54 protein-coding genes are annotated in these 55146 nt (G+C 66.1%); 12 read left to right on the forward strand and 42 right to left on the reverse strand.

Features of this window, described 5'->3' with window-relative positions; genetic code table 11:
- Window positions 1–240: 240 nt before the first annotated feature.
- The 25 genes from ACJ7C5_RS06020 to ACJ7C5_RS06140 all read right to left on the reverse strand — a co-directional run bounded on the left by ACJ7C5_RS06020 (window position 241) and on the right by ACJ7C5_RS06140 (window position 25058).
- Entirely contained in the window at window positions 241–657 is a 417-nt protein-coding gene (locus ACJ7C5_RS06020; RefSeq protein ID WP_412703321.1) for a hypothetical protein, read from the reverse strand.
- Between the two features lie 155 nt (window positions 658–812).
- Window positions 813–1469, reverse strand: a complete 657-nt coding sequence (locus ACJ7C5_RS06025) for an SUKH-4 family immunity protein (protein WP_094001359.1) — start codon at window positions 1467–1469, stop codon at window positions 813–815.
- 72 nt (window positions 1470–1541) lie between these two features.
- Window positions 1542–3047, reverse strand: coding sequence for a sigma-54 dependent transcriptional regulator (locus ACJ7C5_RS06030; protein WP_412703322.1), 1506 nt, complete (start codon window positions 3045–3047; stop codon window positions 1542–1544).
- Window positions 3044–3421, reverse strand: coding sequence for a response regulator (locus ACJ7C5_RS06035; RefSeq protein ID WP_010485922.1), 378 nt, complete (start codon window positions 3419–3421; stop codon window positions 3044–3046). Before ACJ7C5_RS06035 ends, ACJ7C5_RS06030 begins: the two co-directional genes overlap by 4 nt.
- A 14-nt stretch (window positions 3422–3435) precedes the next feature.
- Complete coding sequence (gene rpoN, locus ACJ7C5_RS06040) at window positions 3436–4845, reverse strand: RNA polymerase factor sigma-54 (RefSeq protein ID WP_412703323.1); 1410 nt, start codon at window positions 4843–4845, stop codon at window positions 3436–3438.
- A 285-nt stretch (window positions 4846–5130) separates the two neighbouring features.
- Complete coding sequence (locus ACJ7C5_RS06045; protein ID WP_006365891.1) at window positions 5131–5769, reverse strand: response regulator; 639 nt, start codon at window positions 5767–5769, stop codon at window positions 5131–5133.
- 85 nt (window positions 5770–5854) lie between these two features.
- Complete coding sequence (locus ACJ7C5_RS06050; RefSeq protein WP_094001362.1) at window positions 5855–6433, reverse strand: PilZ domain-containing protein; 579 nt, start codon at window positions 6431–6433, stop codon at window positions 5855–5857.
- The gene (locus ACJ7C5_RS06055; protein ID WP_010485909.1) at window positions 6430–6723 is read right to left on the reverse strand and encodes a hypothetical protein; all 294 of its coding nucleotides are present in this window, start codon (window positions 6721–6723) and stop codon (window positions 6430–6432) included. The genes ACJ7C5_RS06050 and ACJ7C5_RS06055 overlap by 4 nt, the downstream gene beginning before the upstream one ends.
- Window positions 6720–7136, reverse strand: coding sequence for a flagellar export chaperone FliS (fliS, locus tag ACJ7C5_RS06060; RefSeq protein WP_005409561.1), 417 nt, complete (start codon window positions 7134–7136; stop codon window positions 6720–6722). The genes ACJ7C5_RS06055 and fliS overlap by 4 nt, the downstream gene beginning before the upstream one ends.
- A gap of 128 nt (window positions 7137–7264) precedes the next feature.
- Window positions 7265–8683, reverse strand: coding sequence for a flagellar filament capping protein FliD (gene fliD / locus ACJ7C5_RS06065; RefSeq protein ID WP_180865971.1), 1419 nt, complete (start codon window positions 8681–8683; stop codon window positions 7265–7267).
- A 439-nt stretch (window positions 8684–9122) separates the two neighbouring features.
- On the reverse strand, window positions 9123–10352 hold the full coding sequence (locus ACJ7C5_RS06070) for a flagellin (RefSeq protein ID WP_412703324.1): 1230 nt from the start codon (window positions 10350–10352) through the stop codon (window positions 9123–9125).
- An 86-nt stretch (window positions 10353–10438) separates the two neighbouring features.
- Window positions 10439–11668: a flagellin gene (locus ACJ7C5_RS06075; RefSeq protein ID WP_412703325.1), complete on the reverse strand. Its 1230-nt coding sequence runs from the start codon at window positions 11666–11668 to the stop codon at window positions 10439–10441.
- 72 nt (window positions 11669–11740) lie between these two features.
- Window positions 11741–12946: a flagellin gene (locus ACJ7C5_RS06080; RefSeq protein ID WP_412703326.1), complete on the reverse strand. Its 1206-nt coding sequence runs from the start codon at window positions 12944–12946 to the stop codon at window positions 11741–11743.
- A 412-nt stretch (window positions 12947–13358) separates the two neighbouring features.
- On the reverse strand, window positions 13359–14561 hold the full coding sequence (gene flgL, locus ACJ7C5_RS06085; protein ID WP_412703327.1) for a flagellar hook-associated protein FlgL: 1203 nt from the start codon (window positions 14559–14561) through the stop codon (window positions 13359–13361).
- A complete protein-coding gene (gene flgK / locus ACJ7C5_RS06090) occupies window positions 14558–16438 on the reverse strand; it encodes a flagellar hook-associated protein FlgK (RefSeq protein WP_412703328.1) in 1881 nt (626 codons plus the stop codon). The genes flgL and flgK overlap by 4 nt, the downstream gene beginning before the upstream one ends.
- Before the next feature lie 8 nt (window positions 16439–16446).
- The gene (gene flgJ, locus ACJ7C5_RS06095) at window positions 16447–17646 is read right to left on the reverse strand and encodes a flagellar assembly peptidoglycan hydrolase FlgJ (protein ID WP_412703329.1); all 1200 of its coding nucleotides are present in this window, start codon (window positions 17644–17646) and stop codon (window positions 16447–16449) included.
- Between the two features lies 1 nt (window position 17647).
- Complete coding sequence (locus tag ACJ7C5_RS06100; RefSeq protein WP_180843352.1) at window positions 17648–18778, reverse strand: flagellar basal body P-ring protein FlgI; 1131 nt, start codon at window positions 18776–18778, stop codon at window positions 17648–17650.
- Window positions 18779–18786: 8 nt separating this feature from the next.
- Window positions 18787–19479, reverse strand: a complete 693-nt coding sequence (gene flgH, locus ACJ7C5_RS06105; protein ID WP_088025898.1) for a flagellar basal body L-ring protein FlgH — start codon at window positions 19477–19479, stop codon at window positions 18787–18789.
- Between the two features lie 22 nt (window positions 19480–19501).
- Entirely contained in the window at window positions 19502–20287 is a 786-nt protein-coding gene (flgG, locus tag ACJ7C5_RS06110) for a flagellar basal-body rod protein FlgG (protein WP_005409571.1), read from the reverse strand.
- Window positions 20288–20389: 102 nt separating this feature from the next.
- The gene (locus tag ACJ7C5_RS06115) at window positions 20390–21139 is read right to left on the reverse strand and encodes a flagellar basal body rod protein FlgF (RefSeq protein ID WP_094001371.1); all 750 of its coding nucleotides are present in this window, start codon (window positions 21137–21139) and stop codon (window positions 20390–20392) included.
- Window positions 21140–21171: 32 nt separating this feature from the next.
- On the reverse strand, window positions 21172–22395 hold the full coding sequence (gene flgE, locus ACJ7C5_RS06120) for a flagellar hook protein FlgE (RefSeq protein WP_094001372.1): 1224 nt from the start codon (window positions 22393–22395) through the stop codon (window positions 21172–21174).
- A gap of 32 nt (window positions 22396–22427) precedes the next feature.
- Entirely contained in the window at window positions 22428–23111 is a 684-nt protein-coding gene (locus tag ACJ7C5_RS06125; protein WP_412703330.1) for a flagellar hook assembly protein FlgD, read from the reverse strand.
- Window positions 23112–23134: 23 nt separating this feature from the next.
- Window positions 23135–23542, reverse strand: a complete 408-nt coding sequence (gene flgC / locus ACJ7C5_RS06130; protein WP_005416461.1) for a flagellar basal body rod protein FlgC — start codon at window positions 23540–23542, stop codon at window positions 23135–23137.
- A 3-nt stretch (window positions 23543–23545) separates the two neighbouring features.
- Entirely contained in the window at window positions 23546–23941 is a 396-nt protein-coding gene (gene flgB, locus ACJ7C5_RS06135; protein ID WP_010485889.1) for a flagellar basal body rod protein FlgB, read from the reverse strand.
- Between the two features lie 172 nt (window positions 23942–24113).
- Window positions 24114–25058, reverse strand: a complete 945-nt coding sequence (locus ACJ7C5_RS06140; protein ID WP_088025903.1) for a chemotaxis protein — start codon at window positions 25056–25058, stop codon at window positions 24114–24116.
- A 154-nt stretch (window positions 25059–25212) separates the two neighbouring features.
- On the opposite strand from ACJ7C5_RS06140, the gene flgA reads away from it, so the two are divergent.
- The 4 genes from flgA (at window position 25213) to ACJ7C5_RS06160 (ending at window position 27897) form a co-directional block, all read left to right on the forward strand.
- Window positions 25213–25869 (forward strand): flagellar basal body P-ring formation chaperone FlgA, encoded by a 657-nt coding sequence (flgA, locus tag ACJ7C5_RS06145; protein ID WP_094001374.1) that lies wholly within the window; start codon window positions 25213–25215, stop codon window positions 25867–25869.
- 75 nt (window positions 25870–25944) lie between these two features.
- A complete protein-coding gene (gene flgM / locus ACJ7C5_RS06150; protein ID WP_049446352.1) occupies window positions 25945–26250 on the forward strand; it encodes a flagellar biosynthesis anti-sigma factor FlgM in 306 nt (101 codons plus the stop codon).
- Between the two features lie 8 nt (window positions 26251–26258).
- On the forward strand, window positions 26259–26585 hold the full coding sequence (locus ACJ7C5_RS06155) for a hypothetical protein (protein WP_412703331.1): 327 nt from the start codon (window positions 26259–26261) through the stop codon (window positions 26583–26585).
- A gap of 91 nt (window positions 26586–26676) precedes the next feature.
- On the forward strand, window positions 26677–27897 hold the full coding sequence (locus tag ACJ7C5_RS06160) for an ATP-binding protein (protein WP_097049042.1): 1221 nt from the start codon (window positions 26677–26679) through the stop codon (window positions 27895–27897).
- An 87-nt stretch (window positions 27898–27984) separates the two neighbouring features.
- On the opposite strand, the gene ACJ7C5_RS06165 is transcribed toward ACJ7C5_RS06160, so the two are convergent.
- Both ACJ7C5_RS06165 and ACJ7C5_RS06170 read right to left on the reverse strand, forming a co-directional pair.
- A complete protein-coding gene (locus ACJ7C5_RS06165; protein WP_094001376.1) occupies window positions 27985–29757 on the reverse strand; it encodes an EAL domain-containing protein in 1773 nt (590 codons plus the stop codon).
- A 4-nt stretch (window positions 29758–29761) separates the two neighbouring features.
- Window positions 29762–31864, reverse strand: a complete 2103-nt coding sequence (locus ACJ7C5_RS06170; RefSeq protein WP_412703332.1) for a sensor histidine kinase — start codon at window positions 31862–31864, stop codon at window positions 29762–29764.
- A gap of 131 nt (window positions 31865–31995) precedes the next feature.
- Between ACJ7C5_RS06170 and ACJ7C5_RS06175 the strand changes: the two genes are divergently transcribed.
- On the forward strand, window positions 31996–34755 hold the full coding sequence (locus tag ACJ7C5_RS06175) for a bifunctional diguanylate cyclase/phosphodiesterase (RefSeq protein ID WP_412703333.1): 2760 nt from the start codon (window positions 31996–31998) through the stop codon (window positions 34753–34755).
- Between the two features lie 78 nt (window positions 34756–34833).
- Here ACJ7C5_RS06175 and ACJ7C5_RS06180 read toward each other — a convergent pair whose 3' ends face one another.
- The 8 genes from ACJ7C5_RS06180 to ACJ7C5_RS06215 form a co-directional block, all read right to left on the reverse strand.
- Window positions 34834–35340, reverse strand: a complete 507-nt coding sequence (locus tag ACJ7C5_RS06180; RefSeq protein ID WP_412703334.1) for a hypothetical protein — start codon at window positions 35338–35340, stop codon at window positions 34834–34836.
- Between the two features lie 99 nt (window positions 35341–35439).
- Complete coding sequence (locus ACJ7C5_RS06185) at window positions 35440–35733, reverse strand: MafI2 family immunity protein (RefSeq protein WP_412703335.1); 294 nt, start codon at window positions 35731–35733, stop codon at window positions 35440–35442.
- A 45-nt stretch (window positions 35734–35778) separates the two neighbouring features.
- Complete coding sequence (locus ACJ7C5_RS06190; RefSeq protein WP_412703336.1) at window positions 35779–35997, reverse strand: hypothetical protein; 219 nt, start codon at window positions 35995–35997, stop codon at window positions 35779–35781.
- Between the two features lie 98 nt (window positions 35998–36095).
- A complete protein-coding gene (locus ACJ7C5_RS06195; RefSeq protein ID WP_010485867.1) occupies window positions 36096–37286 on the reverse strand; it encodes a methyl-accepting chemotaxis protein in 1191 nt (396 codons plus the stop codon).
- Between the two features lie 220 nt (window positions 37287–37506).
- On the reverse strand, window positions 37507–38121 hold the full coding sequence (gene hflD / locus ACJ7C5_RS06200; RefSeq protein WP_412703337.1) for a high frequency lysogenization protein HflD: 615 nt from the start codon (window positions 38119–38121) through the stop codon (window positions 37507–37509).
- Window positions 38118–39260, reverse strand: a complete 1143-nt coding sequence (gene mnmA / locus ACJ7C5_RS06205; RefSeq protein ID WP_412703338.1) for a tRNA 2-thiouridine(34) synthase MnmA — start codon at window positions 39258–39260, stop codon at window positions 38118–38120. The genes hflD and mnmA overlap by 4 nt, the downstream gene beginning before the upstream one ends.
- Complete coding sequence (locus tag ACJ7C5_RS06210) at window positions 39257–39718, reverse strand: NUDIX hydrolase (protein WP_285316371.1); 462 nt, start codon at window positions 39716–39718, stop codon at window positions 39257–39259. The genes mnmA and ACJ7C5_RS06210 overlap by 4 nt, the downstream gene beginning before the upstream one ends.
- Before the next feature lies 1 nt (window position 39719).
- Window positions 39720–40193, reverse strand: coding sequence for a hypothetical protein (locus tag ACJ7C5_RS06215; protein ID WP_094001383.1), 474 nt, complete (start codon window positions 40191–40193; stop codon window positions 39720–39722).
- 112 nt (window positions 40194–40305) lie between these two features.
- Between ACJ7C5_RS06215 and clpS the strand changes: the two genes are divergently transcribed.
- The gene (clpS, locus tag ACJ7C5_RS06220; RefSeq protein WP_006366596.1) at window positions 40306–40632 is read left to right on the forward strand and encodes an ATP-dependent Clp protease adapter ClpS; all 327 of its coding nucleotides are present in this window, start codon (window positions 40306–40308) and stop codon (window positions 40630–40632) included.
- A 137-nt stretch (window positions 40633–40769) separates the two neighbouring features.
- Here the strand turns inward: clpS and ACJ7C5_RS06225 are convergent, their stop codons facing one another.
- Window positions 40770–41582, reverse strand: a complete 813-nt coding sequence (locus tag ACJ7C5_RS06225; RefSeq protein ID WP_412703339.1) for an APH(6) family putative aminoglycoside O-phosphotransferase — start codon at window positions 41580–41582, stop codon at window positions 40770–40772.
- Between the two features lie 138 nt (window positions 41583–41720).
- On the opposite strand from ACJ7C5_RS06225, the gene clpA reads away from it, so the two are divergent.
- The 3 genes from clpA (at window position 41721) to ACJ7C5_RS06240 (ending at window position 44758) form a co-directional block, all read left to right on the forward strand.
- Window positions 41721–44006 (forward strand): ATP-dependent Clp protease ATP-binding subunit ClpA, encoded by a 2286-nt coding sequence (gene clpA, locus ACJ7C5_RS06230; protein WP_010485852.1) that lies wholly within the window; start codon window positions 41721–41723, stop codon window positions 44004–44006.
- A gap of 177 nt (window positions 44007–44183) precedes the next feature.
- Window positions 44184–44462, forward strand: coding sequence for a type II toxin-antitoxin system RelE/ParE family toxin (locus ACJ7C5_RS06235; RefSeq protein ID WP_094001386.1), 279 nt, complete (start codon window positions 44184–44186; stop codon window positions 44460–44462).
- Window positions 44463–44470: 8 nt separating this feature from the next.
- Complete coding sequence (locus tag ACJ7C5_RS06240; RefSeq protein WP_088025918.1) at window positions 44471–44758, forward strand: HigA family addiction module antitoxin; 288 nt, start codon at window positions 44471–44473, stop codon at window positions 44756–44758.
- A 57-nt stretch (window positions 44759–44815) separates the two neighbouring features.
- Here the strand turns inward: ACJ7C5_RS06240 and ACJ7C5_RS06245 are convergent, their stop codons facing one another.
- The 4 genes from ACJ7C5_RS06245 to aat form a co-directional block, all read right to left on the reverse strand.
- Window positions 44816–45199, reverse strand: coding sequence for a hypothetical protein (locus tag ACJ7C5_RS06245; protein WP_094001387.1), 384 nt, complete (start codon window positions 45197–45199; stop codon window positions 44816–44818).
- Window positions 45200–45327: 128 nt separating this feature from the next.
- On the reverse strand, window positions 45328–45600 hold the full coding sequence (locus tag ACJ7C5_RS06250) for a hypothetical protein (protein WP_412703340.1): 273 nt from the start codon (window positions 45598–45600) through the stop codon (window positions 45328–45330).
- 171 nt (window positions 45601–45771) lie between these two features.
- Window positions 45772–45990, reverse strand: a complete 219-nt coding sequence (gene infA / locus ACJ7C5_RS06255) for a translation initiation factor IF-1 (RefSeq protein ID WP_005409596.1) — start codon at window positions 45988–45990, stop codon at window positions 45772–45774.
- 86 nt (window positions 45991–46076) lie between these two features.
- Complete coding sequence (gene aat, locus ACJ7C5_RS06260; protein WP_412703341.1) at window positions 46077–46817, reverse strand: leucyl/phenylalanyl-tRNA--protein transferase; 741 nt, start codon at window positions 46815–46817, stop codon at window positions 46077–46079.
- Between the two features lie 72 nt (window positions 46818–46889).
- On the opposite strand from aat, the gene ACJ7C5_RS06265 reads away from it, so the two are divergent.
- Window positions 46890–48158: an alginate O-acetyltransferase AlgX-related protein gene (locus tag ACJ7C5_RS06265; RefSeq protein ID WP_412703342.1), complete on the forward strand. Its 1269-nt coding sequence runs from the start codon at window positions 46890–46892 to the stop codon at window positions 48156–48158.
- A gap of 123 nt (window positions 48159–48281) precedes the next feature.
- Here ACJ7C5_RS06265 and ACJ7C5_RS06270 read toward each other — a convergent pair whose 3' ends face one another.
- On the reverse strand, window positions 48282–49406 hold the full coding sequence (locus tag ACJ7C5_RS06270) for a GNAT family N-acetyltransferase (RefSeq protein ID WP_412703343.1): 1125 nt from the start codon (window positions 49404–49406) through the stop codon (window positions 48282–48284).
- A 102-nt stretch (window positions 49407–49508) separates the two neighbouring features.
- Window positions 49509–50480, reverse strand: coding sequence for a thioredoxin-disulfide reductase (trxB, locus tag ACJ7C5_RS06275; protein WP_197581033.1), 972 nt, complete (start codon window positions 50478–50480; stop codon window positions 49509–49511).
- A 233-nt stretch (window positions 50481–50713) separates the two neighbouring features.
- Here trxB and ACJ7C5_RS06280 point away from each other — a divergent pair, with 233 nt between their 5' ends.
- Together ACJ7C5_RS06280 and ACJ7C5_RS06285 are read left to right on the forward strand one after the other, a co-directional pair.
- Complete coding sequence (locus tag ACJ7C5_RS06280; protein ID WP_049445356.1) at window positions 50714–53074, forward strand: DNA translocase FtsK; 2361 nt, start codon at window positions 50714–50716, stop codon at window positions 53072–53074.
- Between the two features lie 39 nt (window positions 53075–53113).
- On the forward strand, window positions 53114–55057 hold the full coding sequence (locus ACJ7C5_RS06285) for a DUF3857 domain-containing protein (protein WP_412703344.1): 1944 nt from the start codon (window positions 53114–53116) through the stop codon (window positions 55055–55057).
- The last annotated feature ends 89 nt before the right edge of the window (window positions 55058–55146 follow it).

Below are 55146 nucleotides of genomic sequence, written 5' to 3' on the forward strand. Positions count from 1 at the left end.
GGGGGGGGGGGGGGGGGGCGCCCCCCCCCCCGGCGGGGGGGGGCCGCCGCCCCCCCCCCCCCCCCCCCCCCCCCCCCCCCCCCCCCCCCCCCCCCGCCTTCGACAGTTGGCCGCGATCTGTTGGAACCTGCTGCTGATGGTGGGTGCCGACCGTTGGTCGGCACGGGGTCGGATCCCGTTGCGACGCAACGGGCTCCTACCCCATTGAAGGCGCCATTTAACCGGCGTCGGTTTTCTGGCCTACGGCTGCAGGGTCCAACGGCCGGAATTCTGGCGCTGGCGCGGTGCGATAGGGCCGTTGTGCTGGGTGTAGATGAAATGGCCCTGGTGGTCGGTCTGGCAGCTCAGCAGCAGCGTGTAGTGGGCGGGGCCGGCCGGGTGGGCTTCGGTCATCTGGATTTCCGCGATATGCGGGGCCAGGCGCTGATAGCGGTAGCTGCCACCGATGCGGAGGTCGGTGCCGAGGATGTCCAGCACGTACTGGCTGCCGGCGAAGCTGATCTGCACCATGCGTCCGGCGTTGGGGTTGTCCGGTGCGTACAGCGGGTCGCTGAGGTTGGTGAACTGGCGCTGGTCGAGCGTGGCGGGCAGGGTGCAGACGGCGGCGGTGGCCAGGCTGGGGCAGAGCAGGGTGGCGAGCAGGGTGAGGCGATGCATGGTGGGACCTCGCTGGGATGTCTCTGCAATGCACCGCAGCTGCGCACCGTTGTCTGTAGGAATCATTGCAAACGCAAAGGGGACGGATCCCTTTCCAGCGGAAAGGGCTCCGACCCCATTCGGTTTGGGACCGCTGAACGTGTTCGAGCCGATTTCTACCAAGGATAGTTAAGATCGATTCCGAGTGAACGGTGTAGTTGCACCTTCTCGGATGAGAGCGGAAAGAACCCCTCTGAGAGCTCATAAAGGCATGTGGGCCAGAAGTTCTTCTCGTCCGCCATGGATGTGGCATCGCAGTTGCGGAACGAGGCCTCAAGTTCCATGAGAGTGGACTCCGCTATGTCTTCGTTGGAGTTCAGCGCAGGTCGGATTGCCGCCATGAACGCGGTATGGATAGCTGCAAAGCTCCTCAGATCTGAATTGCAGTACTGGAGTGACACTTCACAGTCGATTGGGAGGAGCCCTACAGAGCGATCCTTGAGGTCCACGAAGAAGAGCCCGCCCAACACCTGTCCAAAGACTGCCAACATGCGATCGTCGGCCTCAAATCGCTGAAGGCGCGAATGGAACATCATGTTGTTGTTGGGATAAGGCTCAAGATGATCAGATACCCGCTGCGCTTCGAGCAGCAGAGCAGAGTGATCGATCTCTTCCTGGCTGATTGGCATGAGGTCAAGTGTTGGCGGACTGATTGAGTTCTCCACCCGGACAAGGCTACCGATATGTTTCGCAGATGCCTTTAGGAGAAGTTGCAAACTCAGTGCGGTGGTTGAATCTCTCATCCACGCATGGCGTGGATCTACTGGCGTCATACAGCGGTTCCACAAACACCAACGCCTGGGCTAGCCCAGGCGTTCGCGCCCCCTTCATGCTGGTGACGCGCGTCAGCTTGCCAGTTCGGCCTGCTCGCGTTCGATGCCGTACTTGCGCAGCTTTTCCACCAGGGTGGTGCGGCGCAGGCCGAGCAGCTGGGCGGCGTGGGCGACGACGCCCTGGGTGCGCTCCAGTGCTTCGTTGATCAGACCCAGTTCGATGTTGGCCATGTGGTTGCGCAGGTCCATGCCCTCGTCGGGCAGTGCGACCGGTGCTGCCGGGCGATTGACGGCGATGCCGTGCTCCAGTGCCGGTTGGCTGCCGCCGCCCGGGGTGTGGAACGAGAAGCTGCGCAGGTCGAGGCGTTCTTCGCTGGCGGCCGGCTGCGCCGGTGCCGGCGTGGCGACTGCGGTCAGTGCCGCATCGCCACGATAGCGGGCTGGCAGGTCCTGCACGCGCACCGATCCGCCCGGATGCAGCACCGCCAGGCGCTCGACCAAGTTGGTCAGTTCGCGCACGTTGCCCGGCCACTCGTAGCCGGCCAGTGCCTGCAGCGCTTCCGGGGTGAAGCGCACTTCGCCACGGCCGGTGCGCGCCAGCTGTGCAGCGATGGTTTCCACCAGCGCCGGCAGGTCTTCGCGACGCTCGCGCAGGGCGGGCACGTCGATCGGGAACACGTTGAGGCGATAGAACAGATCCTCGCGGAACTTGCCTTCGGCAATACGGGTTTCCAGGTCGCGGTGGGTCGCGGCCACGACGCGCACGTTGCAGCGGATGGTCTGGTTGCCACCGACACGCTCGAAGCTGCGTTCCTGCAGCACGCGCAGCAGCTTCACCTGCATCGGCAGGCTCATGTCGCCGATTTCGTCGAGCAGCAGGGTGCCGCCTTCGGCCATTTCGAAACGGCCCTTGCGCGCGGTCAGTGCACCAGTGAAGGCGCCCTTTTCGTGGCCGAACAGTTCGCTTTCCAGCAGGTCGGCCGGAATGGCGCCGCAGTTGATCGCCACGAACGGGCCATCACGGCGCGGCGAGCGCTGGTGGATTGCACGCGACACGACTTCCTTGCCGGTACCGGATTCGCCCAGCACCAGTACGGTGGTATCGAACGCGGCAACCTGCTCGATCATGGTGCGCAGTTCGGTCACCGCCGGGCCGTTGCCGGTCGGGCCCTGGTCCTGCGCGGCGCCGGCCTGGTGCTCGGCATCCAGGCGCTTGAGGCTGGCGCGGCGCAGCAGGGCTTCCATCTGCGCATGGCGCAGCGGCGTTTCCAGCGGCCAGATGTTGGCTTCGTGCAGGCCGTGCTGGTGCGCAAAGGCTGCGGCATCACCGTCGGCCAGCAGTACCGGCGGCGGCAGGCTGCTGCCGCCCAGCCAGTCGTACAGCGCGGTGCTGGCAGCGGTGTCGTCCAGGCTGCCGACGATCACGGCCATCCAGTCGTTCTGGCGCTGGCGGCCCAGGTCGAAGTCGGCCGCGTCGGAGACCCAGCGCGGGTTGAAGTCCATGAATTCCAGCAGGGCAACGGTGCGCTCGGCACGCACGGCGTCGTTGTCCAGCACCAGGATGCGCGATTCGCTCACGATCGATCCTCCCTGAGGCCTTCCAGGATCGGCATGACTTCCTGGATGTAGGACAGCTTGCTGACGAAATTGTCGGCGCCGGCGCGCAGCGCGTGTTCGCGGTGCTCGGCGTCGTCGAAGTGGCTGGCGATCACGATGTACGGTGCATCGTCCTGCGACTTGATCAGGCGGGTGGCCTGCAGGCCGCCCATTTCCGGCATCGCCAGGTCCATCAGCACCACCTGCGGGCGCAGCGTTTCCGAGCGCTCGATCGCTTCCAGGCCGTTGCCGGCGCTGCCGACGATCTGCAGCCAGTCGATCTTGCGGAAATGGCGCATCGCCGCGTTGATGAAGCCCTCGTGGTCATCGACCAGCAGGACCGTGAGCTTGTTCATGTCCAACATCCTTTTCAGCCCACCCGGGCCAGCTGGGGTTGCCTGGCGCTCAGCCGGCGCCGTTCGCGGGCCGGGGCGATATCCAGTTGTTCTCGGTATTTTGCGACGGTTCGGCGTGCAATGTTCACCCCCTGGCGTGACAGCAGGCCGGCAATGGCCTCGTCGGCCAGCGGGCGGCCGGCCGGTTCGGCGTCGATCAGGCGGCGGACCATGGCCTTGACGGCCTGGCCGGAGACGCTGGCGCCTTCCAGGCGCACGGCGAAGAAGTGCTTCAGTTCGAAGGTGCCGCGCGGGGTCTGCAGGAACTTGCCGGTGGTGATGCGCGAGACGGTGGACTCGTGCATGCCGATTTCCTCGGCCACTTCCTTCAGGGTCAGCGGCGCCATGGCCTCTTCGCCACGTACCAGGAACGCAGCCTGACGCTCGACGATCACCCGCGCGGTGCGCAGCAGGGTGTCATAGCGCATCGACAGGCCGCGGCTGAACCAGCGCGCTTCCTGCAGCATCTCGCGCAGTGCCGGTGCGGCCTCGCTGGTCTCGGCCAGCGCCTGTTCGTACTGGCTGTTGATCGAGACGCGGCGGCTGGTGGCCGGGTTCAGCGCTACCTTCCACTGGTCGTCGGCGTGCCAGGCAACCACATCCGGCACCACCACGGCATTGCGTTCGGGCAGCAGGCTGTCACCCGGGCGCGGCTGCAGCGAGAGGATCAGGCGCACGGCTTCGCGCACGTCGTCGATTTCGGCGTCGTGCAGGCGGGCGAGGGCGGGGTAGTCGTGTGCGGCCAGCGCTTCGAGTGCGCCATCGAGAATGCGGGTGGCCAGGTGGCGGGCGGGAACCGCGCCATGCAGGCTGCGCAGCTGCGCCTGCAGGCCTTCGCGCAGGTCCTGCGCGGCCATGCCGGCGGGCTCGCCGTGCAGCAGCTGCTGGCGGATGGCTTCGACGCCGTCGGCGGCGATGTCGAACTGGGCGCTGGCCAGCAGCTGCAGCTGGTCCAGCGGCGCCTGCAGGTAGCCGGCCTCGTCGCAGTGATCGAGCCAGAATGCTGCTACGGCCAGCTCGCGGTCGTCCATGTCCAGCGACAGGCGCTGCAGCACACGCAGCTGCGGGTCGGTCGATTCGCCGGCAGCGATACGCGCCATGCGGTCGTCGTCGCCGTCCTGCCAGCTGGCGCCGGCCACGTCCCACATCGACGACTCGGGCAGCTCGTCGAAGGCGGCGGTGTCCATCGTGGTGGCACTCGCTTCGGTGGCTTCGGCGGTGGGTGCTTCAGCCTCTTCGATCTCCAGCAGCGGGTTGGAGTCCAGCAGGCGCTGGATTTCCTGTTCCAGGTGCAGGCCATCGAGCTGCAGCAGCCGGATCGACTGCAGCAACTGCGGGGTGAGGTGAAGTTGTTGGCCCAGCTGGGCCGAGAGTGCAGCCTTCATCGTGGTTCCCCGGCACCGCTCCCCGGCGCCTTGTGGAACGCATCTTGCTTTTGATCCGGCGGGGGCGGAATCAGGGGGTTCCTGAGGGGCTTCGTGAATGTCCTGACAGGGTGTAGGGGTATTCCCTACATTGTCGCGGAATGTTGACGATGATCGCCGCTAAGTTGCTGATTTCCGGTGTGGGTCCCGGATTGATCGGGCTGCGCCGTGTACGGATTCCTGTCAGGGCGTGTCGGGGTGACGGGAATTCGTCGTCAGTGCGGATCTGGCCTCCTTCGCAGAGGATCACTCCAGCTCGTGCTGGTGGCGCGCGGCCAGCAGCAGCAGATCGTTGGCGCGGCGACAGCCCAGCGACTCCATCATGCGTGCGCGGTGGGTTTCCACCGTCTTGACGCTGATGCCGAGGTCGGCGGCGATTTCCTTGTTGCTCTCACCCTTGCCGATGCGGCGCAGAATCTCGCGCTGGCGCGGCGACAGTGCGGCGATGCCGGTGGGTTTTTCGCGGCCGAGCATCGGTGCCAGCATCTTGGCGGAGATCTGCGGGCTCAGGAACACCTGGCCGGCGTGCGCGGCACGCAGCGCCAGTTCAAGCTCCTGCGGTGCGGCATCCTTGACCAGGAACCCGACCGCCCCGCGATCGAGTGCATCGCGCACGTGTGCGGCGTCGTCGTGCATGGTCATCATCACCACCCGCGTGCCGGGGGCGCGCAGGCGGATGTCACTGAGGGCTTCCAGGCCGGTGCGGCCGGGCAGTGACAGGTCCATGAGGATCACGTCCGGGGCGTGCTGCAGGGCCAGCTGCAGTGCCTGCTCGGCATTGCTGGCCTCGGCGACGAGCTGCACGTCGGCAAACCCCTGCAGCAGCCGCGCCAGGCCGGCGCGGACCAGGGTGTGATCGTCGACGATGAGAACTCGCACAGGCACGTTGGAGGTCCGTGAGGGGAGTCCACCTTAACTTAGCTGAACGGGCGCGCCAAGGCTTGCCCATCCGCCGCCATGGTGGCAGGTTTCAGCGGGCGCGGCGTGCTTCGGCCACCTGGCGGCGATGCAGGCGGAACAGATGCCGCTCCATTGCCATTTCCAGGCCATCGCCAAGACGCTGGAAACGCAGCCACAGGTAGTGACCGCCGCCACCGTCCGCTGCTTCGGCGATCACTTCCACGGGCAGGTCGATATGGTCGGGCAGCCAGTCGCTGGGCTGCAGGCGCACCAGGCCGGCCTGACCGGCACTGGCGCCGCTGCGCGGACCCAGCTGCAGGCGGATGCCACGGCGCGACCAGCGCACCGGGCGCAGGGTCAGCTCCTGGCCCTGCTGGCGCACCAGTCGGCCGAGCAGCACCATCGCCAGATCCAGCTTGGCCTCCAGTCGCTGCAGTTGCAGGCTGGCTTCGTTGCGGTCGTCGTGCTCGTCAACGCGACTATCTTCAACCAGCGCCAGGCTGCGCAGCAGGCCTTCGGCACTGCTGGTACGACCGGCAGCGCTGCCTGCCTGGAACTCGGCCGGCAGGGCCAGCTCGCAGCTGAGCGTTTCGTCGAACAGCTCGCTTTCGGCCGGGTGATGCAGCGACGTGGTTGGCAATTGGGTCATGCGAGTGATTCTGCCTGCAGGTAGGCATGTGCCGCGCGAAGAGAGCGCTGGCCGTCGTTCATCAGTGCGGCGACGGCATCACGGCGCTGGCGCAGCAGGCCGAGCAGATTCTGCTGGCGTTCAAACAGCGCGGTCAGCGGTGCGTGGTCGGCGGCGGTCAGCGGCTGGCTGAGCAGTGCATGCAGCGTGCTGTCGTGGCCATCGAGCAGGCTGTCGGCCTGGTCGAGCGACTCTTCGCCCAAGGCCTTCTCGAAGGCGTCCAGCTGGGCGTGCAGTTCGTGCAGGCTCATGGCGCCACCGCGGCCGGGCGGCGCTGTTCCTGCGGGATCGCATTCCAGGCGCTGTCGATCTCGCCCAGCAGCTGCAGCGACTCATCCAGCGCGGCACGGTCGTTGTGCAGGTTGGCCTCGGTCAGGCGCTGCAGCACGTAGTCGTACAGCGCCGACAGATTTCCGGCGATCTCGCCGCCGGCCTCATGGTCCAGGGAGCCATTGAGGTGGCCGACGATCGCACAGACCTCGCCGATCGCCTTGCCCTTGCCGGCCTGGTCGCCACGCTCGAGGCTGGCCAGGGCACGCCGCACGCGCTCCAGCGCGCCGGCCAGCAGCATCGCCACCAGCTTGTGCGGATCGGCATCGGCGACCGCACTGGTCACTCCCACCTGGCGGTACTGCTCGGCATATTGACGGCTGGAACCGTACATTCGTGATTCTCCTTGCGCGGGGTGCCGCCGGGCGGTCGTGGGGACCGCTGCCGGCGGTGCGGCGTTGATTGCTGTTGCGTCCGTTATCGGTGCGTTACACGCCAAACTTGAGCGTTGCACGCAGTCCTTTAGCGGTTCAGCTGTGCCAGCTGCTGCTGCAATGCGGTGTTGCTCTGCTGCAGTTTGCCCATCAAGCTGTCCAGCGCCAGGAACTGCTTCTTGTAGCGTTCCTCGACGTTCTTCATGCGGACGTCAAGGTCCTTGCGTCGCTTGTCGATGTTGTCCAGCGTGGTGTTGAGGCCCTTGGTACGGGCGACGAAGGCGCCTTCCTTGCCCGTGGTCGTACTGACGTAACCGTCTACCATCGTGTAGAGCTTGCCGGCGCCGCCGGTATCACCGGTGATCGCCGAGCGGATCTTCTCCGGCTGGCTGGCAAGCGCCGCTGCGAATTTTGTCGCGTCCAGCACCAGGCTGCCGTCGGCATTGGGATAGCCACGGGTCTGCAGGCCGAGCTTCTTCGGATCCAATCCATCCGCGGACAGGTCCTTCAGTACAGCGCCCATCATCGAACGCAGCTGACTGGATGCGCCGCGCATCTGCGCATCGCCCGTCAGCGTCGCCGCTTCCTTGGTCTTGGCGTCGTACTTGGTCTCCGTATTGATGGCGGCGATCGCATCGTTGTACGCCTTGACGAAGTCCTGCATCACCTTGGTGGCCGCAGTGGTGTCGGTACTGATCACGACCGTGCTCTTGCCCCTGACCTTGAGGTTCAGAGTCAGGCCTGGTACGGCATCGGTCACGGTGTTGCTGTCGCTGATCACCGTGACGCCATCGATGGTCAGCTCGGCATCGGCTGCCGCGGTGTTCTCCTGAAGGCTGCCAACCAGTGCGCTCAACTTCGGGTCGCTGCCACCGTATTCGAGCTTGATCGCATTGGCGGCGCCGGTCTTCTCCTGGGCGATCGACAGGTACTGGTTGTCGCCCGAAGCGATCAGGGTCGCCTGCACGCCTTCTTTGCGGCCTGCCGCATCGATCTTGTTGCGCACGGTGGTCAGCGTATCGCCGGCCTCCACCTCGACCTTCATCGTCTTTGCCTTGTCGCCCACGCCAACGGTCAGCGTCAAGGTTCCGGCGCCGAAGGTGTCGGTCTTGGGCACCGAGGCGTTGGCAATCAGCTTGTGTGCCGTGGCGAGGGATTTCACCTCCACCTGGTGCGTGCCGTTGGCCGCTGCGGCCTTGGTCAAACCCTGGTCGTACAGTGCCACCGACGCCGACAGCACGTCGTCGGCATTGTTGGGGCCGGCCTTGCCGGTGGCGGTTACTGTGCGGGTGTCGAAGGCTGTCGTGGCCTTCAGCGCGGTCAGGGCGGTCTTCAGCTTGTCGAAGGCCGAGGTGACGGTGCCGATCGACGACAGCTGCATCTTGGCCTTGGACTGCTGCAGGTTCAGCGCGTTGTCGGCGGGCTTGCGGTCGGCCGCCACCAGCTGGCTGACGATGTCTGAAATGTTCAGGCCCGAGCCGATGCCACCGTATCCAAAGCTTGCCATGTGATTCTCCTGGTATCGGGCCTGGTCGCTAGGCGCTGGCCCGTCGTCAACGAAAATAGCGGCCTGCGCCGCTGGGTCTTGAGGACTTCGTTGATGCATGCACCGTGCCAATGCTCCGGCGCAGGTTCTGGCACGCAGGTTGCAGGAGGGTTGGGGCAGGGTGCGGGGAGATTCACCGCGGGCTGCCGGGAGTCTGCAAAAAACCCTCCCCCAATGCAGGGGAGGGCACAGGCTACTGACAATCGGGGGGAGACGAAGCCGCCCGGTACGTACAGTCAAAGGTACAGCGCTGAAAGAGAGGTCCGCAGGAGCGGGCGATGCCAAGCCGGTTCGGGAGTGATCCCGGGCCGGGCATGGCCCGCGCCTTCGTGCATCGTGGCTTCCCGGTTGCCGCTACCGTCGGGACTAACCGACGGTAGCGGCGCCTTCTTGCCGTGGATCAGCGCAGCAGGCTGAGCACGCCCTGCGGCACCTGGTTGGCCTGGGCCAGCATGGCCGTACCGGCCTGCTGCAGGATCTGGGTGCGGGTCAGTTCGGCGGTTTCCTTGGCGAAATCGGTATCCTTGATGCGGCTACGCGAGGCCGACAGGTTTTCCGTCGAGGTCTGCAGGTTGGCGACGACCGAGGTGAAGCGGTTCTGGATCGCACCTAGGTCAGCACGGGTGTTATTGATCGAACTCAAGGCCTTGTCGACGATTTCCAGTGCCTGCTGTGCGCCAGCGACGCTTTCGATGTTGACGTCCTGGAGCTTCTTGCCAGTCGCTGGGGCGGTGGCACTGCCGTCTACTTCTGCGGTGTCGTACCCCGTGACGCCGCTGCTCGTCCCGGCAGTGACTTTCATCGCGCTCCAGGCGCCATCCTTGTTGATGCTCTCCTTGACCGAGGTCAGTTCGATCTTGCCAGCATCCCCTGCCTTGGCGTAAACGCCAGTTTCGCCGATCTTCGCATTGATGGCTGTCGTGACAGCTGTGACCAGCGCCTTACGATCATCGGCGTCAACGCCCGTTGCAGTGATCTCCACGGGGTCGATCTTGACTGCCGCAGCAAGGCCGCCACCAGCTATCTCGAGGCCTGAGAACTTGATGGTCTTGCCGTTGTTTGCTGGGGCGTCGGTCCCGGCGGCGATAGTGATGGTCTGAGCATCGAACACTGCGTTGCCCAGCGCTTCTGACTTGGCATCCACCACCTTGTCGATAGCAATAGCCTGCCCAGCGTTAGCTCCGACTTGGAACAGCTGGCTGGAGAACGAACCATCCAACAGCTTGGTGCCATTAAACTCCGACTGCTTGGCGACGCGGTCGATTTCGCTGACCAGCTGGGTCACTTCGGCCTGCAGCGCCTTGCGGTCACTGGCTGAGTTGGTGGCATTCGACGACTGCACCGACAGCTCACGGATGCGCTGCAGATTGTTGCCGATTTCCGACAGCGAGCCCTCGGCGACCTGGGCCAGCGAAATGCCGTCGTTGGCGTTGCGGATGGCAACGTCGGTACCGCGGATCTGGGTGCCGAAGCGCTCGGAGATCGCCAGGCCAGCGGCGTCGTCCTTGGCGCTGTTGATGCGCGAACCGGAGGACAGGCGCTGGATGGTGGTGGCCAACGAGCTGCCGCTGGTGCTCAGGTTGCGCTGAGCGTTCAACGACATCGTGTTGGTGTTGATGACTTGTGCCATGGTGCTTTTCCTTTGGCGAAGGCGGTACGTATTTCAGGAACCGGGCGGAAGCTCAGCCGCCGCCCGGTGGTCGATCAAGGCGCAGATCAGCGCAGCAGGCTGAGCACGCCCTGCGGCACCTGGTTGGCCTGGGCCAGCATGGCCGTACCGGCCTGCTGCAGGATCTGGGTGCGGGTCAGCTCGGCGGTTTCCTTGGCGAAATCGGTATCCTTGATGCGGCTACGCGAGGCCGACAGGTTTTCCGTCGAGGTCTGCAGGTTGGCGACGACCGAAGTGAAGCGGTTCTGGATAGCGCCCAGATCGGCACGGGTGCTGTTGATCGAGCCCAGGGCTTCGTCAACCAGAGACAGCGCTTTCTGCGCACCGGTGGTGGTGCTGACGTCCAGATCGATGGCGTGCTCGCTGGCGGTGGTAACCGTACCGGTTGCCATGGCAGCGCCAGGGGTCGGCCAAGTACCATCGGCGGCCTTCACCGACGTGGTCAGTGCCACGGTGCCAGCGACGGTTGCGTCGACACCGGCGGTGAGATCGCCGCCATTCTTGACCTGGGTCAGCTTCACGGCGGAGCCATCATCACTGACTTCGGCCAGGATGCCGGTTTCGCCCAGCTTGGCGTTGATGGCCGTCGCGGCCGCCTTGTTCTGCTCTGCAACGCTGGCGCCCTTGGCGACTTCGATGCTATCCAGCTTGATGGCGCTGACGGTGCCATCGGCACCCTTCACGGAAATGGTGCCGCCAATGCGAGTGGCTTCAGCCGTGGCCGCGGTAGGTGCAGTGAGGCTGGCACTCTTGAAGCTCGAGCCGCCCAGCTTGGCAACGGTTGCGTCGACGGTCTTGTCGATGGCAATGGCCTGACCGGCATTGGCGCCAACCTGGAACAGCTGGCTGGAGAACGAGCCGTCCAGCAGCTTGGTGCCGTTGAACTCGGACTGCTTGGCGACGCGATCGATTTCCGACTTCAGCTGAGTCACTTCGGCCTGCAGGGCCTTGCGATCGCTGCTCGAGTTGGTGGCGTTGGAGGCCTGCACAGCCAGTTCACGGATACGCTGCAGGTTGTTACCGATCTCGGTCAGCGAACCTTCGGCGACCTGGGCGAGCGAAATACCGTCGTTGGCATTGCGGATGGCGACGTCGGTACCGCGGATCTGGGTGCCGAAGCGCTCGGAGATCGCCAGGCCAGCGGCGTCGTCCTTGGCGCTGTTGATGCGCGAACCGGAGGACAGGCGCTGGATGGTGGTGGCCAGCGAGCTGCCGCTGGTGCTCAGGTTACGCTGAGCATTCAACGACATCGTGTTGGTGTTGATGACTTGTGCCATGAGGAGAGGTCCTTGAGCGGTTGCACGTGAGTTGGGTTAGACGCCCCCGACGTGCCCCGGGGGCGGCTCATGTCAGCGCTGCAACAGGCTGAGCACGTTCTGTGGTACCTGGTTGGCCTGGGCCAGCATGGCCGTACCGGCCTGCTGCAGGATCTGGGTGCGGGTCAGTTCGGCGGTTTCCTTGGCGAAGTCGGTATCGCGGATGCGGCTGCGCGAGGCCGACAGGTTCTCCGAGGAGGTCTGCAGGTTGGCCACCACCGAGGTGAAGCGGTTCTGGATCGCGCCGAGGTCAGCGCGCACGCTGTTGACCGATTCCAGGGCCTTGTCGACGATGGATAGCGCCTGCTGAGCACCCGCAACGGTGTCGATCTTGATGTCGGCGACATGCGAGGCAGTGGTGCCGGCAGCCGGTGTGTTCAGGTTGGCTGGGGTGGCGCCTGCCTGGACGGTCACGCTGGCCAGCGTGTTTTCGTCCTTGACCGAGGTCAGGGTGATCTCACCGGCGGTCGCGGACACTGCGGCATGCAGGCCGGTCTCGCCGATCTTGCCGTTCAGGGCTGCAGCCAGTGCCTTGGTGGCGTTGTCCTGGTTGGACTTCTGGATCGCAGCCAGCTCCGGGCCGGTTGCGGCGCCCGGGGCGGTGTAGTCGAAGGAGACATCACCGACGTTGATCGCGCCGACCTTGACGCCGACGATCTTGCCGGCTGCGCCATCGACTGCTGCATTGTCCAGGGTGATCTTGCCGGCATCGACGAAGGTGGTGGCACCCAGCGATTCAGCCTTTGCATCCACCACGCTGTTGATCGCAATGGCCTGGCCCGCATTGGCGCCGACCTGGAACAGCTGGCTGGTGAAGGAGCCGTCCAACAGCTTGGTGCCGTTGAAGTCGCTCTGCTTGGCCACGCGGTCGATTTCGCTGACCAGCTGAGTCACTTCGGCCTGCAGGGCCTTGCGGTCGCTGCTGGAATTGGTGGCGTTGGAGGCCTGCACGGCCAGCTCGCGGATACGCTGCAGGTTGTTGCCGACTTCGCTCAGCGAGCCTTCGGCGACCTGGGCCAGCGAGATACCGTCGTTGGCATTGCGGATGGCCACGTCCAGGCCGCGGATCTGGGTGCTGAAGCGCTCCGAGATCGCCAGGCCGGCGGCGTCGTCCTTCGCGCTGTTGATGCGCAGACCGGACGAGAGGCGCTGGATGGTGGTGGCCAGCGAGTTGCCGCTGGTGCTCAGGTTGCGCTGAGCGTTGAGCGACATCGTATTGGTGTTGATTACCTGTGCCATGGGGTCGTCTCCTCTTATATGGAACCCGTTGGTGAATGAAACGAAGCGCCGCCTGTTTTTTTGTGTGGCTGTGTGCTTCGCTGTTGCCAAATGAATAACGGCGCTTTGTCAACAACCTTTAGCCGTGAATTCCGTTGAAGCTGCAATTCGTTGCCGGAAGCTGTTTTTCCGGGGTTTTCAGCCCGGGAAGGGCGTGAAGGCGACTCCGGAGGGGGGCGGTCGGGCATGCCCAACCAGCGCTGATGAAGGTATCGGCGGGGTCCGGTCGGGCTTGATGGGCAATCACGGAAAATCCGCAGAAGGCGGGCTGGCGAGCTATTGGCCTGGCGTGTTTCGCGCCAATGAACCGCAGAAACGAAAAAGGCCGCGATGCAGGGCATCGCGGCCTTTCAGGGCTGAGGTGGGAGAGCTGTCAGCCGATCTTGTTGAACAACGACATCGACTGCATCTGCGAGAAGATCGTCTGCGCCGCCTGCAGTGCGGTGCTCTGCAGTTGGTACTGGCTCAGCGCATCGGCGTAGTCCAGGTCGCGCATCTGCGACAGCGTGGTCTTCAGGGTCACGCTGTTGGCTTCACGCATGTCGGCGGCATTGTCCAGCGCCTTCAGCTGGGCGCCGCCGGCCGCACGCGAGTCGATCATCCGCTCCGACGCCCGCGCGACGTCGCGCAGCACGCTCTGCAGTTCGTTCTGCTGTGCGCTCATCTTCGCGGTGGTACCGGTGTCGGCATCCAGCGCGGTGATCAGCTTGTCCATGGTGTCGAAGATGTCGCGGCTGCTCGCCGGCTTCACGTTGAATGCGTCGCCTGCGGCAGGCGCACCGGTGATCTGCAGGCGTACGCCGTTCACTTCCAGATCGTCACCGGCCTTGTAGGTGCCGGTGCCGGTCACATTGCCCGCACCATCGAGCACTTCGTACTGGTTGGCGGCGGTGAAGCGGACGCTGAAGCTCTGGCCGGTCCAGCTGTCGCTGCCATCGCGGGTGATGTTGGTCAGCACGCCGTTGCCGGTATTGCCTGTTGCGGCACCACCATCGACGAAGCCATCGCCGGTGGGGATGCGCATGAAGATCTCGCTGCCGGGCAGGGCATCGCGGACGTAGGTATCGGGGCCGACCTCGATCTGGCGCTGGGTCTGGTCACCGCGGTAGACCACCTTGCCGTTGATCTTGGCGAACGGCGGGTCACCATCGTTGGTGCCGCCGAACACATAGCGACCGGTGCCGTCCTCGGCATTGGCCAGCGACAGCAGGCCGTCGCGGATCTGGTTCAGCTCGGTGATCAGCGTCTTCTTGTCGGCCGCGCTCAACGCGGGGTTGCTGGCCTGGATGGTCAGGTCGTTGACCCGACCCATCAGGTCGTTGACCTGGGCCAGGGTATTTTCCTGCACGCCCAGCCGGTTCTGTACGTTGCCGGCATTGAGCTTCATCCGGTCCAGTGCGGCCAGGCTGCGGTCCAGTCCGACCGCTGCGCCTGCGCCGACCGGATCGTCCTTGGCGGTGACGATCTTGCTGCCGGTGGCGATCTGCTGCTCCAGATGGCTGAGCTTGGCCTGCTTGGCCATCATCAGCGACACCGACTGGTTGTACATCATGCTGGTGGAGATGCGGCTGCTCATCGGCGGACGGCCCCCAGGATGGTCTGGAACATGCTGTCGGCGGTGGAGATCAGCTGCGAGGCCGCCTGGTAGGCCTGTTGCAGACGCAGCATGTCGGCGGCTTCCTCGTCCAGGTTGACGCCGGATACCTCGTCACGGGCTTCCTGCGCCTTGTCATTGATTACCAGCTGCGCCTCCAGCGAATACTCGGCCGAGCGCGCGGCGGCACCTACCTGGGTGGTCAGGCCACCCAGTGCGCCGTTCAGGGTCACGGTGCCGGCATTGAAAGCCTTCGCGCTTTCCACCTTGGCCAGCTTGGAGGCATTGCTGTTGTCCGAGGAGCCGGCCGGGGTCGGGGTGATGTTGAAGGTGTCGCCGACCTTCGGTGCGCCATCCAGCACGAAGCTCCACCCGTTGGCACTGATGGTCTGGCCGGGGGTGTAGGTCTGCGGCGGGCCGCCATCGATGGTGTAGGTGGTGGCCGAGGTGAACACGATCGCGGCCGGATTGCGCAGGTTGGCGTTGGTCGAATCGCTGACGGTGACCCCACTCAGCTTGCCGGTACCGGTGTTGGAGGTCGCGGCCGCGCCCTTCACCGCAGCGGCTGCGGCGATGCGCGAAGGATCGGTGATCGCCACTTCCATGCTGCCGGCCACGCCTGCGGTGGGCTGCAGCAGGAACCGATCATTGGCGGCCGGGGTGCCGCCGACCACCATTTTGACGCCGTTGATCACCAGGGGGTCGGCAGCGGTGCCGGTGCCGGTCAGCGGGACACTGGCGCCGGTGTCGGCACGGCTGGCCTTCCAGTTGGTGCCATCGAACTGCAGCACCACGTTCTGTGCTTCCAGCTTGCCGAGGTCCCCATAGGTGGCGCTCAGGGCGGCGCTGCCGGTATTGGCGTTGTTGGCGGTGACGCGCGGGTTGCCGATGTTGAAGAAGTCGCCACCCAGCTGGCCATACATGTCCACGCCCTGGTGATGGGCCTGGTTGAACGTTTCGGCCAGGCCCACTGCGAGCTTGCCCAGTTCGGCCTGGGCCGGGGTCAGCACGGTGTCGCGGAACTCCAGCAGGCCACCGATCTGGCCACCGACCGCCTTTGCGTCAAGCCGGATCGTGTTGCCCTGGGTCTCCAGCGCCAGCTGCAGGCGCTCGGGCTGGTACGGGTCGGCCACGGTGGTGACCTTGGTCGCCGTGGTACCCACCACCAGCGCGTTGCCGCCGGCGGTGTAGACATTCATGATGCCGCCGTCCTGGATCACTGCCGTGCCACCGGTGTAGCCGATCAGCTGGGTGATCAGCTGGTCGCGGCGATCGAGCAGGTCAGGCGCAGCCGTGGCGATGTTGGTGCCGATGGCGCCGTTGATCTGCGCGATCTCCTGCGCCAGGCGATTGACCTCGGTGGCACCGGCCATCAGGCCGTTGTTGACCTCGCTGTTGAGGTTGTTCAGGTGCGTGTTGAGCTGCACGAAGCGGTTGGCCAGCGCCTTGCCACCGTCGAGCATGTTCTGTCGGTCGGCCGTGCCGGAGGCATTGGAGGACAGGCCGCTGACCGAGTCGAAGAAGTTCGACCACACGCCGGCCACGTTGGTGGCGGCTTCGGAGAACAGCGAGTTGACCCGGTCGGCCATGCCGGAGAGCTGCTTCAGGCGCGCCAGCTCACCGCTGCTGTCGAGCAGGCGCGAGATCGCCAGCTGGTCGGCGGTGCGGCGGATGTCGGTGATGCGGGTGCCGTTACCGACCGTGCCATAGCCGTAGTTCTGCGGATCAGCGGTGGCGAAGTTGACCTTCTGCCGGCTGTAGCCGGGGGTATTGAGGTTGGCCACGTTGTGGCTGGTGGTTGCCAACGCACGCTGGAAGGCGAGCAGGGCACCAGTACCGGTGGAAAGTACGCTGGACATGGGGTTCCTCAACGACGAGTGATACCCAGCGCCGCGGTTGCGGTGCTGGCGAAGGTCTGGCCAAGGCGCGAGCCGGCATCGGCCACGGCACTGACGGCGCGCTCGATGGTCGGGCCGCCGGCGATCGCGGCGATCTTGGCCGCGTAGCGCGGATCGGTGGCATAGCCGGCGCGCTGCAGGCCGCGGGCGAAGCCCTGCACGTCGGTGCCGGCCTGCAGGGCCTGCTGATAGCGCGGGCTGGTCTTCAGCAGGCGCACGTAGTCGGCGAAGCTCTCGGCCGGCGAGCTGTAGGCGCGGAAGCTGGCGGTCTCGTTGCGGCGCACGCCATCCACATACTCATGGGTTCCGGCCACGGCGCGCTGGCCGTTCCAGCCATTGGCCTTGATGCCGAACAGGTTGTGCGAAGTACTGCCATCGGCGTGCTTGATGTGCCGCTTGCCCCAGCCGGTTTCCAGCGCCGCCTGGGCGACCAGGGCGCGGGCATCCACGCCCAGTTCCTTGGCCGCACTCTGCGCGTGCTGCCAGATGCTGGCGACGAAGCCTTCCGGGGTGTGCTCGCCCAGCTGGGCGACGGCGGTGCGGGTGGCCATCGCATCGGCCGGGCTGATGGCGGTGCCGCGATTGCTGGTGGTGGCCGACCACTGGTCGCTGTTGGCGGCCCAGTCCTCGCCCTGCAGGCTGCCGATGTACGGATCGTCGGTGCCCAGCGAGCGGTGCATGCTGCTGCTCTCGCGCCCGGCGATCAGGTCCAGCGCCTGTTCCATCGGCGCGACCGCGGCCTGCGCACCGTGCTGCGCACCGGCGGCCATCTGCTGCAGCAGGCGCACCGCCTGGCTGCCGTCTTCCAGTGGCAGCGACGGTGCCGGCTTGGCCGGTGCATTGAGCTGGTAGGCACGACTGGCCTTGGCCGGGTCCACGCGGGTATCCAGCGCCGGACCCTCGGCGGCCTGGCCGGACAGCTGCCGGCTGATTATGCCCGACAGACCCAGGCCCTTGCCGCGGGTCATCGCCTCGGCAATCTTCTGGTCGTACATCTCGCGGAACATCTTGTTCTCGCCGGGGAACAGCGAGTCGCCGAAGCTGGCGTCACGCATGCTCTTGACCAGCATCTGCGCGAACTGGCCTTCCAGCTGGCGCGCGACCTTGTCGATCTTGGCCGGATCGTTCTGTTGCGCCGGGTGCAGATCGAATGCGGGATTGATGCGCATATCAGATCACCTCGAGCTCGGCACTCAATGCGCCGGCCTGCTTCAGGGCTTCCAGGATCGCGATGAGATCGCCCGGTGCCGCGCCTACCGCGTTCACCGCGTGCACGATCTCGTCCAGGGTGGTGCCGCCGCTGAACTTGAACATGCGGCTGCCGTCGTTGGTGGCGGTGATGGTCGACTGCGGGCTGGCCACGGTGCGGCCGCCGGACAGTGCATTGGGCTGGCTGACGTTGGTGTTTTCCTGGATGGTCACGGTCAGCGAACCATGCGAGATCGCAGCCGGGCCGACCCGCACCTGCTGGCCGATGACCACGGTGCCGGTACGCGAATTGACCACCACCTTGGCCGGGGCGCTGCCCGGGGTCAGCTCCAGGTTCTCGATGCGCGCCAGCAGGCCGATGCGCGCGCCCGGGTCGGTCGGTGCGGTGACCGCCACGGTCACGCCATCGACCGCGCGTGCGGCGCCTTCGCCGAAGGCGTTGTTGAGCGCGGCGACCATGCGCGAGACCGTGGTGAAGTCGTTGTTGTGCAGGTTCAGGGTGATGTCGCCACCGTTGGCCAGCGGATCGGGCAGGGCGCGCTCAACCGTGGCACCGTTGGGAATGCGGCCGACGCTGGGCACGTTCACCGAGACACGGGAACCATCCTTGCCCTGGGCACCAAAGCCGCCGACGATCAGGTTGCCCTGGGCGATGGCATAGATCTGGCCGTCAGCACCGCGCAGCGGCGCCATCAGCAGCGAACCGCCCCGCAGCGAGACCGCGTTGCCGATCGAGGACACGGTGATGTCGATCGGCTGGCCCGGCTTGGCGAACGGCGGCAGTTCGGCGTGGATCGCTACGGCGGCCACGTTCTTCAGCTGCGGGTTGACGTTGGGCGGCACGTTGACGCCCAGTTCGCCGAGCAGGTTCTTCAGGCTCTGCACGGTGAAGGGTGCCTGGCTGGTGCGGTCGCCGCTGCCATCCAGGCCGACCACCAGGCCATAACCCACCAGCGCATTGCCGCGCACGCCGCCGACCTGGGCCAGGTCCTTGATGCGCTCGGCGCTGGCCGGGGCTGCCACGACCAGCAGCATCAGCGCGACGAACGACGCCACGCGGCGCTGCCAGGAAGAAGAGAAGAAGGAATTCATGGCCATACTCAGAACGGCGTCAGGCCGGAGTTGAAGAAGCGGCTCAGCCAGCCCATCGCGTTGGACTGCGCGACCGGGCCGCGACCGCCGTAGACGATGCGGGCCTCGGCCACGCGGCTGGACGGAATGGTGTTGTCCTGGCTGATGTCGCCGGGACGGACGATGCCCTGCACCTGCACCAGTTCATCCCCCTGGTTCAGCCGCAGGTTCTTCTGCCCCTGTACCACCAGGTTGCCGTTGGGCAGGCGTTGCACCACGGTGACCGTGACGCTGCCCTGCAGGCGGTTGCTCTGCGCGCTGTTGCCCTTGCCGGTGAAGTCACGCTTGCCTGCTGCCGACGCGCTGAGGATGTCCTTGCCGCCAAGGGTGACCGGTGCGCCGAGAATGGATGGTGTGCCCAGGCTCAGGTTCGATTCCTTGTTCGTGGCGGTATTCGCACTGGTCTGCGCGGTGGTGTTTTCCAGCAGGGTGATGGTCAGCAGGTCGCCCACATCGCGCGCGCGCCGGTCCGAATACAGCTGCAGGGTCGGGCCGGCGGCGTAGATGGCACCGGCGGTCGGCTGGGCCTGCGGCGGCATGATCGGCTGGATCGGTGCCATCGTCGGGTAGGGACGCACGTCGCCCGCGATCACGCAGCCACCGAGCAGGGCGGCCACGGCGCAGGCGAGGGCAGTGCGGGCGAAGTTGGAAATGGGCGACATGGCGGTTTCCCGGTTTGGCCGGTCAGAGCTTGTTGTTGAGGTAGCCGAGCATCGAATCGGTTGTGGAGATCGCCTTGGCGTTCATCTCGTAGGCGCGCTGGGTTTCGATCATCGACACCAGCTCTTCCACCACGTTGACGTTGCTGCCTTCCAGCGCGCCCTGCACCACAGTGCCGAGGCCGTTGAGCCCGGGGTTGCCGTTCTGTGCCGGACCAGAAGCGGTGGTCTCCAGGAACAGGTTCTCGCCGCGGGCCTGCAGGCCGGCCGGATTGACGAAGTCGGTCAGGGTCAGCGCACCCACTTCCACCGACGCCGCACCGTCGGCCATCTTCACGCTGATGGTGCCGTCGGTACCGATGGTCACCGACTGCGCGCCTTCGGGAATCTGGATGCCCGGCTGCACCGGATAGCCGCTGTTGGTGACCAGCTCGCTGTCCTGGTTGATCTTGAACGAGCCATCACGGGTGTAGGCCGAGCTGCCATCAGGCATCTGAACCTCGAAGAAGCCGCGGCCATTGACCATCACGTCCAGGGCGCGGCCGGTCTGCTGCTGGCCGCCCTGCTCAAAATTCTTGGCGGTGGCAACCACGCGCACGCCGGTACCCAGCTGCAGGCCAGTGGGCAGCTGCGTCTGCGCCGAGGAGGAGCCGCCGGGCTGGCGGACCTGCTGGTACAGCAGGTCTTCAAAACTGGCACGGTCCTGCTTGAAGCCGGTGGTGTTGGTGTTGGCGAGGTTGTTGGAAACCACCGACATGCGCATCTGCTGCGCATCCAGTCCGGTTTTCGCGATCCACAATGCCTGGTTCATCTTCGGTGTCCTGTCTGGTGAAGCCGGCCGCGTGGTGCGGCCCTTGTATGCGGGTGTGCAAGCGGTGTGCCAGCGCCGGCATCAACCGGCGCCGGAATTCCGTCAGCTGCCCAGGCGCAGCATGCTGTTGGCGCTGCGCGCGTTATCGTCGCCGTGCTTGATCACCTGCACCTGCATTTCGTACTGGCGCTGCAGCTGGATCATCTGCACCAGCGCGCCAGCGGCATCCACGTTGCTGCCTTCCAGCTGGCCGCTGTGCACGGCCGTGCCCTGTGCCGGTGCGAACGGCTGTAGCGGGTCGGTGTTGCGGAACAGGCCATCCAGGCCACGCTCCAGGCGTTCATCCGGTGCCTGCACCACTTTGATGCGACCGATCTGCGCCATGGTCTGCGGACCTTCGCCCTGCGGGATGATCGAGATCGTGCCGTCGGCACCGATCTCCATCGCCTGGTAGGGCGGAATGGCGATCGGGTTGTTGTTGTCATCCAGTACCGTGCGGCCGCTGGAGGTCACCAGCTGGCCGTTCGGCGTCACCGACAGCGCGGCGCCACGGGTGTACGCCTCGCTGCCGTCACTGGACTGCACGGCCAGCCAGGTGCCGGTCTGCAGGGACAGATCCAGCGGTTTGCCGGTGATGTGCTGCGAGCCGGGCGTGCGGTTGAACCCGGCGTCCACATGCAGCGCATCCACCCGCGAGGCAAAGCCCGGGCCACGGATCGGGAAGGCTTCGGTGTTGGCCAGCGCTTCCTTGAAGCCGGGGGTGTCGGAGTTGGCGAGGTTGTGGCTGAGCGTGCCCTGCGCCTGCAGGGAGGCGCGGGCACCGGTCATCGCCACGTAAAGGGCTTTATCCATGCGGGGAGTTCCGTGACAGGGTCAGCGCGTCATCAACGGATGTTGATGACGGTCTGGGTGATCTGGTCCTGGGTGGTGATCATCTGCGCGTTGGCCTGGAAGTTGCGCTGCGCGGTGATCATGTTGACCAGCTGCTCGGTGAGGTCGACGGTGGACGCTTCCAGCGAGCCGGCCTGGATCTTGCCGAGGTTGGAGGTGTCCGGCATGCCGGTGCGCGGCGTGCCCGAGCTGAAGGTATCCACCCACAGGTTGTTGCCCTTCGATTCCAGTCCCTGCGGATTGTTGAAGGTGGTCAGCGCGACCTGGCCCAGCGGCTTGTCGGCACCGTTGGAGTAACGGGCGTACACCACGCCGGTTTCCGACACGGTGATTTCGTTGAGCTTGCCGGCAGCGTAGCCGTCCTGCTGGGTGTTGCGCAGCGCGAACTTCTCGCCGTACTGGGTCGAGCCGTTGATATCCAGCGTCATGTTCAGCACGCCAGCGCCCGTGGTCGGGGTGAAGGTGCCGAGGCTGACCTTGCCGTCTGTCGGTGCAGTCAGCTTGCCGCTGTTGTCGAAGGTGACCGGGGTCGGGTTGCCCGCCGGCTGACCGTCCACGTAGTTGCGCACGGTCCACTCGTTCGGGTTGGCACCCTTCACAAAGTAGGAGACCTGGATGTGGCTGACACCCAGCGAGTCGTACACGGTGATGCCGCCGCTGGAGTGGTTGTAGCTGTTCGAATCGGTCGGATCGAAGGTAGTGACCGTCGGCTGCTTGGCGTTGGCCGGCAGGGTGAAGCCGACCTTCACTTCGCTGGTCTGCTTCGGCGGGCTGTCGGTGGTCAGCAGCTGCAGGTCGACCATGCGGCCGGCATCGAAGTTGGTGCCATCGGCATTCGGCGCGAACACCTGCAGGCGAGCGCCCTGTGGATTGACCACATAGCCGGATGCATCGGTCTGGAAATTGCCGGCACGCGAGTACACGCGGCTGCCGTTCATGTTCATGGTGAAGAAGCCTTCACCGGAAATGGCCATATCCAGGCTGCGACCGGTCTGTTCGTTGTGGCCCTGCTTGAACTGCTGGGCGACATTGGAGACACGCACACCGGAACCCACCGCGTTCTTCGACAGACCGTAGCCGGTGGCCGAGAACAGGTCGGCGAACTCGGCGCGCGATTCCTTGAAGCCGGTGGTGTTGACGTTGGCGACGTTGTTGGCAGTGACGCTCAGGTCGGAATTGGCGGCATTGATGCCGGACAGCGAGACATTGAAGCCCATGGGATGCTCCTGGTAAGTACGGGGTGTGCGGCTCAGCTGACGCGGAGCACGTAGTCGATCGGGGCCGTGCCCAGGCCCTTGAGGTTCAGGTACAGGCCGTCGGAACCGACGGTCACGCTTTCCACCGGTGCCTGCACGTAGGTGGAAAGCTTGGTGCTCTTGCCGGTGGTGTCGACGTGGTTGGCGACGATGGAATACTTGCCGGGCTCCATGCGCTTGCCGTTCGCATCCTTGCCGTCCCACTGGAAGGCGGTTTCGCCGGCGGCCTTGGCTTCAACGCTCAGCGAGGTGACCTTGGCGCCGTTGGCGTCGGTGATGTCGACGGTGATGATGCCGGCCGACGGTGCGGCCACCGTGCCCTCGACGCTGCCTTCCTTTTCCAGCACCAGCTTTTCCGATGGCACCAGTACCTGGTGGCCGACCAGCGCAGCACCACGCAGCACCTGGTCGCTGGCCATCGACTCCTGGAAGCCCTTCACCGTCTTGTTCAGATCGGTGATGCCCTGCACGGTGGACATCTGCGCCATCTGCGCGACCATCTGCGTGTTGTCCATCGGCTTCAGCGGATCCTGGTGCTGCAGCTGCTCGGTCATCAGACGCAGGAAATCGGCCTGGTCCAGCGTGTTCTTCTTCTTGGTGGCGTTGCTGTTCGGAGCGTTCAGGCCCAGCGCGGAATAGACGTCCTGGCTGGTCTGGTTGTTGACGGCGGTGGTCATGGCGGTATCCGGTGCTGCGGGGCTCAGCGGCCCATGGTCAGGGTGGCCAGGGCCAGTTCCTTGGCGGTGGTCAGCATCTCCACGCCGGCCTGGTAATTGCGCGAAGTCGAGATCAGGTTGACCATCTGCGCCACCGGATCGACATCGGGCTGGTAGATGTAGCCATCAGCGTCAGCCAGCGGATGGCCGGGCTCGTAGCGCTTGATCGGCGCGGCCTCGCTCTGGGTGATCTCCTTGACCTTCACCGAGGTGATGTTCGGATCGTTCTTGCTAGTGACGGCCTGGAAGATCGGCTCCAGCGGCTTGTACACGGCGTCGGCGGAACCGGCGACGGTGTCGGCGTTGGAAAGGTTGGAGGCGATGGTGCTCATGCGCACCGACTGCGCCTGCAGCGCAGAGCCGGCGATATCGAAGATCGGCAGGTTGCTCATGGCTTATTGCCCCGTGATCGCGGTCAGCATGGAACGCACCTTGCTCTCGACGAAGCTGAGCGAGGCGCGGTATTCGAGTGCGGCGCGGCCGTAGGCGGCACGCTCGGCATCGGGATCGACGGTGTTGCCGTCCAGGCTGGGCTGCACGCCGTCGCGTGCGATCTGGAACGGGTTCAGGCCACTACTGATTTCGTAGTGCTGCTCGTTGGTGGTGGTCATCAGGCCGTTGGCATCCTGGCCCTGGGCATGGCGCAGGGCGGCATCGAAGTCCAGGTCCTGGGCCTTGTAGCCGGGAGTGTCGGCATTGCCGAGGTTGCTGGCGATCAGCTTCATCCGCTGTTCGCGCAACGGCATGGCCTGGGCGTGGACGCCCAGGTAGTCGGTAATCAGGTTGCGCACGGTGCACTCCCACGGGAACGTTGCCCGGGAAGCTGCAAGTGGTGTGCCAAATTCGAGAGGGTAGTGCCGGGGGCGGGGGGGGGGGGCCGGCGGGGAGGGGGGGGGGGGGGGCGGGCCGCCCGCCCCCGCGGCGAGGGCCACGGCCCCCCCCCCCACTACCGGATCAGAGGCCTCAGGCCGCCATCGCGACCTTGCGCAGGCGGTCCAGCACGAAGTCGGCGAGCTCGTGCGGCGAGTACTTGGCGACGAAGGCGTTGGCGCCGACGCGCTCGACCATCGCGTTGTTGAATACGCCCGACAGCGAGGTATGCAGCAGCACGTACAGGCCGGCCAGGCCCGGGTGGCGCCGGATTTCCGTCGTCAGCGTATAGCCGTCCATGGCCGGCATCTCGATGTCCGAGATGACCATGGCGTAGCGCTCGGCGGGGTTCTCGCCCGAGGCGTGGATCTGCAGCAGGTGGTCCAGAGCCTGTTTGCCATCGGAAAGCAGGGTGGCGCCCACCCCCAGCTGGTCCAGCACGCTGCGGATCTGCTGGCGGGCTACGCGCGAGTCGTCCACCACCAGCACCTGCAGCTGCGGGCCGTCGGCCGGCATAGCCATGGTCGGGTCCAGTACTGCCTCGCCGCGCACCTGGGCGATATCGGCCAGCACGCTTTCCACGTCGATCACCTGGATCAGCTCGCCCTGGAAGCGGGTCACCGCGGTCAGGTAGCTCGATTCGGCGCCCAGTTCCGGCGGCGGGTGGATGTCTTCCACCGCGATGTTGACGATGCGTTCCACGCCGCTGACCAGGAAACCCTGGATCGAACGGTTGAATTCGGTGACGACCAGATAGCCGGGCGAGGTGTCCGCATCGGGCTCGCGCTCGGGGTGGCCGATGGCCAGGCCCAGGTCCAGCACCGGCACCGAGCGGCCACGGACGTCGGCTACGCCGGCGAACTGGCTGGGCAGTCCGGGTACCTGGAACAGCTCCGGGCGCCGCAGGACTTCCTGCACCTTGAAGACATTGACGCCAAAAAGCTGACGTCCGCCGAGGCGGAACAGCAGCAGCGCCAGGCGATTGTGGCCGGCCAGTCGGGTCCGCTGGTCGATCCGGTTGAGCAGGTCATGGGACATGGCTGCTGTATCGGCGGGGTGGGCGCCGAACTTGAGGGCGCTCCGCCGCCCGCGCGCTCCAAGCCGCATTTGTAACGTCGAGCCATGCTCGACGGCAGTGCTCTGGCACACCCCTTGCACGCAGCTGGGCCAGATCCCTTCGAGAGGAGGCGCCATGCGCCGGGTCACATCTCTATTCGCCATTGCGCTGGCACTGGCCTCGCCATGGGCGGCCGCCTCCGACTGGCAGCCGGTAGCCAGCATCCGTGCCGCGGCGTTGTCGACGCTGCCGGCCGGCAGTGAAGGGGAGGCCCAGGTGGCCGATGCGCTGCGCCTGCCGAAGTGTGGGGGGGCACTGCAGGTGCAGCCCACCGCCAACACCACGGTGGAGGTCAGCTGCCCCGATGCCGGCGGCTGGCGACTGTTCGTGCCAGTGAAGGTGCGACGCAACCAGACCGTGCTGGTGCTCAACCGTGGAATCGGTACTGGAGAAACCCTCACCGCCGCCGATATCACCACTGCCCAGCGTGACGCCGCCCGGATTGCCGGTGCGGTGCTGGCCGATCCCAATGCGGCGATCGGCCGCATCGCCCGCCGTCCGTTGCAGGCCGGAGCCCTGCTGTCGAACAATGATCTGGTGGTGCAGCGTCTCATCAAGCGAGGAGACAGTGTGGCCCTGGTCTCGCGTCGCGGCTCGGTCGAGGTCCGTATTGCAGGCCGCGCGATGGGTGATGCCGGTGAGAACGAGCGGGTCTCGGTGGAGAACCTGTCCTCGCGGCGGATCGTGCAGGGCACGGTCGATGCCGCCGGTGACGTAATCGTGGCGCGTTGAATTACCGCAGAATATCCCTAAAGATCACGGCCCTGCGGCCGTTATCCCTTGTGAACGGCAACTCCAGGACACCCCATGAGCCAGAAAATCGACGGCAACCTGCAGGTCCCCCAGGCGCTGCGCAGCGTGACGACCCCGGCCAACAAGCCCGGCGTCAGCACCGATGCGCCGACCCGCCCGGTCGAGGCGGCTGACAGCCTGCGCCTGACCGGCGAGGCCACCAATCTGCAGGCCATCGAGCGTGAGCTGACCACCGCCCCGGCGATCGACGCCCAGCGCGTGGCCGCCGTGCGCGAATCGCTGCAGAACGGCACGTACAAGATCAATCCGGACGCGATCGCATCGCGCATGCTCGAGCTGGACCAGCAGCTGCACGGATGACCGCGGCGATGAGCGAGCCGCTGCAGCGCCTTGCCCAGGCCCTGGACGTTGAACGCCAGGCCCTGGTCGAGCACGACGTGCACGCCCTGATCCGGGCCACCGGGGCCAAGCTGGAAGCGCTGCGTGCGCTGGAAGGCGCGCCGCCGGTCGGGGAGGGGGAGCAGCTGCAGGAACTGGCCGAGCGCAACCGCGCCAACGGCGTACTGCTGTCGCGCCGCCGCCGCGAGGTCAACTGGGCATTGCGTCAGCTCGGCCGCACCGAAGATGCCTCGGCCTACGATGCCAAGGGTCAGGCGCACACCGTCACTGCGCGCCGTCCACTCGCCGTCGCCTGACGCGACGGCGGTCGCACAACCCATTCCCGCGGGCTGAAGCCCGCTGCGTGACCGCGTATATTGGGCGCCTGTTCGAATGCCCCGAGTCGCCGTGTCCGCTGCCAACGCCCTGGTTACCGCCCCCCTTCCGCCGCAGCCGGTGCTGCAGGCGCTGCTTGAGCGCCTGCGCGAAGGCCTGCTGCTGTTCACCGATGACGGGCAGGTGGCCCTGGCCAACCCGGCCGCGCAGAACCTGCTGGCCAGCGGCGAGGACGGTGCATTGCCGCCACCGCAGCGTCTGCGCGAACTGTTGCCGCCCGATGCGTTGGAGCAGGCGCGCCAGCACGGTCACTGGAACGGCAGCCTGCCGCTGGGCGAGGGTGTGGTCATTGCGCATCTCTACCACCACGGCCCGGTCGGCCAAGGGCACTTCCTGGCACTGTTCCGCCACATCGAAGGGCAGGAAGACTACGAACGCGAACTGCAGCAGCGCCATGCCGAGCTGCGCCAGGCCTACCTGCGCCTGAACGGTACCCAGGAAAAGCTGCTGCAGTCAGAGAAGATGGCCTCGATCGGTCAGCTCGCCGCCGGCGTAGCGCACGAGATCAACAACCCGATCGGCTACGTGCACTCCAACCTGGGCAGCCTGCAGGAATATCTGCGCAGCCTGTTCACTGTCATTGAAGCCTACGAACGCGCGTTGCGTGCACCGGACCCCAAGGCGTTGATCCCGGAAATCGACGATATCCGTGATCGCCTGGACATCGATTTCATCAGCCGCGACCTGCCGCAGCTGATGGCCGAATCACGCGAGGGCATCGAGCGGGTCACCCGCATCGTGCGCGACCTGAAGGACTTCTCGTACTCCGGCCGCGATGAGTCATGGAAGCTGGTGGACCTGCATTCCGGCCTGGAATCGACCATCAACATCATCTGGAATGAACTCAAGTACAAAGTGCACCTGGTGCGCGAGTTCGGCCAGTTGCCGCTGGTGGAATGCCTGCCGTCGGAGTTGAACCAGGTCTACATGAACCTGCTGCTCAACGCGGGTCATGCCATTGCCGAGCGCGGCACGATCACGGTGCGTACCGGTGTTGATGGCGATCACGTATGGGTGGAGTTCGAAGACACCGGCGGCGGCATCTCGCCGGAACTGCGCCAGCGCATCTTCGATCCGTTCTTCACCACCAAACCGGTGGGCAGCGGTACCGGCCTGGGCCTGTCGATTTCCTACAGCATCATCAACAAGCACCACGGACGCATCGACCTGGACAGCACCCCGGGCGTGGGCTCGCGCTTCCGCGTGGTGCTGCCAGTGAAGCAGCCGCGCTGACCGCTTCTGCCGGCCGCTGGCCGGCAACCTCATTGAACCTGACATCCAGAGCAGCCGGCCAGCGGCCGGCTCTACCAGAGGGGACCGTTACCGCAACGGGCGATCCTCACCGCCATCTCCGCTTTCCACCGGCGCCGGGCCAGCATTGCTGCGGCGCTGCTCCTCGTAGGTTCGGAATGCCTGGTGGATGTGCTTGCGCAGTTCGTCGTCGTTCCATGGCTTGGTCAGGAAGCGATAGATCGCGCCGCGGTTGATCGCATCGGTCACGGTGTTCAGATCGGTGTAGCCGGACAGCACCAGGCGGATCGTGTCCGGGTACAGCATCTTCACCCGGCCGAGGAACTCGGTTCCACTCATGTCGCTCATGCGCTGGTCGGACAGGATCACCTGCACGTCATTGATCGCCAGCAGGTCGAACGCATCACGTACGTTGCCGGCCGCCAGGATCCGGTAGCCGTCGCGGCGGAACAGGCGCACCAGCGAGCGCAGCACGTTTTCCTCGTCGTCCAGCAACAGCAGCGTGCGGTCGGGACGGGTCTCGGCAAACGCTTCCGGGCGCAGGTAGCGGCGGCGCAGCGTCATGCCGGCAGCATCGGCCGACATCGGTTCGCCGAACAGGTAGCCCTGGAACACATCGCAGTCGTTGCGGCGCAGGAAGCCCAGCTGCGCCTGCGATTCCACGCCGTTGGCAATCACGGTCATGCCCAGTTGGTGACCCATGGCGATGATCGCGCGGGCGATGGCCGCCTCGCGGTTGCCGGCCGGCGCGCTCTTGATGAAGCTGCGGTCGATCTTGAGCTTGTCCACCGGGTAGCGGACCAGCGCGCTGAGGCTGGAATCGCCGGTGCCGAAATTGTCCAGACTCAGGCTGATGCCTTCGTTGCGCAGGTTGGCCAGCGTCTCGTGCACGAAATTGACGTTGTTGGTCAGCGCGCTTTCGTTGATCTCCAGCGTCAGCATCTGCGCCGGCACGCCCGCGGCCTGGATCACACCCATCACTTCGGCAAAGAAATTCGGCCGCAGCAGCTGCAGGGTGGAGACGTTCACCGCGATGGTGAAGTCGTCGAAGCCCTGGTCGCGCCACAGGCGGGCCTGCTTCAACGCTCCTTCCAGCACCCAGGTGCCGATCTGCACGATGATGCCCAGCCGTTCGGCGGTGCGCATGAAGCGCTCCGGCACCAGCATGCCCAGCGTGGGCGACTGCCAGCGCAGCAGCGCCTCCATGCCGACCACGTGGCCGTCGCGTGCACTCACCAACGGCTGGTAGCGCAGCTTCAGCTCGCCGTTGGGAATGGCATCGACGATCTGACGCGCGATGATGCTCTCACTGTGCGCGCTCGGTGGCGTGTCCACGGCGTGGATGCGCACCGCGTTGCCGCCTTCGCGGGCCGCCTGGTACAGCGCGTCCTCGGCATGGTCGAGCAGGCGCGAGGTGCTGCTGGCATGGTCCGGGCACAGGCTCACACCCAGCTTGCCGGTCATGAACAACGTGTACGGCAGCACCGACAGTGGCAGCTCCATCTGCTGGCGGATCTCCTCGGCGAAGTCCTCCGGCAGCGGAACGTCGGCCGTGCGCGGCACTGCGATCAGGAACTCATCGCTGCCGTGGCGCCAGAGTTTGCCGCGCCCGCGCAGGTAGGACTGCAGCCGCTGCGCCACCAGCACCAGCGCCTGGTCACCCACCTCGGCACTCATGTTCTCGTTGACCGAGGCAAAGTGGTCGATGTCCACGTGCATCAGCATCAGTGCGGTGCCGCCCGAGGCCGCTTCGGCGACCATCGCCTGCAGCTCGGGGTTGCCGGCGCCGAGGCGGTCGGGGGCATCATCGATGCTGACCGGGGGCTGGTTGGGATTCCACATAGGCTCAGTATTCCGGTGACTCGACGGCGGCCATGCTGGCCGCCTGGTAGGGGAGGTGGACGTCGATCAGGGTGCCTTCGCCATGCGCGGACTCGATCCGAACGTGACCACCCACGCTCTGCGCACGTTCGCGCATCACGATCAGGCCCAGACCGCGCGGACCGTCCGGGTCGAAGCCCTCGCCATCATCACGGATCTGCAGGTGCAGGCCGCGCTGGCCGACATCGCGCAAGTACAGCAGGACCTGGCTGGCGCGGGCGTGGCGCAGGGCATTGGTCAGGCTTTCCTGCGCGATACGGAAGCAGGCCTGCTCGATGCTGTTGTCGGGGCGCTGCGGCAGGGGCTCGATCTCGGCCAGCAGTTCCACCGGCGAGGAGCGGAACAGCACCCGTGCCTGCCAGCTCAAGGCTGCTTCCAGGCCCAGCGCGTCGAGCTGCGGCGGGCGCAGCAGGGTAGAGATGTCGCGCAGTTTGGCCACGGTGGTGTCGGCCAGGCTGACGATCTGTGCCAGATCCTCGGCGCGGCGTTGCGGATCATGCTCGTCCTGCGCAGCATGGGCGGACAGCTTGATTGCGGTGATCGCCTGGCCGATGTCGTCGTGCAGGTCGCGCGATATCGCGCGGCGTTCGTCCTCCTGCAGCGAGAACAGGCGGCCGGCCATGGCCTGCAGTTCGCGGTTGCTGGTCTCCAGCGCACTGCGGATGCGTTCGGAATCGCTCAGGTCGCGCACGATCAGCAGCTTGCAGTCGCGTCCGCCGTAACGCACTTCGCCTACCGCCAGCCCCGCATGGAAGCTGCGGCCGTCGGCACGCTGCATCGCCACCACGCTGCTGTGGCCGGGCCCCAGGTGGGGCTGGCCTGCACGCAGCTGGCTGCGCACGCGGGCCAGATCGGCGGCGTCCACCAGTGCCGACAGGGGCTCGCCCAGCAGGGTGTGGCTGCCATAGCCGAACAGGCTGGCGGCCCAGGCGTTGGCGTACAGCACGTGTTCGTCGGAGAGGATCACCACGCCGTCGGGCAGCACCCGAACCAGTTCGCGGAACTGTTCCTCGCGTTCGCGCAGCAGGCGTCGCGACTGCTCGCGCTCGGTCACGTCCTGCAGGGTGCCCAGCACGCGGTTGCGGCCGGCTTCGTCGATCCCGCTGGCAGCACGCAGGTGCACCATCAATGCACGGCCGTCCATCGACAGCAACGGCAACAGCACGTCCACCTGCACGGGATCGCCGGAGCAGAGCTCGGCCAGCAGCTGTTCGGTCTGGGTGGCGGTGGCCGGGTCTGCCGGCACCAGCAGTTCGTCGAAGCGATGCCAGCGCCGGGCCTCGGGCGGGCGGCGGCCGAGCAGGCGATACACCTGGTTGGAATAACGGCCGAGCCCGGTGGATGGGTCCAGCTCCCAGGCGCCGATGCGGGCAAGCTCGTGGGCTTCCTCCACCCGGGCCAGCGCCTGGTCGCGGCGCAGCTGCGCCAGGTCTTCGGCGGTGCGGTCGATGGCAATCAGCAAGCGGGCGTTGTGGCCGTCATAGCTGATGGCGTTGGAGCGCAGCTCCATCTGCCGCAGGGAGCCGTCACGCAGTTGCAGCTGGGTACGCAGGATGCACAGCTCTTCCGGTGCCTCGCGGATCGCCTCCAGCTTGGTCTGCAGTGCCTGGCCCTGGCCTGGCGGCCACAACGCGTCGATGGTCTGCTCCAGCAGTTCGTCACGGTCCCAGCCGAAGGCAGTGCAGGCCGCCGGATTGGCGTCGAGGATCGCCAGCGTATCGAGGTCATAGACCAGAATCGGGCCGGGGTTGCCTTCGAACATCTGCCGCAGGCGCAGCTCCGAGGCCTGCTGGCGCGCATGGGTGTGCAGCACGTGCTCGGCCAGCGGGCGCAGCAGCAGATACAACAGGCCCGCGCTGGCGAGGGCGAAGAACGAGCCCTTCAGGCCCTGCCACAGGGCCGCCTGCTGCGGGTCGGGCACCAGAGCCTGCACCGCACTGTCGGTGGAGATCATCCAGGCCAGCGCCATCGCCAGGTAGCTCAGCACCACCCGGCGCCGGTCGCGGCTCAGCGCCTGCGCCATCCGCGGGTCGGGAACTGGGGCGTTGCCGGTCGGTTCTGCGGGCATGGACAGGGCGGAAGAAAGGGGCGCCGGCCATCTTACCGCGCAGGTGCGCCCAGACCACTCAATTATCCGCCGCAGGCGCCGTTAACCACTGCGTGCCCCGCTGACGGGCGTGTCATCCGGAGCAAGATCGCGTGGACCAAGGGATCATCGCCAGCCTGCTGCAGCACCCGCTTGCGTCGGCGCTGGTCATCGTCGACCGCACGGGCCGCCCGCTGGCGGCCAATCCGGCTGCGCGCGAGCACGGCCTGCCGGCTACCGTGGCTGCGTATGCGCCGATGCTGGAAGATCTGCGCCTGATGGCCGCCGATGGCGGCATCGTGGCCTGCACGCTGCCGGGTGGCCCGCACGGGCACTACGACGGCCACCTGCGCGCCGTGCACGATGGCGCCGGTAATCTGCTGGCCTTCACGCTGAGCATTCCCGAACCGGTGCCGCTCGGCGGCGGCGGACGCTGGGAGCTGGCGCTGGACAGTGCCGGGCACAGCCTATGGGACTGGGACATTCCCAGCGACCGTGTGGTGCGCACCCCGGCACTGGGCGATGAAACCGCCACCGAGATTCTGGCCCGTGTGCACAACGAGGATATCGCCCAGGTGCGTGCCGCGCTGGACCAGCATCTGCGCGGGCAGAGCGAGCAGTACAGCGCACAGTTCCGCTTCCGCCAGGCCGATGGCCAGTGGCGTTGGGTGCTGGACCGCGGGCGCGTGGTCGCCCGCACTGCCGATGGCCAGCCGCTGCGCATGGTCGGCACGCATACCGATATCGAACAGCAGAAGCAGCTCGAATCGCTGCTGCAGGAACAGCAGCTGCATCTGAGCGAGGCGCAGCGCATCGCCAGCATGGGCAGCTGGTCGTTCGACCCCGGCACTGGCCATTTCTGGTGGTCGCCGGAGCTGCGTTCGCTGCTGGCGCTGGAGCAGGGGGCCGTACCCGGCCAGCGACGCTGGCTGAAGCAGCTGCACCCGCGTTCGCGTGGGGCGTTGCGTGCGGCCTGGCGACGCCTGTGGCGCGATGGTCGCGCCGCCAACCTCGAGCTGGAGCTGACCCGCGGCAATGAGCCGTCACAGCATCTGCGGCTGTGGATCCAGCCGCTGCTGGACATGGACGGCCAGCCCAAGCGCCTGCTCGGCCAGGTGCAGAACATCACCGAGCAGCACCAGACCGACGCGTTGATCCGCTGGCGCACTGAGCTGCTCAATCGCGTGTCCGCGCTGGGCCGCATCGGTGGCTGCGAGATCGAAGTGCAGACCCGGCACATGCAGTGGACCGAGGAGTGCTACCGCATCCATGGGCTGCGCAAGGAGCCGATCACCCTCGATCAGGCGCTGGCGCTGTACACCGAAGATTCGCGCAATGCCTTCGAGGCTGCACTGGTCCGGATTGCCGGCGGCGGGCTGCCCGAACAGCTGGACCTGTGCTTCTATCGCCAGTCTGGCCTGCGCGTATGGGTACAGGTGCTGATCGAGCTGGATCGCCGTGACGGCCTTCCGCCGCGCTTCGTGGTGCTGTTCCGTGACATCACCCGCGAGCGCGAGGCCAACGAGCGCATCGAGCTGCTGGCGCACTACGATCTGCTGACCGGCTTGCCCAATCGCGTGCTGCTCGGCGAGCAGACGGCAGAAGCCATCGAGGAAGCGCGCGACCGCGGAACCTCGCTGGCGATGCTGTTCATTGATCTGGACGGCTTCAAGACCATCAACGACAGCTTCGGTCATGCCACCGGTGATGCGCTGCTGAAGGCCGCGGCCACCCGCCTGCACCAGAACCTTCGCAACAACGACCTGTTCGGCCGCTTCAGTGGCGACGAGTTCATCGTGGTGTTGCGCGACCTGGCCGAGCCGGAAGACGCCGGCCACGTGGCGCGCAAGCTGATCGCTTCGCTGGCCGAGCCGCTGCGCCGTGGCGAGACCACGTTGAAGGTCGGCGCCAGCGTTGGCATCGCGATGCTGGGCGATGCCCAGACCGACTTCGATTCACTGCTGCGTGCCGCCGATGCCGCGATGTATGCGGCCAAGGAAGCCGGCCGCAATACCTACCAGTACTACAGCCAGGATGCGCTGGCGCGAATCCAGCGCAAGCTCGAACTGGAGCACGCCCTCCACGGGGCGATCGAACGCGAAGAGTTCAGCCTGGCCTATCAGCCGCTGCTGCACGCCCACCACGGCGAGCCGCCAGCGATCGAGGCACTGCTGCGCTGGCACCGGCCCGGTTTCGGCTACTGCAGCCCGGCCGAATTCATTCCGATTGCGGAGAAGTGCGGCGAGATCGTGCGCATCGGCGACTGGGTGCTGAACGAAGCCTGCCGGCAGGCAATCGCCTGGGACCGGGCTGGCCTGTGTTTTGACCGCATCGCAGTCAATGTGTCGGCAGTGCAGTTACGTGACCGTGGCTTTGCCGAGCGGGTGATCGAGATTTGCCATGCCCACGGCTGGCCGCCGCAGCGGCTGGAGCTCGAGCTGACCGAGTCGGCGTTGATCCGTGACACCGACATCCTGCGGCATTGCTTCGACGTGCTGGAACGGCACGGCGTACCGCTGGCGGTGGATGACTTCGGTACCGGCTTCTCGAACCTCAATTACCTCAACCGTTTCCCGGTGGGGCGCCTGAAGATCGATCGCAGTTTCGTGCAGGGCATGCTGCATGACTCGGGCACGGCCGAAGTGACCCAGGCCATCGTGCACCTGGGTCACGCACTGGGCATGAAGGTGGTGGCCGAAGGTGTGGAAACGCACCAGGAAGAAGACATGCTGCGCCGCCAGGGCTGCGACGAGATCCAGGGCTACCTGTACTCGCGCCCGCTCAGCCCGCGTGACCTGGCGCAATGGCTGCGGCAGCAGCACCCGGCACCGATGCGTACCGACGCCAGCGGCGAAGCCGTGCTGGTGCGCTGACAGCCGGACTCTGGTGGGTGCCGACCGTTGGTCGGCACTGATGCCTGTGCCTCTCGATCATCCACGCATGGCGTGGATCTACCTCGGAAACTCCGCTCTCAACTGCATCCGCAGCAGTTCGACGATGGCCGCATAGCGGCGCTTCTGCACCAGATAGCTGGCCAGAAACAGCGGCAGCACGAGCAGCATGGGCGCCACCATCGGCCGCATCGCCACCAGCGGCAACAGCAGCAGCGACAGGATCGCCACGAACCAGCTGCACAGGCCGATGATCCGCACCTCGTGCCGTCGCACGTTGAGTACGATGCGACCGCGCATCACCGGGAAGTAGCGCAGGCCGAAGCTAGGCGCGAAGCTCTCGCGGAACGCTATGCTGCCGTCCGGCAATGCATGGAAGGCCAGGTGCAGCCATTTGCCCTGCGGCAGGTCACGTTCCAGGCTGCCCAGCGAGAGCCGGGCCTGCATGGCCGGTGACGCCGAGATGCGCTCGTTGAACAGGGTGATGCCCCAACTGAAATAGCCGGCCACCCAAGCCATCAGAAGGAGGGTCTCGATCAGGAGCACTGCGATCAGGGCGATGGCCATCGGTCTTCCATGAACGGGATCGGTGGATCATGCCATGCCGGGCGCCTCATCCAGGCGTGGGCTGGATCGACAGTTGTCGGAACCTGGATAGCCGAAACGTCAGTTGCCTGGGCGCAGGTAGGCCACCCAGGCAAGCGGGAACAGTCCAGTAGCAAGGGAGCGGGCCAGATAGGCCTCGTCGATCGTCCAGGGCGCCGGAAAGTCGGAAATCACTTCCGTCGCTGCGCATGAGCAGGATTCCCATGCTTCTTCCGAAGGCTGGCCTTCGAACTCGAAGCGTACCCGGACAAGTTGCATGCCGGCGTCTGCCTCGATCGAAGCTTGGAGCAGCTGTGTCGGGGTCTGGCCCAGAAGTGCTCGTCGCAGGGAGGCACGCAGGACGTCCGGGGCCACGGGATCGATTATGTTTGCCTGTTCGAAGGTTGTGTCATCGCGCCGTTATCGTTTCAGCGCTTCCCCATCCAGCCCTAGGTCCCACGCCAGTCCCAGCAGCTCCTCATCCGCCCGCGACGGGGCAGGGCGCGCATCGGCCAGCTGTTGCAGCTCGCGGATCTCCTCACGTGCCACATCTTCCAGCTGTTGCAGCTGCTCACGCACGCTCGCGTTGCGCGGGCGCTCGGTGTCGGTGAGGGAGGGCAGGGCGCGGATCAGGGTCATGGTGCGTGTACAGGATGCATCCAACGGCGGGTCACAGGCAAAGGCCCCGGAAGAACCGGGGCCTTGCGGGCTGCCGGTAGCGGCAGCGGACATCAGGATCAGAACAGCTCGACGGTACCAGCGCCCATGCTCTGCTGGGCAACCGGCTTGTGCGGCGGGCGTTCCCATTCGCTGCGCAGTTCGCGCAGGCGGCTGCCGGTGCGCTGCAGGGCGGTGGCGATCTCTTCGTCGAACACCCCGCCATTGCGGTGCAGCAGTTCCTGCAGGGCCACCGCTTCGCGGTTGATCGCGGTCAGGCGGTCCAGGTGGGTGTGCACGCCGCCCAGGGCCTGAGTGGCGATGTCTTCGAACTGCAGGGCGCGCACGGCCTCGGCCACGCTGCCATCGATCGAACGGGCGCACTCGGAGACTTCGCGCATGCCGTCGCCCAGCGAGGCATTGATCTGCGCGACGTTGTCGAGCATCGCTGCTGCTTCCTGGCGGGCTTCGCGGGAGCGGTCCATGTCACGCGAGGCCATGTGCGAGACCGTCTCGCGCACCTTGGCGATGGCGTCCTTGGAGCTGTGCGCCAGCTTGCGGATCTGCTCGTTGAAGGTGGTCGAGCGCTCGGACAGGTTGCGTACTTCGTCGGCGACCACCGCGAAGCCACGACCGGCTTCACCGGCACGTGCCGCTTCGATTGCAGCGTTCAGGGCCAGCAGGTTGGTCTGGTCGGCGATCGACTTGACGTCTTCCAGCAGCGCGAAGATGCCATCCAGGTGCTGCGCCATCTGGTCGATGTGCTGCACGGTGGTGCTGCTCTGGCCGCTCACTTGTTCCAGCGCTTCCACCAACTGCTCCATGCGGTGGCTGGCGTGCTGGGCAAAACGGGCAACGTCGAGGCCGGCATTGCCTTCATCACCGGCACGATCGACGATGCGCGACAGGGCCTGGCTCTGCTGGCGCGACTTGCGGTTCATGGCGTCGAAGCTGCCGCCCAGGCTGGACACCGCCTGGCGGATCAGGTCACGGGCGCGTTCCACTTCGCCACGCGAACCGTCGATCTCGTTGCCGACGAAGTTGCGCAGTTCGGTCAGCAGCTGGTCCTGCTCACGCAGGACACGGGCGTGTTCCGGGGAACGGTGCGCCTGGGCGCGGGTGGTCCACCACGCAAAGCCAAGCCAGCTCAGCGTCATCGTGGTCAGGATCGCCCAGCGCAGGGCGGCCGGCCATTCGAAACCGATGGCGAAGGGGAGCAGCAGGGTCAGAGCCAGGGGGGCGGCCAGACGGATGAAAATGCGTGAGTACATGGACGTTCTCGGGAGGTGCACGGAGGATGTATCGGCCGTACCCCCTTTCTCTTTAACGTCGATATGCCTCGAAGTGCATTCTGAATGCGCCGGTTTTCCGACGCCTTGGCGGCTTCGGGGTCAGAGCCCTTGCCGTGCCGGAAAGGGATACGACCCCTTGGGCAGGCAGCGACGGGGTCGGATCCCTTTTCCACGGGAAAAGGGCTCTGACCCCATGGCCTCACGCCAGCTGGCGATCCACGGCCTCGATCATCGCCTTGCGGCTGAACAGGAAGTCCCAGTAGCTGCCCCCCAGCTGCCGCCACAGCACCGCCGAGCGCACCGCGGCCAGCAGAAGGGCGCGGATCTCGGCAACCACGCCGGCCTGGCCCAGGTAGTGCGGGTTGCCTTGGACCATCACCCGCGGCTTCAGGTGGCTGATGGTGTCGGCGTAGAGGCCCCCCAGGTTGGCCAGCACGTCCGGGTGGCCGCTGTCGCCCAGCTCGACCGCCTGGCGCTGGGCGCGCTCGATGCCCGAGGCGACCTTGTTCACGGTGGCGCCATCCTGCACGAAGCGGCGCTCCAGCTGCAGCACCGACAGGGCCAGCTTGGGCAGGATCGGGTCCTGGCCCTGGCTGCGGAAGTAGTTGTGCAGCAGGCGCAGGCCGGCCTTCAGTGCATGGCGGTCACCGAACACCTCCTGCGGCGAGGAGGCATCGACGCGGAACACGCTGTACACGGCGGTGCGCACGGCGGCGGCGTCGGAATGGCCGGTATCGGCGATACGGCGTACCTGCTGCAGGGCCTGGGCAATGCCGGCCAAAGCCAGGACGCGGTCGTCGACAGTGAAGCTCATGCAGCGATTACCTCAAATGGGGAAGGGGTGGTGCGCAGGCGCTGTTCCAGCGGCGCATCGGTGGCGGCGATCACCGCGCCACCCAGGCACACATCACCGTCATACAGCACCAGCGATTGACCGGGGGTAACGGCGCGCTGCGGGCGCGCAAAGGTGACCAGCACGCTGCCGTCGTCCAGCACCTCGACCGTACACGGCTCGTCGGGCTGGCGATAGCGGGTCTGGGCGGTGCATTCGAAGCGCCTTGCCGGCGGCGAGCCGGCGATCCAGTGCGCGGTTTCCGAACGCAGGCGCTCGGACAGCATCCACTTGCTGTCGCGGTCCTGGTCGACGTACAGCACGTTGCTGGCCACGTCCTTGCCAACCACGTACCACGGCGCGGCCGGACGCCCCCGCACGCCGCCGATGTTCAGGCCCTCGCGCTGGCCCAGGGTGAAATAGAACACGCCCGGATGTTCGGCGATCACGCTGCCGTCGGCCGGGTCGAGGATCTGGCCGGGCCTGGCCGGCAGGTAGCGGCCGAGGAATTCACGGAAGTCGCGCTCACCGATGAAGCAGATGCCGGTGGAGTCCTTCTTGGCGTGGGTCGGCAGGCTGACGTCACGCGCGATCCGGCGCAGGTCGGTCTTTTCCAGGTCGCCGATCGGGAACAGGGTGGCCGCCAGCTGTTCCTGGCCCAGCTGGTGCAGGAAGTAGCTCTGGTCCTTGGAACGGTCGGCACCACGCAGCAGCAGCCACTGGTGGCCGCGCTGGTTCACCCGCGCGTAGTGGCCGGTGGCAATGCGCTCGGCGCCGAGCTCGCGGGCGGCATCCAGGAAATGCTTGAACTTCACTTCACGGTTGCACAGCACGTCCGGGTTCGGGGTGCGGCCGGCCGCGTACTCGGCCAGGAAGTGCTCGAATACGCCCTGCCAGTACTCGCTGGAGAAATCGCGGAAGTGGAACGGGATGCCGAGCAGGCCGCAGACGGCCACCGCATCACGGCGGTCGTCTTCGGCGCGGCAATCGCCGCTGCCGTCGTCGGCCCAGTTCTGCATGAACAGGCCGGCCACGGCCTCGCCCTGCTGCACCAGGCGCCAGGCGGCGACCGAGGAATCGACGCCACCGGAGACGCCCACCATCACGCGCGGAGTGCTCATGCGACCTCCCGGACCAGCGAAAGCGGATGGCGCTGGCCACCCAGGAAATCAGCCACCACCTGCCAGACCAGCGGGCTGCGCAGGCGCTCGCCGGCGGCCTGCAGTTCGGCCGGGGGCAGCCACAGCGCGCGGTCGATGCCGGTGTCCAGCGGCTGCGCCGGGTCGTGCGAGACCGGGCGCGCCGCATAGCAGAAGCGCAGGAAGGCGGTGCCGTCGCCAGCGGTCCACTGGTAGCAGCCGATGAAATGGGTCAGCTGCACCGTCCAGCCGGTTTCCTCGCGGGTCTCGCGCAGGGCTGCCTCGGCCAGGCTTTCGCCCGGCTCGAGGTGGCCGGCCGGCTGGTTCAGCACCTGGCGCCCGTCGATGGTCTCTTCAACCAGCAACACGCGGCCGCCGTCGACCACCACGGTGGCGACAGTGGCGTGCGGTGCCCAGCGCGGGTCCGGCGTGGCGTTCAACTCAGAACTCGTCCTTCTTAGTCAGTTCCAGCTCCATGGCGTCGGCGGTGCGGATGGCCGCATCGATGGCGTCGCTGAGCTGGTCGGCCGTGGCATCGGCGTCGATCTTGACTACGAACATGGCGGTGGTGTCCTGCTTCACCCAGCCACCCATCTTGGCGTCCTGCGAATCTTCCAGCAGGCGGTTGGCCACGGCCACCGGGAACTGCTTGGTCTTGGCGCTGTAGGCCGGCGACCAGATTTCGCGGATGTTGTGGGTGCCGAAGTCCTCCACCGACGAACGCACGTAGACCATCTGGGTACGATCGCCTTCGACGTCGAACACCATGCGGTAGTCGCCGTCTTCGTCGACCTCGTAGGTGTAACCCAGCTTGTCCAGGTGGCGGGCCACGGCCTTGTCGCCCTCCGGCGCAGCGGCGGCAGAGCCGGCGGCAGCCAGGGCGATCAGCAGGGCGGGGAGAAGGGTCCTTTTCATGAAGATCCTGTGAAGCAGTGTTGAGAGAGGATGCAATTGTGACGGCGGCCGTGCGTGCCGTCCAATCTGCGGCGGGCCGACGCAGGCCCGCTCGAGCCTCTATAATGTGCAGATGCCCCGCGAGTCTTCCCCCGATTCCCATCACGAGCACGGCGTTGCCGTGGAACCCGCGCGCCCGGAAGTGGCGCCGCCGCCGTTCTACCAGGTGATGCTGCTCAATGACGACTACACCCCGATGGATTTCGTGGTGGACGTGCTGCAGCAGTTCTTCACCATGGACCTGGACAAGGCAACACAGGTGATGCTGCACGTCCATACGCGCGGCCGCGGTGTGTGCGGGGTGTTCACCCGCGAAGTGGCCGAGACCAAGGTCGCCCAGGTCAACGAGTATTCGCGGATGAACCAGCACCCGCTGCTGTGCACGATGGAAAAGGCCTGACCGCTGCCGATCCTCGTCCGGGTACATCGACTCCGGACCCGGTGTGCCCACCAAGGTGGGCACCTACCAAGGCAGGGGCCTGTATTGATCGTGGATGGGGCTTGCCCACCAAGGTGGGCATCTACCAGAACGTGGGATCACCCCTCCGCCAACGCCTCCAGCGCCATGCGCGCCACTGCCTCGTCGACCTCGGTGGGGTCGCCGTCATCGCGGAACCACACCGCTGACAGCCCCGCGCTGGCTGCGATCCAGCGCAGCAGGCGCGTGCGCTCCAGGCCTGCCAACGCGCTGACCTGTTCCAGCCGGGCGGCAAACCGCTCAGGCTGCGTCGCAACGTGGATGCCTGGACCGCACAGGTCCGGGTTGCTGAACAGCGTCGTGTAATCAAAGGCGCGATCACCCAGCAACCGCTTCGGGTCGATCGCCAGCCAGCCGCGCGCGCCGAAATCGAGCACGTTGTCGTGGTGCAGGTCGCCGTGCAGCGGCCGGATCTCGCGCTCTTCCTGCAGCAACGCCTCCGCCAGTGAGCTGCACTGTTCCAGCAGTGGCGGCAGCGCGGCCCTTGGCTGCAGCAGGTCGGCGAACCATCTACGGAGGCAGACCAGTTCCGCTGGCGGCGCGCTCCGTGGCCGGTGCAGCCGCTGCAGGACCTGGCACAGGATCGTGGTGCAGGCGTCATCGTCGCCGTCGATCGAGCGTTGCCGCAGCGAGTCGCCGCGGGCGCGCTCGATCAGGATCGCCGGGCCCTCGTGGGCCAGCAGCCGGGCGGCACCGTCGCCATCCCACCAGCGCAGCAGGCGATGGCTGTTCTGCTCCTCGGTTTCGCTGCTGACCTTCAGCATCGCCGCTTCGCCGGCGGCGGTCAGCACCGGCCAGAGCAGGGCATGGGGCGTCTCGATGGCCGCGCCATCACGCCGCAATCGCCAGCGGCTCAGGTAGGGTTCGCTCATGCTGGGTGGGCTGTCCTGGAGTGAATGAAGATCAAGCGATTTGCACTGCTAACGCCATCTGAACGCAGCAATCCGCTAGGGTGATGGAAATCGCGTAGTCAGGCCGCATATTGTTCCCATCTGCCGCCGGAGTAATCCATGTTCAGCAAAGACCTCGAACACACCATCGGCCAGTGCTACAAGCGCGCCCGTGAGGCCCGGCATGAGTTCATGACGGTCGAACACCTGCTGTTGGCACTGCTCGACAACCCGTCCGCCCAGGCCGTACTGAAGGCCTGTGGCGCCGACGCCGAACGCCTGCGCCAGGAGCTGGAGCAGGCCATCGAGGCCTCCGTGTCCCGCCTGGCCGAAGATGACGGCCGCGATACCCAGCCGACCCTGGGCTTCCAGCGCGTACTGCAGCGGGCCGTGTATCACGTGCAGTCCTCGGGCAAGAAGGAGGTCACCGGCGCCAACGTGCTGGTCGCCATCTTCGGCGAAAAGGACTCACACGCCGTCTATTACCTCAACCAGCAGGATGTCACCCGGCTGGATGTGGTCAATTACCTGTCCCATGGCATCGCCAAGCTGGGCGAGGAAGGCGAGCAGCCGTCCTCCTCCTCCGAGGGCGAAGGCCGCATCGAGGGCGGGGAGGGCGAGCCGAAGGGTGATGCCCTGACCGAGTTCGCCAGCAACCTCAACGAGCAGGCCCGGGCCGGTCGCATCGACCCGCTGGTCGGTCGTGCCGACGAGATCGAGCGCACCATCCAGGTCCTGTGCCGCCGCCGCAAGAACAACCCGCTGTACGTGGGCGAGGCCGGTGTGGGCAAGACCGCCATCGCCGAGGGCCTGGCCCGCCGCATCGTCGAGGGCTCTGTGCCTGAGGTGCTGGCCGACGCGGTGATCTATTCGCTCGACCTGGGCGCGCTGGTGGCCGGCACCAAGTACCGCGGTGACTTCGAAAAGCGCCTGAAGAGCGTGCTGACCGCGCTGAAGAAGGTGCCCAACGCGGTGCTGTTCATCGACGAGATCCACACCATCATCGGTGCCGGGTCGGCGTCGGGCGGCACGATGGATGCGTCCAACCTGATCAAGCCGGCCCTGGCGTCCGGGGAGCTGCGCTGCATCGGCTCGACCACCTTCCAGGAATACCGTGGCATCTTCGAGAAGGACCGGGCGCTGGCCCGCCGCTTCCAGAAGATCGACATCGTCGAGCCGACTGTGGGCGAGACCTATGAGATCCTGCAGGGGCTGAAGTCCAAGTACGAGCTGCACCACGGCGTGACCTATTCCGACGAGGCACTGCAGGCTGCGGTGGACCTGTCGGTGAAGCACATCGGCGACCGCCTGCTGCCGGACAAGGCCATCGACGTGATCGACGAGGCCGGTGCCCGCCAGCGCCTGCTGCCGGAAGGCCAGCGCAAGGAGCTGATCGACGTCGAGGAAGTGGAGGCGATCGTCGCCAAGATGGCGCGCATCCCGACCAAGCAGGTCAGCGCCACCGACAAGGATGTGCTGCAGCATCTGGAGCGCAACCTGAAGATGGTGATCTTCGGCCAGGACCCGGCCATCGAGACGCTGTCCTCGGCGATCAAGCTGGCCCGTTCGGGCCTGGGCAATCCGGAAAAGCCGATCGGCAACTTCCTGTTCGCCGGCCCGACCGGTGTCGGCAAGACCGAGGTGACCAAGCAGCTGGCGCTGCAGCTGGGCATCGAGCTGGTCCGCTTCGACATGTCCGAGTACATGGAGCCGCATTCGATCAGCCGCCTGATCGGCGCGCCTCCGGGCTACGTCGGCTTCGACCAGGGCGGCCTGCTGACCGAGAAGATCGTCAAGACGCCGCACTGCGTGCTGCTGCTGGACGAGATCGAGAAGGCGCACCCGGACATCTTCAACATCCTGTTGCAGGTGATGGACCGCGGCGTGCTGACCGATACCAACGGTCGTGAAGCCAACTTCAAGAACGTGGTGCTGGTGATGACTACCAATGCCGGCGCGGCGCAGGCTTCGCGACGCTCGATCGGCTTCACCAAGCAGGACCATGCCACCGACGCGATGGAGACCATCCGCCGCAGCTTCACCCCGGAATTCCGCAACCGCCTCGATGCGGTAGTGCAGTTCCAGGCGCTGGGCTTCGAGCACATCCTGAGGGTGGTCGACAAGTTCCTGATCGAGCTGGAGATGCTGTTGCAGGACAAGCACGTCAGTCTGTCGGCCACGCCGACCGCGCGCGACTGGCTGGCCCACCACGGCTTCGACCCGCTGATGGGTGCCCGCCCGATGGCCCGCGTGATCCAGGATAAGATCAAGCGTCCGCTGGCCGACGAGCTGCTGTTCGGCAAGCTGGTCAACGGTGGCAAGGTCAGCATCGACGTCCGCGACGACGAGCTGGTGGTCGAGACCCAGGCCGAGCCGGAGCGGCTGCTGCCGGTGACGGTGGAGTAAGGCGGCGCCGGATCGATTCCGGGTGTGGATGGAAAACAAGGGCGGCTTCGGCCGCCCTTGTTGCGTCTGGGTGTCGCTCACGGCCTTGCGATGCGGCCACAAGCTGCCAATGCTGTACCGACGCCGCGATACGGTGAACGCCCGGTCTTGTATCGCGTATCGATACGGGATACATTGATGATAATCAGTTTTCGCCATAAGGGACTCGAACGCCTTTATCGCACTGGAAGCAGCAGCGGTATCCGGCAAAGCCACGCAAGCCGGATCCTGATGATCCTGTCGATTCTGGATGCTGCGGCAAGTCCTGCAGATCTGGCCATGCCAGGGCTGCGACTGCACCCGCTGCGTGGAACACTGAAGGGATACTGGTCCGTCTGGGTCAATGGAAACTGGCGCATTACTTTCCGCTTTGTCGGTAGTCATGTGGAACTGCTCAACTATCTGGACTATCACTGAGGCCGCGAATGATTCATCACCATCCGCACCCGGGCCTGACCATCAAGGCGATGGTGTTCGATCCGATGGAGCTTTCTGTAACCGACGCAGCAGAGCGCTTGGCAATGTCGCGTGTTGCGCTCTCGCGAGTATTGAATGGCAAAGCGGGAATCAGTCCCGACCTCGCAATCCGCTTGGAGATGGCTGGGGTCAGTACTGCTGTGTTCTGGATGGGGCTTCAGTCCAACTACGACCTGTGGGTGGCTCGCCAACGTGAGCAACCCAGGGTGGTGCCACTGATCAAACCTGCCGGCTGAATCTGCAGTGTCTTGCGACAAGGGCGGCTTCGGCCGCCCTTGTTGCGTATCCGCCTTTCAACGTCCCTGCTGGGCCAGGCGCTTGAAGGTTGCCGCATCGACCGGCTCGATCCGGGTCACGGTGCAGTGGTTGCTGTCGGTCTGCAGCGTGCTGCGAGCATCGCCACAGATCTGCTCGGGCGTGTTGGGTGTGAAGAAGACGTAACTGGCCGATGCGGCGGCGCCGAGGCAGCGCTTCTGCAGGTGGATCCGATAGTGGTTGTTGCCGTCGCGCAGCAGCACTTCGCGTTCCGTATTGGAGGGGCGGATGTCGCGGCTGGTGCCGAGGGCGATGCACTCGGCCGGGGTGGAGGGTTTGGCGGGTTCGGCGGCGGGCGCCGACAGGGGGAGGCTGACCAGCAGAACTGCCGGCAGCAGGACGTGCGGGAGCAGGGCGTTCATGATCGGCAGGGGGCGGCGATCCGGACTGGATCGGATCCCACGATGCCGCCGCCGCTGCAAATGCGAATCTGCCGCAAGCAGGGCTGACCGACGCCACGGTGAGATCGGTCACGATGACCTTTGGCGCATCAGGCCGAGATTGAACGGAAGCCCTGCTGGCGCCCCTGGTCGCCGCCATCTTCGATGACGAATGCGACCGCCTCGTGCGGAATGTGCAGTCGCTGCTTGAGCGTGCTGCCCATGTGTGGGATCTCGCGCTGCACCGCCAGGTACAGCGGGTGCGAGGCGTCCATGCTGGTACACACCAGGCAGGGCTGGCCGAACCAGGTGCCGTCCGGGCCCTTGCTGGCGTAGCAGCGGCTGGTGACGGACTGGGGGTCCAGGACGATCAGGTAGGTCATGCGCGCAACGCCCTCTGTGAAGAACGCGTTGAGTCTAGAGTCGCGGCGCGATGCTGGATTTCGGACAGGGACGAAAATCGAATGATCTCGGTTCCGGGCACTTTCTTCCGCGCACGACAAAGGGCCAGCAGCGAGGCCGGCCCTGTCGGAGTGGCGCAGTGCGCCGACCGCTTACTTCATGCGGTAGGTGATACGACCCTTGGTCAGGTCGTACGGGGTCATTTCAACCTTGACCCGGTCACCGGTGAGGATGCGGATGTAGTTCTTGCGCATGCGGCCGGAGATGTGGGCGATGATTTCGTGCCCATTTTCCAGACGAACGCGGAAAGTGGTGTTCGGCAGCGTCTCGCTGACGGTGCCCTCGAACTCGATGGAATCGTCTTTCGACATGTAGTCCTGTGCGGTTCAGAAAACGGCCACGCTGGGCCTAAGGCGCGGTATTTTACGCGTGATGGGCTCGGCTTGCAAAGTTTGTGTTAACCCCCGGCCAAACGCCGTGCTGGCAAGCGTCCTACCGCCTGGGTCCAGGGACCTTCACGGCCGTCACGGTGTACGGCCAGGCGGACGTGCTTCAGAAAGTCCGCGCGCGGCAGGTGCTCGGCGCCCATTCGCAGCAGGTGCGGATTCTCCACCTGGGCATCGATCAGTTCCCAGCCCCAGCCATGCAGGGTGGATGCAAGTGCGGCCAGGGCGATCTTGGAGCCGCCGCTGGCGCCACTGAACATGCTCTCGCCGAAGAACATGGCGCCGATCGCGACGCCATAGATGCCGCCGACCAGCGTCTGCCGATCCCAGACTTCGAAGGAATGGGCGAAGCCAAGGTCGTGCAGTTGGCTGTAGGCCTCGACCATCGCCGGGCTGATCCACGTACCGTCCTGGCCGGGCCGTGGCGCCGCGGCGCAGGCGCGCATCACACGACTGAAGGCAGTGTCGGCGGTGATCTCCCACGTGCTGCTGCGCAACTGGCGGCGGAAGCGGCTGGACAGATGCACGCCCTCGGTGCGGAACACCATGCGCGGGTCCGGCGACCACCACAGGATCGGTTCGCCCTCGCTGAACCACGGGAAGATACCGCCGGCGTAGGCATTGAGCAGACGCACCGGGTGCAGGTCGCCGCCCACCGCCAGCAGGCCGTCGGGCTGGCGCAGTGCGGTCTCGGCCGGAGGGAAGGGCGCGTCCGGCGCATCCGCCAGGCGCCAGGGCAGCTGGCGGGTCATGGGGCCATTGTATTCGTCGTGGTGATTCGTGATGTCTGGCACCATCACTGTTCACCGGCAAGGAGCCTCCGAATGAGTGACTCGATCAGCGCCATTCTCGACCTGCATGACGCCCCGCGCACGCGCAACGACAGCCAAGGCATGCTGCTGTCGCTGGCCACTGAACAGCCGCGTCGGCTGGGAGAGTTGATGCTGCAGGCGCTGGCGCGGCCTTCGCCGAGCTCGGCCTTCCTCGACATGGCACTGGACCTGCTGCCGGATGGCGTGGTGCCCGCGGTCGCGGCCGACGCGTGGCGCCGCTATCGCGCGGGCGAGCGCGGTGACGTGTTGACGAGCGTGATGGAGTTCGCCAGCTATCAGGCGCCGCAGGTGCTGCAGGACGATTGGGAGGCATTGCTGGCGGTCGCCGGTGAGGATGAGGTGCAGTTGGCCGCGCAGGTCTGGCAGGGCCTGCCCAGCGCGACGGCCGCGCATTGGGCGCAGATCCTGGCCGAAGCCGATGATGATCGCGAAATGGCGCGGGCCAGGGCGCTGCTGCTCTCCGCCCAGCCCGAGACCTACGCCATTGCTCGCGGCTACCTGGTCGACTGGGGGCGGTTGGATGCCGAGGTCTGGGCGCACTGGGCCGGCGTCGCCGAAGGTCCGCAGCCGCGTCGCCTGCACGGCGAGAGGCCGTTGCACATCCGCTTCGGCCGCGAACAGCACCGCGCGCAGTTGGCCGACGAGCCAAGCTGGCGCAAGCGCATCTGGCGCCTGCATCCGACCTGGAATGGCGGACAGGTGCATCACGCTGGGCAGATGGGAGGGCCGCTGGAAGCGTTGTGTGGCAGCTGCCATGCACCGCTGCAGCGCCTGCTGCGAACCGACGCTGCCGCGCTGCAGCCGGGCGCGGCGGGTGAGATCACGCTTGGTCTGTGCCTGGACTGCTGCGGCTGGGAAGATCCGCCCGTGCGTTTCTATCGCCACGATAGCGCTGGCCTGCCCAGCTGCCACCCCGGCCAGTATCGCGAGGTGCCGAATACGCCTACCGACAGCGGTGACCTGATGCAGGCCGAGGTCGGCCTGGCCGCCATGGACAGTGCGCGCTGGCAACAACAGGACTGGGGCCAGTCCAATCACCGGCAGAACCTGTCGCGCGTGGGCGGCGGACCAAGCTGGGTGCAGAGTGCCTGGTACCCGACGTGCATCGATTGCGGTGCGGAGATGCCCTTCGTGATGCAGCTGGATTCGACGCTGCCGACCACCGGTGGAGGCACGCTGCTGTGGGGCAGCGGCGGTATGCTCTACACGTTCTGGTGCGCGAAGTGCCGGGTGAGTGGGCATTTCTGGCAGTGCACCTGAGCGCAGCACTCTCGACATCGCCCTGGTAGGTGCCAACCTTGGTTGGCAGGCCTCATCGCTCTGGTAGGTGCCAACCTCGGTTGGCACGCTTCTCGGTACCGCGCCAGTCGAACAAGCTCGACTCTACAGCTCTACGCGGAACGGCCCATGCCCCCGCAGCTCCTGCTGGTACCGCCGCACACCCTGTCGCTCCTGCCTGCACCAGTCCTGCAATGCTTCTGCGAAATCCGCATCGGCCACCCAGTGCCGGCTGCGCACCAGCGTCGGCAGGAAGCCCCGCGCCAGCTTGTGCTCGCCCTGTGCGCCGGGTTCGAAGCGGGTCAACCCTTCGCGCAGGCAGTATTCGATGCCCTGGTAATAGCAGGCCTCGAAGTGCAGGCCGGGCAGGGTGGCGCCGCCCCAGTAGCGGCCGTACAGCGTGTCGCCACCGCGCAGGCACAGCGCACCGGCAATCGGCTCGCCGTCCTGTTCGGCCAGGAAGAGCACCAGCCGGCGACCCAATGAAATGGCCAGATGGCGCAGGAAGGCCTCGGTCAGCGCCGGGGCGTTGCCGTACTCGAGGAACGTCTGCAGATAGAAGCGATACATCGCCTGCAGGTCGGCGCGGCTGGCTTCATCGCCGTGCACCATGCGGAAGGTGATGCCCTGGCGGGTGACCTTGGCCCGTTCCTGGCGGATGTTCTTGCGATGCTTGTGGTTCATCGCACCGAGGAACTGCTCGAACGTGGCCCAGTCACCCGGGTTCTGCCACTGGAACTGCACATCTTCGCGCAGCAGCCAGTCATCGCCGAACAGGGCCTCGTCCACTGCGGTGTGGAAGTTGATATGGGCCGAGGACACGCCCAGCGTTGGCAGTGCCTCGCGCAATGCCGACAGCAAGGTGGCGCGCCCTGAATCGTGACGGGCCAGCAGCCGCGGGCCGGTGACCGGCGAGTACGGCACCGCGCCGAGCCACTTCGGATAGTAGTCGCGGCCATGACGGGCATAGGCGTTGGCCCAAGCATGGTCGAACACGAACTCGCCGTGCGAGTTGGTCTTCAGGTAGCCCGGAATGGCGCCGACCAGCGTGTTGCCCTCCCACAGTGTGAAGTGCCGGGGCTGCCAGCCCCAGTCCTCGCGCAGGCAGCCGTGCTGTTCAAGCCCGTAAAGGAAGGCATGACTGACGAAAGGGTTGCGGCCGTCGTGCAGGGCATCCCAGTCGGTGGCGGGAATGGACTGCAGGGAGTCGAGGAAGCGGGGGTAAGGCATGAGGGAAGGATAGGGCAGATGAAACAGAAAGGCCGACGCACTGGCGTCGGCCTTTTATCCGGAGTCGAGCATGGCTCGACCCTACAGGAGCGGGTCAGCCTCTCAGCCGGCCTTGCCCTGTGCGTCCAGGTAGCGCTCGGCGTCCAGTGCGGCCATGCAGCCGAAGCCAGCCGAGGTGATCGCCTGGCGGTAGTGCTGGTCGGCCACGTCGCCGGCGGCGAACACGCCTTCCACCGAGGTCTGGGTGGCATTGCCGCCCAGGCCCGAACGGATTTCCAGATAGCCGTTGTTCATCGCCAGCTGGCCGTCGAACAGGGTGGTGTTCGGGTGGTGGCCGATGGCCACGAAGAAGCCGTGGGCGTCGATGTCGCGGGTGCTGCCGTCCAGCGTGGACTTCACGCGCACGCCGGTCACGCCGGCGTCGTTGCCCAGCACTTCCTCCACCTGGTGGTGCCAGACGGTCTCGATCTTGCCTTCGGCCACCTTCTTGAACAGCTTGTCCTGCATGATCTTTTCCGCCTTCAGGGTGTCGCGGCGGTGGACCAGGTAGACCTTGCGGGCGATGTTGGACAGGTACAGGGCCTCTTCCACGGCGGTATTGCCGCCGCCGACCACGACCACGTCCTGGTCGCGGTAGAAGAAGCCGTCACAGGTGGCACAGGCGGACACGCCGCGGCCCTTGAACTCGTCCTCGGTCGGGATGCCCAGGTACTTGGCGGTGGCGCCGGTGGCGATGATCAGCGCATCGCAGGTGTACTCGTGGCTGTCGCCGATCAGCTTGAACGGGCGCTGCGACACATCGGCGGTGTGGATGTGGTCGAAGATGACCTCGGTCTCGAAGCGCTCGGCGTGGGCCTGCATGCGCGCCATCAGGTCCGGGCCCATCAGGCCGTGGGCGTCGCCCGGCCAGTTGTCCACCTCGGTGGTGGTCATCAGCTGGCCACCCTGCTGCAGGCCGGTGATGACGACCGGCTTCAGGTTGGCGCGGGCGGCGTAGACGGCGGCGGTCCAACCGGCCGGGCCGGAACCGAGGATGACGAGGCGCTGGTGGCGGGAGGGCAGGCTGGTGCTCATGTAGACTCGCGAAAAGGTAGATGGGACAAGGCGCTGGCGATATTTGCGCAGCATCCGTGGCTGGTCATAGAGTGGCGGCTGGGGCAGGGCGATTCAAGCCGATGAACAGAACGCCGTCATCCAGCGGTGGTTCCGGCCCTCTGATTGCCCTGTCAGATGTCGCATAACTGAAAACTGACGCCGTCTCATTTATTATCAATCACTAACAGCGCATTCCAAAGGTATGGTCTAAGGTGGCGAAGCAGGTCCCCGAACGCTCCAAGTCCGACGACAGCAAGGCGTCACGTCGCACGGCCGCGGCGGCGACGACCGACAATCCACGCCGCCAGCGCCTCTGGCGCGATCTTGGCCTGATCGCCATTGCGCCGGCCCTGCTGTACTTGGCGGCCAGTCTTTTCACGTATTCAGCCACTGATCCGGGCTGGTCGCATACCGGCAGCGTGGTCGCTCCGGTGCACAACCTCGGTGGCCGCGCCGGCGCTTGGATCGCCGACGTGCTGCTGCAGCTGTTCGGCTACATCGCGTTCCTGCTGCCGGTGGTGCTGGGCGCGCTGGCGTGGATCGCCATGTTCGGCCTCAAGCGCGAGAGCAAGGGCGAGAACGACCTGGACCCGGCGCTGCGCCTGGTCGGCCTGGTCGGTTTCCTGATCGCCGGCACCGGCTTCCTGCATGTCCGCCTGTTCAGTGGCGACGTCTCCAGTGCCGGCGGCATCCTCGGCAAGCTGGTCGGCAACTCGCTCACGGTGGGCTTCGGCGCGCTGGGCGCGAACCTGTTCGTGCTGGTGCTGCTGCTGGCCTCGATCACCCTGGCCACCGGGCTGTCCTGGTTCACGGTGATGGAGAAGATCGGCCGCGGCGTGATGTCGCTGGCGCCGTTGCTGGCGCGCAAGAAGGAAGAGGTCACCGAGTGGCAGCAGACCCGGGTGATGCGCGAGGAGCGCCAGGAAGTGCGCAAGGCCGATGCCGAGGTGCGCGCCAAGCGCGAGCCGGTGAAGATCGAGCCGCGCCCGGAACCGGTGATCGAGAAGAGTGACCGGGCCAAGCGCGACACGCAGATCCCGATGTTCCGTGGCGTCAACGGCGACGGCTCGGACCTGCCGCCGCTGGCCCTGCTGGACGACCCCAAGCCGCAGCCGGTGGGCTACGACAAGGAAACCCTGGACGCACTGTCGCGGCAGATCGAGTTCAAGCTGAAGGACTTCCGCATCGACGCCCAGGTGGTCGGCGCCAACCCGGGCCCGGTCATCACCCGCTTCGAGATCGAGCCCGCGCCGGGCATCAAGGTCAGCCAGATCAGTTCGTTGGACAAGGACATCGCGCGCGGCCTGTCGGTGAAGTCGGTGCGCGTGGTCGATGTGATTCCGGGCAAGTCGGTGATCGGCCTGGAAATTCCCAACGTCACCCGCGAGATGATCTACCTGTCCGAGCTGCTGCGCTCGAAGGAATACGACAAGTCGGCCAGCGTGCTGACCCTGGCGCTGGGCAAGGACATCGCCGGCCGCTCCACCGTGGCCGACCTGGCGCGCATGCCGCACCTGCTGGTGGCCGGCACCACCGGTTCGGGCAAGTCGGTGGCGGTCAATGCGATGGTGCTGAGCCTGCTTTTCAAGGCCTCGCCGAAAGACCTGCGGATGCTGATGATCGACCCGAAGATGCTCGAACTGAGCGTCTACCAGGGCATCCCGCACCTGCTGGCGCCGGTGGTGACCGACATGAAGGAGGCCGCCAACGGCCTGCGCTGGTGCGTGGCCGAGATGGAGCGCCGCTACAAGCTGATGAGCGCGGTGGGCGTGCGCAACCTGGCGGGCTTCAACAAAAAGGTGAAGGAAGCGCAGGACGCCGGCCAGCCGCTGATGGACCCGCTGTTCAAGCCGAACCCGGAACTGGGCGAGGCGCCGCGTCCGCTGGAGACGCTGCCGTTCATCGTCATCTTCATCGACGAATTCGCCGACATGATGATGATCGTCGGCAAGAAGGTGGAAGAGCTGATCGCGCGCCTGGCACAGAAGGCACGTGCGGCCGGCATCCACCTGATCCTGGCCACGCAGCGCCCGTCGGTGGACGTGATCACCGGCCTGATCAAGGCCAACATCCCGACCCGCATCGCCTTCCAGGTCAGTTCCAAGATCGACTCGCGCACCATCCTCGACCAGTCCGGCGCGGAAACCCTGCTGGGCCACGGCGACATGCTGTACCTGCCGCCGGGTACCGCCATGCCCGAGCGTGTGCACGGCGCCTTCGTCTCCGACGAGGAAGTGCACCGCGTGGTCGAACACCTCAAGGCGATGGGCCCGGCCGACTATGTCGACGGCGTGCTGGACGAAGTGCAGACGATGGGCGACGGCGTGGTCGTCGGTGCCACCGGCCTGCCCGAGAACAGCTCTGCCGGCGATGAGTCCGACCCGTTGTATGACGAAGCGCTGCGGGTGGTCACCGAGACCCGCCGTGCCTCGATTTCCGGCGTGCAGCGCCGGCTGAAGATCGGCTACAACCGTGCAGCGCGACTGATCGAGGCCATGGAAGCGGCCGGCGTGGTCAGTTCGCCCGAGCACAACGGTGACCGCACGGTGCTGGCACCGCCGCCGCCGAAGTAAGGCCCGACGTATCCCCCACGACGTCCAAGGAACCGACGCATGCTTCACCCCGTACCAAGCGCGCTGGCACTGGCGCTGGCAGCCTTCCTGGCTGCCGGCCCGGCACTGGCAGAAACCGCCACCTCCGCGCCCGCCACGGCGCCGCCTTCCACCAGCGGCGATACCGAAGCCAGCAATAATTTCAGCATTGTCCGTTACCGCGCCGACTACCAGGTGCGGCCGGATGCGGGCAATGTGCAGACCGAAACCTACGAAGTCCTGCTCAAGACCAAGGCCTCCGTCGAGCAGTTCAGCCAGGTGCGGCTGAGCTACAGCGAGAAGATGGAGACGCTGGAAGTGCTGGGCGCCTACACCATCACCGCCGACGGCCAGCGCCGCGACGTGCCGGCCGACCGCATCTATACCCAGGAAAGCTACTCCAGCGCCTCGGCGGCGATGTATGCCGACCGCAAGGTGCGGGTGATCGTGTTCCCGAACCTGGCGCCGGGCACGCGCCTGTTCTACCAGGTACGCCGCACCCAGGCCACGCCGTACTTCCCGGGCTACTTCGGCCTGTGGGAGACCTTCAATGTGTTCACCGAGTACGAGGATGCCGAGGTCACCCTGAGTGCGCCAGCCAACCTGCCGATGTTCGTCGACAGCCGCGGCGTGCAGGGCAGCGATCGCCCGACGGTGAAGAACGGCCAGGCACAGTGGCGCTGGCGCTACCAGCGGCGCGAAGCCATGCCGGCACAGAACTGGTCGGCGGCGGGCTGGGAGTTCGGCCCGAACATCATGGCCAGCACCTATCGTGACTGGTCGCAGATGGGTCGCGCCTACCAGCTCAAGGCGGGGCCGGCGGCACAGGTCACCCCGGAACTGCAGGCGCTGGCCGACCAGATCACCACCGGCATCAGCGACCGCCGCGAGCAGGCTGACGCGCTGTACCGCTGGGTGGCGCAGAACATCCGCTATGTGGCGGTGTACCTGGGCAACGGCGGCCTGGAGCCGAACAGTGCGCAGAGCATCCTCGACAACCACTACGGTGACTGCAAGGACCATGTGACGATCCTGGAGGCGCTGCTGGCGGCCAAGGGTATCGCCAGCTCGCCGGTCCTGATCGGCGCCGGCGGTGGCCCGACGCTGCCGAAGATCCCGGTGCTCGGCCGCTTCAACCACGCCATCACCTACATCCCCGAATTCGATCTGTACCTGGATTCGACCACCGCGTGGGCGCGCTTCGGGCAGCTGCCGGAAGGTGATCTGGGTGCGCCGGTGATGCGTACCCGCGACGCCACGCTGGCGCGCACCCCGGCCAACACGCCGCAGCGCAATGCCACCTCGATGGAAGTGCGTTTCACCTTCGACGCCAACGGCAACCTGCGTGGCGAGACGATCCCGAAGCTGGGCGAGAACGCCGAGATCGGCATGCGTGCGCAGTTCTCCCAGCTCAACGCGCAGAACCGTGCGCGCGCTGAAGAGCAGATCATGGCCGCGTCCGGTTTCGACGGGCGAGGGCAGCTGCAGATCCAGGGCGTGCCGGTCGACCTGACCCGGCCGTTCGGCTATCGCATGGCGTTCCAGGCCGAGGACTACGCCGACTTCAGCGTGGCCGGTGGCATGGCCGTACCCGATCCGCCGGGTGGCGAGTCGGTGCGCGGGTTGTACGCCACCGCGTCGGCGCCGGCCAACGAGACGCCGTTCTACTGCAATGCCAGCCTGCGCGAGGAAACCTATCGCCTGCAGTTCCCGGCCAATGCACCGATCATCGCCATCCCGGCCAGCCAGCGTTTCACCAACGCCGCCGGCGAGTACCGGGTGGACTGGAGCCGCGAGGGCCAGGACGTGATCGTGCATCATCGCCTGCAGCAGAACGCGGTGCGCGGCCCGGAGGCGTTGTGCCAGCCGCAGGACTATCCGGCGTTCCGCGCGCTGTACCGCGAAGTGCGTCGTGGCTTCCGTGGCCAGGTGCTGTACGGCAAGCTGCCCGGCTCCGGCGGCTGAATCGCCGATGGACGTTCGGGGCGGCATAATGTCGCCCTGATCGCCCATTCATCTTTATTTGGGCACACTGGCAACCACCTTTCCTGGCG

Source organism: Nocardiopsis yanglingensis (genome assembly GCF_045809185.1).
GTDB classification, from domain to species: Bacteria; Pseudomonadota; Gammaproteobacteria; order Xanthomonadales; family Xanthomonadaceae; genus Stenotrophomonas; species Stenotrophomonas yanglingensis.

Bases quoted from the DNA above. Each gene is read 5' to 3' on its own strand.
- ACJ7C5_RS06020 (WP_412703321.1), bottom strand. From the start codon at position 657: ATGCATCGCCTCACCCTGCTCGCCACCCTGCTCTGCCCCAGCCTGGCC.
- ACJ7C5_RS06025 (WP_094001359.1), bottom strand. From the start codon at position 1,469: ATGACGCCAGTAGATCCACGCCATGCGTGGATGAGAGATTCAACCACC.
- ACJ7C5_RS06035 (WP_010485922.1), bottom strand. From the start codon at position 3,421: ATGAACAAGCTCACGGTCCTGCTGGTCGATGACCACGAGGGCTTCATC.
- rpoN (WP_412703323.1), bottom strand. From the start codon at position 4,845: ATGAAGGCTGCACTCTCGGCCCAGCTGGGCCAACAACTTCACCTCACC.
- ACJ7C5_RS06050 (WP_094001362.1), bottom strand. From the start codon at position 6,433: ATGACCCAATTGCCAACCACGTCGCTGCATCACCCGGCCGAAAGCGAG.
- ACJ7C5_RS06055 (WP_010485909.1), bottom strand. From the start codon at position 6,723: ATGAGCCTGCACGAACTGCACGCCCAGCTGGACGCCTTCGAGAAGGCC.
- fliS (WP_005409561.1), bottom strand. From the start codon at position 7,136: ATGTACGGTTCCAGCCGTCAATATGCCGAGCAGTACCGCCAGGTGGGA.
- fliD (WP_180865971.1), bottom strand. From the start codon at position 8,683: ATGGCAAGCTTTGGATACGGTGGCATCGGCTCGGGCCTGAACATTTCA.
- ACJ7C5_RS06070 (WP_412703324.1), bottom strand. From the start codon at position 10,352: ATGGCACAAGTCATCAACACCAACACGATGTCGTTGAACGCTCAGCGC.
- ACJ7C5_RS06075 (WP_412703325.1), bottom strand. From the start codon at position 11,668: ATGGCACAAGTCATCAACACCAACACGATGTCGTTGAATGCTCAGCGT.
- ACJ7C5_RS06080 (WP_412703326.1), bottom strand. From the start codon at position 12,946: ATGGCACAGGTAATCAACACCAATACGATGTCGCTCAACGCTCAGCGC.
- flgL (WP_412703327.1), bottom strand. From the start codon at position 14,561: ATGAGCAGCCGCATCTCCACCAGCATGATGTACAACCAGTCGGTGTCG.
- flgK (WP_412703328.1), bottom strand. From the start codon at position 16,438: ATGTCCAGCGTACTTTCCACCGGTACTGGTGCCCTGCTCGCCTTCCAG.
- flgJ (WP_412703329.1), bottom strand. From the start codon at position 17,646: ATGCGCATCAATCCCGCATTCGATCTGCACCCGGCGCAACAGAACGAT.
- ACJ7C5_RS06100 (WP_180843352.1), bottom strand. From the start codon at position 18,778: ATGAATTCCTTCTTCTCTTCTTCCTGGCAGCGCCGCGTGGCGTCGTTC.
- flgH (WP_088025898.1), bottom strand. From the start codon at position 19,479: ATGTCGCCCATTTCCAACTTCGCCCGCACTGCCCTCGCCTGCGCCGTG.
- flgG (WP_005409571.1), bottom strand. From the start codon at position 20,287: ATGAACCAGGCATTGTGGATCGCGAAAACCGGACTGGATGCGCAGCAG.
- ACJ7C5_RS06115 (WP_094001371.1), bottom strand. From the start codon at position 21,139: ATGGATAAAGCCCTTTACGTGGCGATGACCGGTGCCCGCGCCTCCCTG.
- flgE (WP_094001372.1), bottom strand. From the start codon at position 22,395: ATGGGCTTCAATGTCTCGCTGTCCGGCATCAATGCCGCCAATTCCGAC.
- ACJ7C5_RS06125 (WP_412703330.1), bottom strand. From the start codon at position 23,111: ATGACCACCGCCGTCAACAACCAGACCAGCCAGGACGTCTATTCCGCG.
- flgC (WP_005416461.1), bottom strand. From the start codon at position 23,542: ATGAGCAACCTGCCGATCTTCGATATCGCCGGCTCTGCGCTGCAGGCG.
- ACJ7C5_RS06140 (WP_088025903.1), bottom strand. From the start codon at position 25,058: ATGTCCCATGACCTGCTCAACCGGATCGACCAGCGGACCCGACTGGCC.
- flgA (WP_094001374.1), top strand. From the start codon at position 25,213: ATGCGCCGGGTCACATCTCTATTCGCCATTGCGCTGGCACTGGCCTCG.
- flgM (WP_049446352.1), top strand. From the start codon at position 25,945: ATGAGCCAGAAAATCGACGGCAACCTGCAGGTCCCCCAGGCGCTGCGC.
- ACJ7C5_RS06155 (WP_412703331.1), top strand. From the start codon at position 26,259: ATGAGCGAGCCGCTGCAGCGCCTTGCCCAGGCCCTGGACGTTGAACGC.
- ACJ7C5_RS06165 (WP_094001376.1), bottom strand. From the start codon at position 29,757: ATGTGGAATCCCAACCAGCCCCCGGTCAGCATCGATGATGCCCCCGAC.
- ACJ7C5_RS06170 (WP_412703332.1), bottom strand. From the start codon at position 31,864: ATGCCCGCAGAACCGACCGGCAACGCCCCAGTTCCCGACCCGCGGATG.
- ACJ7C5_RS06180 (WP_412703334.1), bottom strand. From the start codon at position 35,340: ATGGCCATCGCCCTGATCGCAGTGCTCCTGATCGAGACCCTCCTTCTG.
- ACJ7C5_RS06190 (WP_412703336.1), bottom strand. From the start codon at position 35,997: ATGACCCTGATCCGCGCCCTGCCCTCCCTCACCGACACCGAGCGCCCG.
- ACJ7C5_RS06195 (WP_010485867.1), bottom strand. From the start codon at position 37,286: ATGTACTCACGCATTTTCATCCGTCTGGCCGCCCCCCTGGCTCTGACC.
- hflD (WP_412703337.1), bottom strand. From the start codon at position 38,121: ATGAGCTTCACTGTCGACGACCGCGTCCTGGCTTTGGCCGGCATTGCC.
- mnmA (WP_412703338.1), bottom strand. From the start codon at position 39,260: ATGAGCACTCCGCGCGTGATGGTGGGCGTCTCCGGTGGCGTCGATTCC.
- ACJ7C5_RS06215 (WP_094001383.1), bottom strand. From the start codon at position 40,193: ATGAAAAGGACCCTTCTCCCCGCCCTGCTGATCGCCCTGGCTGCCGCC.
- clpS (WP_006366596.1), top strand. From the start codon at position 40,306: ATGCCCCGCGAGTCTTCCCCCGATTCCCATCACGAGCACGGCGTTGCC.
- ACJ7C5_RS06225 (WP_412703339.1), bottom strand. From the start codon at position 41,582: ATGAGCGAACCCTACCTGAGCCGCTGGCGATTGCGGCGTGATGGCGCG.
- clpA (WP_010485852.1), top strand. From the start codon at position 41,721: ATGTTCAGCAAAGACCTCGAACACACCATCGGCCAGTGCTACAAGCGC.
- ACJ7C5_RS06235 (WP_094001386.1), top strand. From the start codon at position 44,184: ATGATAATCAGTTTTCGCCATAAGGGACTCGAACGCCTTTATCGCACT.
- ACJ7C5_RS06240 (WP_088025918.1), top strand. From the start codon at position 44,471: ATGATTCATCACCATCCGCACCCGGGCCTGACCATCAAGGCGATGGTG.
- ACJ7C5_RS06245 (WP_094001387.1), bottom strand. From the start codon at position 45,199: ATGAACGCCCTGCTCCCGCACGTCCTGCTGCCGGCAGTTCTGCTGGTC.
- ACJ7C5_RS06250 (WP_412703340.1), bottom strand. From the start codon at position 45,600: ATGACCTACCTGATCGTCCTGGACCCCCAGTCCGTCACCAGCCGCTGC.
- infA (WP_005409596.1), bottom strand. From the start codon at position 45,990: ATGTCGAAAGACGATTCCATCGAGTTCGAGGGCACCGTCAGCGAGACG.
- aat (WP_412703341.1), bottom strand. From the start codon at position 46,817: ATGACCCGCCAGCTGCCCTGGCGCCTGGCGGATGCGCCGGACGCGCCC.
- ACJ7C5_RS06265 (WP_412703342.1), top strand. From the start codon at position 46,890: ATGAGTGACTCGATCAGCGCCATTCTCGACCTGCATGACGCCCCGCGC.
- ACJ7C5_RS06270 (WP_412703343.1), bottom strand. From the start codon at position 49,406: ATGCCTTACCCCCGCTTCCTCGACTCCCTGCAGTCCATTCCCGCCACC.
- trxB (WP_197581033.1), bottom strand. From the start codon at position 50,480: ATGAGCACCAGCCTGCCCTCCCGCCACCAGCGCCTCGTCATCCTCGGT.
- ACJ7C5_RS06285 (WP_412703344.1), top strand. From the start codon at position 53,114: ATGCTTCACCCCGTACCAAGCGCGCTGGCACTGGCGCTGGCAGCCTTC.